47 protein-coding genes (1 of these 47 only partly in view) are annotated in these 57671 nt (G+C 60.2%); 13 read left to right on the top strand and 34 right to left on the bottom strand.

Annotation, left to right across the window (positions count from 1 at the left end):
- Nucleotides 1-118 carry the 5' portion of a DNA polymerase I gene (gene polA, locus PV407_RS11390; protein WP_332090040.1) on the bottom strand. Its footprint begins 2540 nt before the window's first position, so only the first 118 of its 2658 coding nucleotides appear in the window; its start codon is at nucleotides 116-118; the stop codon falls past the left edge of the window.
- Between the two features lie 110 nt (nucleotides 119-228).
- Here polA and PV407_RS11395 point away from each other — a divergent pair, with 110 nt between their 5' ends.
- Nucleotides 229-990: an HAD family hydrolase gene (locus tag PV407_RS11395; RefSeq protein ID WP_332090041.1), complete on the top strand. Its 762-nt coding sequence runs from the start codon at nucleotides 229-231 to the stop codon at nucleotides 988-990.
- 7 nt (nucleotides 991-997) lie between these two features.
- Here PV407_RS11395 and PV407_RS11400 read toward each other — a convergent pair whose 3' ends face one another.
- The 12 genes from PV407_RS11400 to PV407_RS11455 all read right to left on the bottom strand — a co-directional run bounded on the left by PV407_RS11400 (nucleotide 998) and on the right by PV407_RS11455 (nucleotide 16182).
- Nucleotides 998-3244: a bifunctional diguanylate cyclase/phosphodiesterase gene (locus PV407_RS11400; protein WP_332090042.1), complete on the bottom strand. Its 2247-nt coding sequence runs from the start codon at nucleotides 3242-3244 to the stop codon at nucleotides 998-1000.
- A gap of 35 nt (nucleotides 3245-3279) precedes the next feature.
- On the bottom strand, nucleotides 3280-3939 hold the full coding sequence (gene phoU / locus PV407_RS11405) for a phosphate signaling complex protein PhoU (protein ID WP_332090086.1): 660 nt from the start codon (nucleotides 3937-3939) through the stop codon (nucleotides 3280-3282).
- Nucleotides 3940-3960: 21 nt separating this feature from the next.
- Nucleotides 3961-4713, bottom strand: coding sequence for a phosphate ABC transporter ATP-binding protein PstB (gene pstB / locus PV407_RS11410; RefSeq protein WP_332090043.1), 753 nt, complete (start codon nucleotides 4711-4713; stop codon nucleotides 3961-3963).
- Nucleotides 4714-4734: 21 nt separating this feature from the next.
- A complete protein-coding gene (gene pstA / locus PV407_RS11415) occupies nucleotides 4735-5595 on the bottom strand; it encodes a phosphate ABC transporter permease PstA (protein WP_332090044.1) in 861 nt (286 codons plus the stop codon).
- A complete protein-coding gene (pstC, locus tag PV407_RS11420; RefSeq protein ID WP_332090045.1) occupies nucleotides 5592-6530 on the bottom strand; it encodes a phosphate ABC transporter permease subunit PstC in 939 nt (312 codons plus the stop codon). Before pstC ends, pstA begins: the two co-directional genes overlap by 4 nt.
- A gap of 296 nt (nucleotides 6531-6826) precedes the next feature.
- The gene (locus PV407_RS11425; protein ID WP_332090087.1) at nucleotides 6827-8203 is read right to left on the bottom strand and encodes an extracellular solute-binding protein; all 1377 of its coding nucleotides are present in this window, start codon (nucleotides 8201-8203) and stop codon (nucleotides 6827-6829) included.
- 53 nt (nucleotides 8204-8256) lie between these two features.
- Nucleotides 8257-9066, bottom strand: a complete 810-nt coding sequence (locus tag PV407_RS11430) for a carbohydrate ABC transporter permease (RefSeq protein ID WP_442951647.1) — start codon at nucleotides 9064-9066, stop codon at nucleotides 8257-8259.
- A gap of 97 nt (nucleotides 9067-9163) precedes the next feature.
- The gene (locus PV407_RS11435) at nucleotides 9164-10039 is read right to left on the bottom strand and encodes a carbohydrate ABC transporter permease (protein WP_332090088.1); all 876 of its coding nucleotides are present in this window, start codon (nucleotides 10037-10039) and stop codon (nucleotides 9164-9166) included.
- 129 nt (nucleotides 10040-10168) lie between these two features.
- Nucleotides 10169-11503 (bottom strand): ABC transporter substrate-binding protein, encoded by a 1335-nt coding sequence (locus PV407_RS11440; RefSeq protein WP_332090047.1) that lies wholly within the window; start codon nucleotides 11501-11503, stop codon nucleotides 10169-10171.
- A 184-nt stretch (nucleotides 11504-11687) separates the two neighbouring features.
- A complete protein-coding gene (locus PV407_RS11445; RefSeq protein WP_332090048.1) occupies nucleotides 11688-13286 on the bottom strand; it encodes a response regulator in 1599 nt (532 codons plus the stop codon).
- A gap of 12 nt (nucleotides 13287-13298) precedes the next feature.
- The gene (locus tag PV407_RS11450) at nucleotides 13299-15041 is read right to left on the bottom strand and encodes a cache domain-containing sensor histidine kinase (RefSeq protein ID WP_332090049.1); all 1743 of its coding nucleotides are present in this window, start codon (nucleotides 15039-15041) and stop codon (nucleotides 13299-13301) included.
- Nucleotides 15042-15273: 232 nt separating this feature from the next.
- The gene (locus PV407_RS11455; RefSeq protein ID WP_332090050.1) at nucleotides 15274-16182 is read right to left on the bottom strand and encodes a phosphate ABC transporter substrate-binding protein; all 909 of its coding nucleotides are present in this window, start codon (nucleotides 16180-16182) and stop codon (nucleotides 15274-15276) included.
- A 268-nt stretch (nucleotides 16183-16450) separates the two neighbouring features.
- On the opposite strand from PV407_RS11455, the gene PV407_RS11460 reads away from it, so the two are divergent.
- On the top strand, nucleotides 16451-18190 hold the full coding sequence (locus tag PV407_RS11460) for a methyl-accepting chemotaxis protein (protein WP_332090051.1): 1740 nt from the start codon (nucleotides 16451-16453) through the stop codon (nucleotides 18188-18190).
- A 61-nt stretch (nucleotides 18191-18251) separates the two neighbouring features.
- Here the strand turns inward: PV407_RS11460 and PV407_RS11465 are convergent, their stop codons facing one another.
- On the bottom strand, nucleotides 18252-19592 hold the full coding sequence (locus PV407_RS11465; protein WP_332090052.1) for an ABC transporter substrate-binding protein: 1341 nt from the start codon (nucleotides 19590-19592) through the stop codon (nucleotides 18252-18254).
- A gap of 292 nt (nucleotides 19593-19884) precedes the next feature.
- Here PV407_RS11465 and PV407_RS11470 point away from each other — a divergent pair, with 292 nt between their 5' ends.
- Genes PV407_RS11470 through PV407_RS11480 form a run of 3 tightly spaced genes read left to right on the top strand, consistent with a single transcriptional unit; the run spans nucleotide 19885 to nucleotide 23467 of the window.
- Nucleotides 19885-20724, top strand: a complete 840-nt coding sequence (locus PV407_RS11470; protein ID WP_332090053.1) for an AraC family transcriptional regulator — start codon at nucleotides 19885-19887, stop codon at nucleotides 20722-20724.
- Nucleotides 20725-20772: 48 nt separating this feature from the next.
- Nucleotides 20773-21621 (top strand): hypothetical protein, encoded by an 849-nt coding sequence (locus tag PV407_RS11475; RefSeq protein ID WP_332090054.1) that lies wholly within the window; start codon nucleotides 20773-20775, stop codon nucleotides 21619-21621.
- Nucleotides 21605-23467, top strand: coding sequence for an FAD-dependent oxidoreductase (locus PV407_RS11480; protein ID WP_332090055.1), 1863 nt, complete (start codon nucleotides 21605-21607; stop codon nucleotides 23465-23467). Before PV407_RS11475 ends, PV407_RS11480 begins: the two co-directional genes overlap by 17 nt.
- 255 nt (nucleotides 23468-23722) lie before the next feature.
- Here the strand turns inward: PV407_RS11480 and PV407_RS11485 are convergent, their stop codons facing one another.
- Nucleotides 23723-24607: an SDR family oxidoreductase gene (locus PV407_RS11485; protein ID WP_332090056.1), complete on the bottom strand. Its 885-nt coding sequence runs from the start codon at nucleotides 24605-24607 to the stop codon at nucleotides 23723-23725.
- A 199-nt stretch (nucleotides 24608-24806) separates the two neighbouring features.
- Between PV407_RS11485 and PV407_RS11490 the strand changes: the two genes are divergently transcribed.
- Nucleotides 24807-25844: a helix-turn-helix transcriptional regulator gene (locus PV407_RS11490; protein ID WP_332090057.1), complete on the top strand. Its 1038-nt coding sequence runs from the start codon at nucleotides 24807-24809 to the stop codon at nucleotides 25842-25844.
- 670 nt (nucleotides 25845-26514) lie between these two features.
- Here the strand turns inward: PV407_RS11490 and PV407_RS11495 are convergent.
- Entirely contained in the window at nucleotides 26515-27453 is a 939-nt protein-coding gene (locus PV407_RS11495) for a hypothetical protein (protein ID WP_332090058.1), read from the bottom strand.
- Nucleotides 27454-27658: 205 nt separating this feature from the next.
- Between PV407_RS11495 and PV407_RS11500 the strand changes: the two genes are divergently transcribed.
- The gene (locus PV407_RS11500) at nucleotides 27659-27820 is read left to right on the top strand and encodes a hypothetical protein (protein ID WP_332090059.1); all 162 of its coding nucleotides are present in this window, start codon (nucleotides 27659-27661) and stop codon (nucleotides 27818-27820) included.
- A 384-nt stretch (nucleotides 27821-28204) separates the two neighbouring features.
- Here PV407_RS11500 and PV407_RS11505 read toward each other — a convergent pair whose 3' ends face one another.
- Both PV407_RS11505 and PV407_RS11510 read right to left on the bottom strand, forming a co-directional pair.
- The gene (locus PV407_RS11505; RefSeq protein ID WP_332090060.1) at nucleotides 28205-29638 is read right to left on the bottom strand and encodes a sensor histidine kinase; all 1434 of its coding nucleotides are present in this window, start codon (nucleotides 29636-29638) and stop codon (nucleotides 28205-28207) included.
- A complete protein-coding gene (locus PV407_RS11510) occupies nucleotides 29622-30338 on the bottom strand; it encodes a response regulator transcription factor (RefSeq protein WP_332090061.1) in 717 nt (238 codons plus the stop codon). The genes PV407_RS11505 and PV407_RS11510 overlap by 17 nt, the downstream gene beginning before the upstream one ends.
- 179 nt (nucleotides 30339-30517) lie before the next feature.
- On the opposite strand from PV407_RS11510, the gene PV407_RS11515 reads away from it, so the two are divergent.
- The gene (locus tag PV407_RS11515) at nucleotides 30518-31027 is read left to right on the top strand and encodes a hypothetical protein (RefSeq protein ID WP_332090062.1); all 510 of its coding nucleotides are present in this window, start codon (nucleotides 30518-30520) and stop codon (nucleotides 31025-31027) included.
- 169 nt (nucleotides 31028-31196) lie between these two features.
- Here PV407_RS11515 and PV407_RS11520 read toward each other — a convergent pair whose 3' ends face one another.
- Nucleotides 31197-31544: a hypothetical protein gene (locus PV407_RS11520; protein WP_332090063.1), complete on the bottom strand. Its 348-nt coding sequence runs from the start codon at nucleotides 31542-31544 to the stop codon at nucleotides 31197-31199.
- 263 nt (nucleotides 31545-31807) lie between these two features.
- On the bottom strand, nucleotides 31808-33733 hold the full coding sequence (locus PV407_RS11525; protein ID WP_332090064.1) for an FAD-dependent oxidoreductase: 1926 nt from the start codon (nucleotides 33731-33733) through the stop codon (nucleotides 31808-31810).
- Between the two features lie 224 nt (nucleotides 33734-33957).
- Between PV407_RS11525 and PV407_RS11530 the strand changes: the two genes are divergently transcribed.
- Nucleotides 33958-35055: a LacI family DNA-binding transcriptional regulator gene (locus PV407_RS11530; RefSeq protein WP_332090065.1), complete on the top strand. Its 1098-nt coding sequence runs from the start codon at nucleotides 33958-33960 to the stop codon at nucleotides 35053-35055.
- 12 nt (nucleotides 35056-35067) lie between these two features.
- On the opposite strand, the gene PV407_RS11535 is transcribed toward PV407_RS11530, so the two are convergent.
- Both PV407_RS11535 and PV407_RS11540 read right to left on the bottom strand, forming a co-directional pair.
- A complete protein-coding gene (locus tag PV407_RS11535) occupies nucleotides 35068-35970 on the bottom strand; it encodes a class I SAM-dependent methyltransferase (protein WP_332090066.1) in 903 nt (300 codons plus the stop codon).
- Between the two features lie 72 nt (nucleotides 35971-36042).
- Nucleotides 36043-36513: a ferritin-like domain-containing protein gene (locus tag PV407_RS11540; RefSeq protein WP_332090067.1), complete on the bottom strand. Its 471-nt coding sequence runs from the start codon at nucleotides 36511-36513 to the stop codon at nucleotides 36043-36045.
- A 196-nt stretch (nucleotides 36514-36709) separates the two neighbouring features.
- On the opposite strand from PV407_RS11540, the gene PV407_RS11545 reads away from it, so the two are divergent.
- Nucleotides 36710-39853, top strand: a complete 3144-nt coding sequence (locus tag PV407_RS11545; protein ID WP_332090068.1) for an FIMAH domain-containing protein — start codon at nucleotides 36710-36712, stop codon at nucleotides 39851-39853.
- A gap of 331 nt (nucleotides 39854-40184) precedes the next feature.
- On the opposite strand, the gene PV407_RS11550 is transcribed toward PV407_RS11545, so the two are convergent.
- The 4 genes from PV407_RS11550 to PV407_RS11565 form a co-directional block, all read right to left on the bottom strand.
- A complete protein-coding gene (locus tag PV407_RS11550) occupies nucleotides 40185-40901 on the bottom strand; it encodes a response regulator transcription factor (protein WP_332090069.1) in 717 nt (238 codons plus the stop codon).
- A gap of 101 nt (nucleotides 40902-41002) precedes the next feature.
- A complete protein-coding gene (gene pnpS / locus PV407_RS11555; RefSeq protein WP_332090070.1) occupies nucleotides 41003-42793 on the bottom strand; it encodes a two-component system histidine kinase PnpS in 1791 nt (596 codons plus the stop codon).
- Between the two features lie 75 nt (nucleotides 42794-42868).
- Nucleotides 42869-43855 (bottom strand): bile acid:sodium symporter family protein, encoded by a 987-nt coding sequence (locus PV407_RS11560; RefSeq protein WP_332090071.1) that lies wholly within the window; start codon nucleotides 43853-43855, stop codon nucleotides 42869-42871.
- A 27-nt stretch (nucleotides 43856-43882) separates the two neighbouring features.
- Nucleotides 43883-45418 carry a fumarate hydratase gene (locus PV407_RS11565; RefSeq protein WP_332090072.1) on the bottom strand — a complete coding sequence of 512 codons (1536 nt, stop codon included), beginning with the start codon at nucleotides 45416-45418 and terminating at the stop codon, nucleotides 43883-43885.
- 244 nt (nucleotides 45419-45662) lie between these two features.
- On the opposite strand from PV407_RS11565, the gene PV407_RS11570 reads away from it, so the two are divergent.
- A complete protein-coding gene (locus PV407_RS11570; protein ID WP_332090073.1) occupies nucleotides 45663-46514 on the top strand; it encodes a polysaccharide deacetylase family protein in 852 nt (283 codons plus the stop codon).
- A gap of 107 nt (nucleotides 46515-46621) precedes the next feature.
- Nucleotides 46622-47209: a 5'-deoxynucleotidase gene (gene yfbR, locus PV407_RS11575; RefSeq protein WP_332090074.1), complete on the top strand. Its 588-nt coding sequence runs from the start codon at nucleotides 46622-46624 to the stop codon at nucleotides 47207-47209.
- Between the two features lie 4 nt (nucleotides 47210-47213).
- Here yfbR and PV407_RS11580 read toward each other — a convergent pair whose 3' ends face one another.
- The 5 genes from PV407_RS11580 to citZ form a co-directional block, all read right to left on the bottom strand.
- Complete coding sequence (locus PV407_RS11580) at nucleotides 47214-47744, bottom strand: hypothetical protein (protein WP_332090075.1); 531 nt, start codon at nucleotides 47742-47744, stop codon at nucleotides 47214-47216.
- 222 nt (nucleotides 47745-47966) lie between these two features.
- Nucleotides 47967-48356 (bottom strand): hypothetical protein, encoded by a 390-nt coding sequence (locus PV407_RS11585; protein WP_332090076.1) that lies wholly within the window; start codon nucleotides 48354-48356, stop codon nucleotides 47967-47969.
- Between the two features lie 214 nt (nucleotides 48357-48570).
- Nucleotides 48571-49515 carry a malate dehydrogenase gene (gene mdh, locus PV407_RS11590; RefSeq protein ID WP_332090077.1) on the bottom strand — a complete coding sequence of 315 codons (945 nt, stop codon included), beginning with the start codon at nucleotides 49513-49515 and terminating at the stop codon, nucleotides 48571-48573.
- Nucleotides 49516-49979: 464 nt separating this feature from the next.
- Entirely contained in the window at nucleotides 49980-51278 is a 1299-nt protein-coding gene (gene icd / locus PV407_RS11595; protein ID WP_332090078.1) for an NADP-dependent isocitrate dehydrogenase, read from the bottom strand.
- A gap of 209 nt (nucleotides 51279-51487) precedes the next feature.
- The gene (gene citZ / locus PV407_RS11600; RefSeq protein ID WP_332090079.1) at nucleotides 51488-52600 is read right to left on the bottom strand and encodes a citrate synthase; all 1113 of its coding nucleotides are present in this window, start codon (nucleotides 52598-52600) and stop codon (nucleotides 51488-51490) included.
- Between the two features lie 200 nt (nucleotides 52601-52800).
- Between citZ and PV407_RS11605 the strand changes: the two genes are divergently transcribed.
- Nucleotides 52801-54330, top strand: coding sequence for a Ppx/GppA phosphatase family protein (locus tag PV407_RS11605; protein WP_332090080.1), 1530 nt, complete (start codon nucleotides 52801-52803; stop codon nucleotides 54328-54330).
- Here PV407_RS11605 and ppk1 read toward each other — a convergent pair.
- From ppk1 to PV407_RS11620, 3 genes are all read right to left on the bottom strand, one after another.
- Entirely contained in the window at nucleotides 54299-56404 is a 2106-nt protein-coding gene (ppk1, locus tag PV407_RS11610; RefSeq protein WP_332090081.1) for a polyphosphate kinase 1, read from the bottom strand. The genes PV407_RS11605 and ppk1 overlap by 32 nt on opposite strands.
- Before the next feature lie 172 nt (nucleotides 56405-56576).
- Nucleotides 56577-56975 (bottom strand): FxsA family protein, encoded by a 399-nt coding sequence (locus PV407_RS11615; RefSeq protein ID WP_332090082.1) that lies wholly within the window; start codon nucleotides 56973-56975, stop codon nucleotides 56577-56579.
- Nucleotides 56972-57418 carry an acyl-CoA thioesterase gene (locus PV407_RS11620; protein WP_442951648.1) on the bottom strand — a complete coding sequence of 149 codons (447 nt, stop codon included), beginning with the start codon at nucleotides 57416-57418 and terminating at the stop codon, nucleotides 56972-56974. Before PV407_RS11620 ends, PV407_RS11615 begins: the two co-directional genes overlap by 4 nt.
- Nucleotides 57419-57671 lie beyond the last annotated feature (253 nt).

The raw sequence follows: 57671 nt of genomic DNA on the forward strand, positions 1-57671 counted from the left end.
TCGTCGTAAATCCGAATACGGCGTTCGTATGCAGTCCGCTGGAATTGCTGAGCAGCGGGAGCGCGTAAAACGCCCGGCTGGCGATGCTGTTGCCGTCGATCAAGATCAACTTCTCCAAATGGCACACCCCATTCCTGAAATCCTTCTCCCATCATAGCATAACGGCAACCACATATGAACAACCCGTGAACGCATACATATAGAGGAAACGATTGGAGGCGAAGGAACGTGAAACGACCGTTTACTCCGCGCAACACGAAAGCGGTCTTCTTCGATATGAACAATACGCTCGTCGATCCGAAAGCTTCGTTCGACGCATGCTTCGTGAACGTGCTGGTCGATTTCGCCGGCCGTTGGGACAACGACGGAGAAGGCTGGGATCCCGGCAGCGTGCTGGCGACGTACAAAGCGCAGTGGAACGGCATCGCGCCGCGGCTTGCCGGCAAGCCGCAGGAGCTCGAACGGGCGAAGAAGCAGTGTCTCGAGGCGGCGCTGCGGCGTTATCCGTTTCTCGTAAACGACGCGTTCGTCCATTCGTTTTTCCGGGAAATGCGGCGTCAAATGCGCGACCGCGCCGTCCTCGTTCCGAACGCGCTCGAGGCGGTCGCCAAGCTGTCCGGCGCGTATCGGCTCGGGATTATTACGAACGGCGGCAAGGAGCAGCAGGAGCGGGTGATGAACAGGCTGGGTCTGGCCGACTACATCGCCGGCGATCTCGTCGTCGCCTCGAATCGGAGCGGGGTCCGCAAGCCGAACCCGGCCATTTTCCGGTCGGCGCTTTCGGCCGCGGGCGTTCGTCCCGGGGAAGCGGTCATGGTCGGCGACTCGTGGAAAAACGATATACTGGGAGCGGTGAAATGCGGCATGAACGCGGTATGGCTGAACCGGGCCGGCGCGCGAAAAAGCTCCCGGCGCAAAGCCGGGAGCGTTGAAATTCCGGTCGTGGCCGGTTTCGGCGAGCTGACGGAGCTGTTCGAGCCGCTTTCGTGACGAGCGGTTATCCGTTCAGCGAATCTGCGGCTGCTCCGACCGTTTCGTAAAAATAGACGCTGCCGAGATGCGCTTTCGCCCGCTTTTTCAGCTTGGCGGCCGCGTGCGAGATGTATTCGGCGGTAAGGTGCGGGCTGCATTCGCATATGATCAGCGAGAGCGAAATGTTGACGCGATCCGTATCGACCGGGCTGCCTTCGCGATCGAACACGACGACCGCTTCCTCCGGGCCGGTGAAGGCGGCCACGCCCGCATCGAAGCGGCGGATCATCTCCTCGCACAGCTCGTGCGGCGTGTCCGACCGCGACATGACGATAAAATCGTCCCCGCCGATATGGCCGACGAAATCGTCGTCCGCCCCCCGCTCGCGGCACGATTCCAGTAGGACGCCCGCCGTGAACTGGATCAGCTCGTCCCCTTTCTGAAACCCGTACCGGTCGTTGAACCATTTGAAAAAATCGAGATCGGCGTAAATGACCGAAAAACGCCCCGCCTCCGCGATGCGCCGGTTCAGCTCGCGCTGAATGCGCAAATTGCCCGGCAGCCCGGTAAGCGGATTGGCGATGCGCGCGTGCTCGATGCGCACCTTCGTGATCGATTCCAGGATGGTGCGGACCGAAGCGACGCCTTTGAACCGCTCGCCGCTCGTAATGACGACGCAATCGTACAAATGGTTCGCTTCACGCGCCGTCGTCATCCGCGACACTTGATCGAGCGGTACGCGCTCGTCCACCGTCAGCGGATTCGGGTCCATCAGCCGAACGATCGGCCGGTTCCAATAGAGCGGAACGCCGTACTGCCCGGCCAACTGCTGAAACAGCTTCTCGCGCATGACGAGTCCGGCCGGAACGCCGTCCGAAACGACGACCGCGGCCGGCTCGTTTTCGTTTTCCTTGAAAAAACGGACGACCTCGGAAATGAGCGTTTCGGGCTCGAACAGGCGGGACGGGGCGGCGATCGTGCCGACCGGCGGGAAGCCGCCGGAGCCGCGCAGCCGCTGCGCAAGCCGGATCTGCTCCGCATGGCGCGCGTCGGGCTTCTCCAGCTTCGGCGACGGACGGGCCAGCAGGTAGCCTTGGCCGAAATGGACCCCCATCTGCAGCAGCTTGTGCAGCTCCTCGCTCCGCTCGATCCCTTCGGCGATAATGCGGATGTTCATTTTGTCGGCGAAGGCGACGAACGTTTCGAGAATATGCTCCTTGATTTTATCCTTGTGCACGTTTCGAATGAGCGAGCGGTCGACCTTGATGAAATCGGGGTGAAGCTCGGCGATCGCCTGCAGCGAGGAATAGCCCGCGCCGGCGTCGTCGATGGCGATCTGGTATCCTTGGCTGCGGTAATGCCGCAATATTTGTTTGGCGGTGGAAAAATCTTCGATCGAGCTGCGCTCCGTAATTTCGAACACGACGTTGTGCGGCGACAAGCCGCGCCGTTCCAGCAGCTTCAGCGTCCGTCCCGGCGTAAAGTGCGGATCGTGAATGACCTGGGCGGGAATGTTGATGAAGATGCGCTGCTCCCTGCTCAGCTCGCCGCAGCCGGCGATCGCCTTCTCCCGGGCGAGCCGGTCGAGCGTGTACAGCATTCCTTCCTCCTCGGCGAACTTGAACAGCTCGACCGGCGAGGCGAACTCGGTATGCTGCGGTCCGCGGCTGAGCGATTCGTAGCCGAGAACGGTTCCGTCCGCTAGCGAAACGATCGGCTGGTAGACGGCGTCGATCGTCCGGCTCTCGATAATGGCGTGAAACCGTCTCGTCTTCGCCTCCTTCGCCCCCGCGCGCGGGGAAGGGGAGCTCTTCGCCTCGCGTATCGCCCGTTTCGCGGCTTCGTAGACGCGCTTCGCCGTTTGCCCCGCCGCCGCGGGAGGAAGCAGCGCGCAGCCGAGCCAAAACGTCGGCGCCTCCGCCCCGAATTCGTTCGCGAGGAAGCCCTCCAGCCGCAGCTTGATCTGCATGCCGACCTCGCGCGCGTACAGCCCGGCGTCGGGAACGCCGGGCTCGATGAACAGGTGGAAGAACAAATCGTCGCCGACCGTTTTGAACAAAAAGACGTCGGGCCACTCCGCAAGGCTCGCGCAGGCGGCGGCCCGCGCGGACGCGGCGATCGCCTCGTCCGCCGGTCCGGACGCCTCGATCCGCGTCCGGACCGGCTCCTCCGCGTCCGAGCGGCGGACGGCGTCGAGCACGACCAGCCCGCAGCGGCCCTCCTCCGTTTTTCGCGCGATCAAATCGAGCTCCTGCTTGCTCCAATCGAGCATGAACATCCCTCACCCGTGTATGCTGCCTGCCGTTATCAAGCGTTCAGATCGGGACGCTTTCCTCGTACCAGGTAGACCACGCTCTCGCCGATATTCGTCGCGTGATCGGCCATCCGCTCCAAATACCGGCTGACGAAGCAAAGCAGCAGCGACTGGTTCACCGTCTTCGGATTTTCGACCATAAAGCTGAACAGCTCGCGCAAAATTTGGCTGTGCAGCAGGTCGACGTCGTCGTCCATTTTGGCCATCTTGTAGGCGAGATCGACGTTTTCCTGCACGTACGCCTCGATGCTGTCGCGCGTCATCCGCTGGGCGATTTCGGCCATCCGGGGAATGTCGACGAGCGGCTTGATCAGCGGCTCGCCGCCGATGCGGAGCGTCACCTTGGCGATGTCGACGGCCAGATCGGCCATCCGCTCGAGGTCGCTCGCCATCCGGAAGGCGATAATGATGCGCCGCAAATCTTTCGCGACCGGCTGCTGCGTCGCGATGAGGCGCGTGCCGATGTCGTCGATCTGCTCCTCCATCGCGTTGACGCCGGCATCCCGGTCGATCACCTCGCGCGCCAGCTCCAGATTGCCGTCCTTCAGCGATCGGACGGATTTCTCGATCGCGCGTTCGACTTGTTCGCCCATCTCGATCAATTGTTTGCGCAGCTCGCCCAGCGACGAATCGAAATGCTGCCGTTTGGTCATCATTGGCTTCAGTTCCCCCATTTACCCGAATCTGCCGGTAATGTAATCTTCCGTGCGCTGATCTTCCGGATTCGAAAACAGCTTGACCGTATCGGCGAATTCGATCACTTCGCCGTTCAGGAAAAACGCCGTCTGGTTCGAAACGCGCGCCGCCTGCTGCATGTTATGCGTGACGATGACGATCGTGTAGTTGTCCTTCAGCTCCTGGATCAGCTCTTCGATTTTCAGCGTCGAAATCGGATCGAGCGCCGACGTCGGTTCGTCCATCAGCAAAATTTGCGGATTGACCGCGAGCGCCCGCGCGATGCAAAGACGCTGCTGCTGTCCGCCGGACAAGCCGTAGGCGGACTTTTTCAAGTAATCCTTCACTTCGTCCCAAAGCGCGGCGGAACGGAGGCTTTTTTCGACGATGTCGTCAAGCTCGGCCTTTTTCGTCGTGCCGTGAATGCGCGGCCCGTAGGCGACGTTGTCGTAGATCGACTTCGGAAACGGGTTCGGCTGCTGGAACACCATGCCGACGTTTTTGCGCAAGCTTTCGACGTTGCCCGACGACTCGTAAATGTCGACGCCGCCGATCGACACCTCGCCTTCGATGCGCACCCCTTTGATCGTATCGTTCATCCGGTTCAGCGTGCGCAGCAGCGTCGATTTGCCGCAGCCGGAAGGGCCGATGAAGGCGGTGATCGACTTTTCCTGAATGTCCATGCGAATATTTTTCAGCGCGTGGAATTCGGAGTAGTACAAGTTCAAGTTCTCGATATGAATAAGCGACATGTAGCCGGTCCCCCTCGTCCGTTATTTGTCTCCCGACAGCTTTTTCTGCAGCATGCGGCTCGGAATCGCGATGAGCAGGTTGAAGATGAGCACGACGATCACGAGCAGCGCCGCGCTTCCTTGCGCGATTTCCTTCGCGTCCGGCGCGAGCGAGCTGCCGCCGACGTACCATAGATGCACCGCGAGCGTTTCCCCCATCGCCATCGGATCGAAGTCCGGGAAAAACCGCGATACCGACGTTCCGGCGGTATAAATCAAGATGGCCGTCTCCCCGAGCGCGCGGCCCGCCACGAGCGTGATGCCCGTGATCAGTCCGGGCAGGGCGGCGGGAACGAGCACGCGGCGGATGCCCTGCCATCTCGTCGAGCCGAGAGCGAGGCTGGCCGACCAGTACGAGCTCGGCACGGCGTTCAGCGCTTCTTCCGTCACGCGGACGAGTATCGGCAAATTGAGCAGGGCGAGCGTCGCCGCGCCGCCGAGGATGGAAAACTTCCAGCCCATCCAGTTGACGAAGATGAGCGCGCCGAACAAGCCGAATACGATCGACGGAACGGACGACAGCGCCTCGACGGAAACGCGCACGAGATCGGTGAATTTATTTTTTTTCGCGTATATCGTCAAATAAATGCCGGCTCCGATGCCGATCGGCGCGGAGAACAGCATCGACAGCAGCAAAATGTAAAACGAGTTGAACAAATGCGGGCCGACGCCGCCGCCGGCCGTCAGCTCCTGCGGCATCCCGGTAATGAACTTCCAGGACAGGTGCGGAAGGCCCGGCTTTAAAATTTGGTACAAAAACCAGGCCAATATGGCGATGATCGCGATGCCGATCGCCCAAAAATAGACGGTCGCGACCCGGTTCGTCAGTTTGCTCCACTTCATTTCAGCTCACTCCTTTTCGAAACGACGCGGATGACCAAAATGAGCGACAGCGAGATGACCAGCAGCAGCAGCGCCATCAAATAAAGCGCGTTGTTCCAAGTTGTTCCGTAAAACGTATTGGCCATATCTTTCACGATGGCCGTCGTCAGCACGGTCGTCGAATCGAGCAGCGAGGCGGGAATTTTCGGCGAGTTGCCGATGACCATGAACACCGCCATCGTCTCTCCGATCGCGCGCCCCATCCCGAGAATGACCGCCGTCATAATGCCCGACCGGGCGGCCGGCAGAAGCACCCGCCAAATCGTCTGCCAGCGCGTGGCGCCGAGCGCCATCGACGCTTCCTCGAGCCGCTTCGGCAAGGCGCGCAGCGTATCTTCGGAAATCGACATGATCGTCGGCAATATCATGACCGCGAGGATGATCGCCGCCGGCAAAATGCCGTACCCGATCCCGCCGAACAGTTTCCCGAGCGCGGGCACGATGATCGTAAGGCCGATCAGCCCGTATACGACGGACGGGATGCCGACGAACAGGTCGGCGGCCGGACGAAGAATTTCGCGCATCCATTTCGGCGCGATTTTGGCCATAAAAACGGCCCCCGACAACGCGAGCGGGACCGCGAGCGCCACGGACAGCACCGTCAACACGATCGTGCTGTACAAAAACGCGAGCGCGCCGAACCGCGGCTGCTCCGATGACGGCGACCAGTCGGTCGACAAAAAAAATTGAGCCGGCGACACGTCCTTGAACGTCAGCGACCCTTGATACCCGACGAAGCCGATAATCGAGAAGATGATCAGCGTGACGAGAATCGAGCTGCCGACGAATACGATCCGCATCGCGTCGTCCTTCCACTTTTGCCGCCGGGTCCAGCGGCTGGCGCCGTCCGGCTTCGCCTGCCGGGCGGCCGCATCCATTTGCATCGTCTTCTGCATGAAGTGCCCCCTCCTCGTTTCTACCTCCAATCATAGGGGCGGAATGTTTTCACAATATTAATAATTTGTTAAGGCAGTGTAAAAACGGCGTACAAGCGGCAATCTATAAGGGAAGTCGCGCTGCCTCGATTCGATCTCGGGACCGCATTACGACTTCGAAGGCGGCCCGTAAACGTTTTGCGCCAGTGCCCGTAGCCTCCCGAGTTTGTGAGGCAGGTTCGCGAAACCGGCAAAAAAAATCCGCCGGCCCCGCGAAGGGCAAGCGGATTTCGTATTTCGCCGCGGTATTCGGAAATCTATTTCAAGTTGGCCGACCATTTCTCCGCGCGCGCCTGAAGGTCGTTCAGGAACGTTTGGATGTCCGGCGCGCTGCCCGAAGCGGCTTTGCTTATAAATCCGTTGACGGCCGGCACGATGTCGCTCATGAAGAACGGGTTCGCTTCGTCCATCAGCTCGGAATGTCCGACTTCCGCGATTTTCAGCGCCGTCTTCACGAATTTGTCGTTCGCGTCGACGAAGTCGGCGTTTTTGAGCGTCGGCGTATACGAATAGTTTTGGTACATAAACTTTTGCGTTTCGTAGCCGGCCAAAAACTTCAGCACTTCCCACGCCGCCTTCGGGTCCTTCGCGTCTTTCGCCATGACGAACGGATCGACGGCGACCCAGCCTTCGCCTTTCGGGCCGATGTTCATTCTCGGCTCGAACCGGTCGAGCAGCGCCTTATCCTTCTTCGAGCGGAATTCGCTCATCGTCGAGCCTCCGGTCTGATCGAGGCCGATGGCGATGTTGTTTTTGGCGAGACCGAAGTTTTCCGCCCCCTGCGCGTTGACGAAGCCGGCCGGCGGCAGCTTGGCCGCTTCCTTCAGCCACTCCATCACCTTCACCATTTCCGGCGTGTTCAGCTTCCACTTGATTCCTTTAATGTCCTTCAGGCTGCCTTCCGCGCCTTTCGCCCCGAAGGCGAGCGTAAGAGCCACGAACGTCGAGCCGTTCAGCGAATTGCCGCTCCAGTACAGACCGTAGTTTTGCTCGCCGGTTTTCGGATTTTTGCCGGTCATTTTTTTCGCTTTGTCCAACACTTCCTGCGGCGTCGGTTTGTCGGACAACGGCTCGACGCCCCAGTCCTGAAACAGCTTCGTATCGAACACGGTCATCCGCCGCCCGAGCACGGCCGGGATGCCGAACTGCTTCGTGCCGTCGGGGGACCGGGTGCTGTACGAGTTGTTGAACAGTCCCGACAAATAAATATCCGGCTTGAACGACGTGTCGACCTTGATCAAATCGTCGAGATCGCGCAGCAGCCCTTCCTGATACCATTGCGAAGCGAAGGCGCCGCCGGTGTACAGCACGTCCACGTCCTTCGACAGCAGCATGGCCGATTGCTTCGCCTTCACGTTTTCCCACGGAATTTCGTACAGCTCGAGCTTGATGTTCGGATACATTTTGTTGAACGTTCCTTTTAAATATTCGTTCAGCCCGGTCGTTTTGTTGCCGGTCAAGGCGTCGATTCCGTTCTCGAGCTTCCAGCCGGCGAGCGCCACGCGGACCGTCGCCTTCATATCCGACACCTTCGCGACGTCCCCGCTGTTCGTGTCGGGCGATCCCCCTCCCGAGCAGGCAATGGTCGTAAACAGCAAACAGACGATCGTCAATACCATCATCGCGTTTCTCATGGGCATGCATCCGTCTCCTCTCCGAATATGCCGGTATACCGGCAAACGCCGAATTACTGCTTGATGCCGGTAAGCGCAATGCTCTCGATAATGTAACGCTGCAAAAACAAATAGATGACGACGATCGGGACGAGGCTGACCGCCGTGGCCGCCATAATGATGGCCGGCTGCTGGTTGATGCCGTTGTTGTAGGTGAACATGGCGAGACCGATCTGGATCGTATACTTCGAAGCCGATTTCAGCACGAGCAGCGGCCACAGCATTTCGTTCCAAACGCCGAGAAACAGCAGAATCACCATCGTGGCGATAATCGGCGTGCACAGCGGCAAATAAATTTGGCTGAAGACGGTAAACTCCCGGGCCCCGTCGATGATGCCGGCTTCCCGGAGCGCCGACGGCAGCTGGTCGAAAAACGCCTTGGCCAAAAACGTGCCGAACGCGTAATTGAGGGCGGGCAAATAAAACGCCCAATAGCTGTCGATCAGGCCGAGCTTGCTGAACAGCAAATATTGCGGCAGCATCGTCATTTCGAACGGAATCATCATCGTGCTCAAGGCGAGCAGCAGCACGAGCGGGGCCCCCTTGAACCGGATTTTGGACAAGGCGTAGCCGGACAGCAGCGCGGACAACGAGCTGACGACGATGACCCCGGCGCTGACGAGCGTCGAATTGCCGATATAGCGCATCATTTTAATGTTCGTAAAGGCGACCTCGTACGTGCGGATCGACGGTTCCTCCGGCCACCACTTGGGCGGGAACGTAATGTTCATCCGCGCCCCCCAGTCGAAGCTCGTCACGAGCATCCACAGAAACGGCACGATCATGACGAAGGAGCCGAGAAACAGGACAAGCAGCAACACGATTTGGCTCCAGGACCGCTTCGCGCGGAATGCGGGCTGGGCGCCCGCCGCCGCTCCTGCCACATGAATCCCTCCTTGTTTGTAAGGCTGTTTTTCCCGTTCAATCCATGCTGTTTTTGCGCCGGTTCAGCAGCATCATTACGGCGGTCAGCACCAAAATCATCAAAAACAGCAAATAGGAAGCCGCGGTCGCGAGTCCCATCTGGCCGGCCAAAAACGCGTTGCGGTAAATGTACAGCACGACGGTCATCAGGCTGCCGCCGGGGTTGCCGGCCGTCCCCCCGATCAGCCATACGTCCGTGAACCGTTTCATGCTGCCGATCGTTCCCATAACGAGCATAAAGACGAAGATCGGGCGCAAATACGGGATCGTCACGTGCAGCCAGCGGCGCAGCGCGTTCGCTCCGTCGACCTCGGCCGCCTCGTGCAAATCGCGCGGCACGCTTTGCAAGCCGGCCAAAAAGATGATCGTGTTATAGCCGAGCGCTCCCCACAGGCTCATCAGCACGATGCTGAACCGCGATACGGACGGATTCGTGAACCAGCCGACAGGCTCGATGCCGAATAAACCGATTACAAAATTAAGCAGCCCTTCCTTGGACGGATAAAACAAAAACGAAAACAGCAGGCTGGTCGCGACGGCCGAGACGACGTTCGGCAAAAAATAGACCGCCTTGAACACGTTTTTGCCGAAGTTCCATTTCAGACTGTTGATGAGCGTGGCGAGCACGAACGACAATCCGATGCCGAGCGCGACGGAGAAAACGCCCATAAACAGCGTGTTGCGAATCGCCTGCCAAAAAATCGGATCGTGCAGCGCGTACGCGTAGTTGTTCGCGCCTACCCATTTCCCCGACATCTGGTTGCCGACCGTTTGGTGAAAGCTTAAATATAAGGCGGCGAACATCGGATAGATGGCGAACGCAAGCACGCCGACGATCAAAGGGGCGCAAAACAAGTAGCCGACCCCGTCCATTTTCGTGAACCATTTGCCGCGGCGTTCGCGGGGCGCGGACGCGGGCCGCTTCTCGGCGACAAAGCTTTGCGACAATTCGTCCCTCCTCCTCTTTCCGGCCGATTGCGGCGGCGCCCTCGCGGGGCGCCGTCAATGCCGCTTCAAGACGCCGCTCATCGCGCGGACCATCCGTTCCGTCGCTTCTTCCGGCGTCTGCTTGCCGTTTAATGTTTTGTACAGCTCCAGGTTCGCAATCGTGCTGAGCGCCCGGTAATCGTGCGAGAAATAAACGGGAGGCGCCGCCTTCACAAGCTCGACGAACAGGCGGCGGGTGCGCTGGCCGCCGAAAAACGGCTGCGGCTCGTCGTACATCGGGTGGTCGTAAGCGTCCTGCAGCGAAGGGAAAATATCGCTTGTCCGGTAAATCCGGTTGATCGTGTCCGTATTGCCGATCATAAACTCGATGAACGCTTTCGCGGCTTGTTTGTTTTTCGCCTGCCGCGGAATGCCCAGGTACGATCCGCCCGCTTCGGCCGAACGGATCCCGCCTTCGGTCGCCGCCGGAAGCATGGCCACCCCCCAGTGCCCGGACGTGTCGGGTGCGGACTGTTTGATTCTTCCGCCCATCCAGACGCCTTGAATGACAGTCGCGACTCCGCCGTTTTTAAGCGCGTTCGCCCACGCCCGGGTCGCGTCTTCCGCATCGAGCGTAATTCCCGCTTCTTTCAGCTTGACGATGCGGCGAATCGCCTGAACCGTTTCCGGGCGATCGATCGTCAATCGGCCGTCCACGTCGACGTACAAGCCGCCCTGCTGGGCGAGCATGAATTCGAACAGCCGGGCGACGCCGACTCCGGTCGTCATCGACAGCGCGTGCATCGGCACTCCGGTCCGTTCCTTGATGACGCGCCCGATCCGCTCGTAATCGTCCCAGGTGGCGATCAGCTCCGACACCGCGTCGGGCTCCGACGGCAGGCCGGCCCGGGCGAAGACGTCGCGCCGGTAAAACACGCCGACCGGGGCGGAATCCCACGGCATCGCGTAATAGCGGCCGTCCTTTACGGCGTCGGGCCATTTCGATTCGACGACTTTTCCGCGATACGGCTTCACCCAATCGGTGATGTCTTCGAGCGCGCCGGCCTCGATATATTGATCGACGTAGTAGCCGGACAGCGCGGCCACATCGGGCGCCCCTTCGTTGGAGGCATTGGCCAGCAGCAGCTTTTTGTAAGCGTCGTCATGCGTAAGCATGACGGTGCGTACCGTCACGTCCGGGTACTTTGCGCGAAAGGCGTCAAGCTGCGGCAAAATCGCATTCATCGACTGCTCCCAGCACCAAAACACGATTTCGCCGCGAATGTCCGATTCCGCTTGCCTTTCGGCCTCCCGCCCGTTCGGTCCGCGATCGATCGCGGCGGCGCAGCCGGCCAGCAAGACGAGCAGCACGATTCCGATTCCGATCCCGACGGAGCCTGTTCGAAGCATTTCCCACCCTCTTCGATAATGGATAATAGTGTTGCTACCGGAATTGTATAACGGAGGGCGGCGGCGGCCCATGACTTCCGTTCGCAATATTTTGCACAATATTCAGATTATTTTCGCCGTGCTTGCCGCGAAAGACGCCCGCGTGCACAATATTCGGAACGATGTGGACCATTTTCGGAATCGGTTACGGATTCGGGGCCGTTTTCATCTTGAATTCGGTCGGACTCAACCCCGTATAGGCGCGGAATACTTTGCTGAAATAACGGAAATCGCCGAACCCGCTTTTTTCGGATATGTCGGATACCGTATCGGTCGTATGAAGGATCAGCTGTTTCGCTTTTTGGATGCGGAGGGTGTTGACATAACGGGTGAAGGTTTGCCCCGTCTCGTCTTTGAACAGTTCGGAGAGATAATTTTTGTTCAGATGAAAATGTTTGGCCGTCTCTTCCAGCGTAATTTTGTCGCAATAGTGGTTTTTCAAAAATTGCTCGATTTCCCGTACGACGCTTCGGCAGCCCTCGTCTTTGCGTCGGCCGGCCCGCATCGCGGACAAGTAGCGGAAATACGCCTTGAACCGTTCCGCCGTCTGCGGGAAGCTCCAATACGGGCGGAACGGCGCTTCGTCGAACGTTTCGAGCGAAGCGTAGCCGCAGCCCGGCTCCAGGCCGGACAGCTCCAGCACGGCCACGTTTACGATGGCCGCGGCGCGGTCGATGCATTGCTTGGCCGCGCGAAGCGAACACGACTTCTCCTCCAGCTGCGCGAAGCGATCGTCGATGATCCGGGACGCGTCCTCTTCCGTTCCGTACAGGAGCGCCTCGGTCAGCGCGAGCCGCAGCTCGTTGCCGAAACGGGCGAGCACCGTCTCGTCTTCGCGCTGCATGGGCATTCCGGACAGCGGATCGTGCCAAATGACCGGCCCCGCCGCCGCGCCGTAGCTATGGCGGCGAACGGCCTCCCCCGCTTCGCGGAACGACTCCGCGAGACGGCCCGCATCGTCCTGTACCGGGCTTGCGCCGAATCGAAGCTCGTTCCCGCCGCGTTCGGCCATACGCGCGGCCAAGCGGCCGAGAGCGCGGTCCAGGCGCGCGACGAACGCCGTCCTGGACTCGTCCGCGCCGGCTTCCGCGACGAGCGTGCACTCGTCTTGATCCGGCCCGACGAACGTGTCGAACCCCGCCGCGAAGCCCCCGTCCGCTTCCGCCGCCTCCGACAGCCGTTCGGCCAGATCGGGATCGGCCGTCTTCTGCTGCACGGCGATTACGGCATACCGCTCCAGCGGGCAGCGGAGACGGTGAAGCTTGGCCATGTCGCGGATGCTGCCGCCCGAATATTGGAACGACAGCACGTCCTGGAAAAACGTCGCGGTCAGCCGGCGGTTGTCGGCGCCCGCCCGCGATTCCGCGCCCGATTTCAAGCCGCCTATGATTTTGCGGATGGCCGCCGTCAGCTCTTCGGGACGCATCGTCATTTTCAGCAAATAGTCGGAGGCCCCGAGCAGCAGCGCCTCCCTGACGTATTCGAACTCGTCGGCGCAGCTCAGCACGATGCAGCGGCAGGACGGCTTTCTCGACTTCGCCTCGCGAATGAGGCCGATCCCGTCGAGCAGCGGCATTTTAATATCGGTCACGATCAGGTCCGGGTCCCATTCGTCCCAGCGGTCCAGCGCCTCGCGCCCGTTCGCCGCCTCCTCCACGCGGCCGAAGCCGAGCTCGGCCCAATCGGCGGAATGCCGGATCCCGTAACGTACGATCGGTTCATCGTCCACGATAATGACATTCATGAGAGCTCCCTCCTATATGATCCGCTTCTCGCGGATAAGGTCCATGACCGGCAGCTTGAGCGTAACCGTCGTGCCCGCCCCGGGCTCGCTCGTCCAGCGAAGCCCGTATTCGTCGCCGAAATAAAGCTTGATTCGCCTGTCGACGTTCAGCATCCCGACATGCTCCCGCCGATTTCCTTTCGCGGACGGCCTCCCGCCGGCCGAAGCGGCCCCGATGCCGTCGTCCGCGACCTGCACGTAAACGAACCCTCCTTCCCTTTTACCGCTCAACCGGATGCGGCCCGCGCCCGTCTTCGGCAAAATGCCGTGCATGATCGCGTTTTCCACGATCGGCTGCAGACTCATCCGAACGATCGGCTCGGCTTCCAGCCCGTCCGGGAAATCGTAGCCGACCTCGAACTTGCCCGGGTGCATCGTCGCCTGAATGTCCAAATACGCCTGCAAATGCTTCAGCTCCTCCCGGATCGAGACGACCGGCTGGTCGAAGCGGAACGAGCTGACGAGAATGACGCCGAGCGAGGTCAGCGCGTCGAACACGGTGTCGTTCCGTCCGGCGCGGGCGAGCCAGCGCACATTGTTCAGCGTATTGTAGATGAAATGCGGATTGATCTGGGCTTGCAGCGCCAGCACCTCGGCTTTGCGCTGTTTCTCCCGCTCCAGCTCGATGCGCCGGAACAGCTGCTTCAGCCGCCGGATCATCCGGTTGTAGCTGGCGATCAGGAAGCCGATCTCGTCCTTCATCCCCGCCGCTTCGTACGGAACGAGCTTGCGGCTGCCGACATCGCGCAGGAAGTACGACAGCTGGACGACCGGCCGCAAAAACCGGTAGGCGAGCATCGCGGCCAACGCCATCCCGATCAGCAGCAGCACCGCATTGAGCGAAAGCAGCACGTTGCGGAACACCGCCGCGTCCCGCAGCAGCGCCTTCTCCGGAATGAGCGCGATGACGGTGACCGCGCGCTGCATCTCTTCGTTGCCGGAGACGAGCAAATACCCGCTCTCTTGCGCCGAGCTTCGTCCGTATCCGGAAGAATCGACCAGCTTCCGCAATTTGTCCGGAAGCTCCAGCCCGTTCTCCCGGTATAGCAGCCTTCCTTTCCGGTCGAGCAAAAGGAGCTGCTCCTCGTACCGTTTCTCCGGCCTCGCCAAAATCGGCGTCAGCCGGTCCGCCGCCAGCGTAACGATGACGATGCCCACGGTGGCGTTCGTTTGCGGCGATTTGATTTTGCGGCCGACGAACAGCACCTCTTTCTCCGCCGTATATTCGTTTTGCACGAACGACGCCTTGCCGATCGGGGCGAATACGAGCTCTCCGTCGCTGTCGCGAATGGTTTTGTACAGCTCGGAGCCGAGCAGGTCGCCAGCCGCCACGGACGTCGAGCCCGCGACTTCTTCGGCCGGGGAAACGAGAAAAATATCGGAAATATAGTCCCGGCTGTTCCGGAACCCGTCGAAAAAGTTCCGCAGCTCGAGCTTCGCGATGTTGTCGTCCAGGCCGGCGAACAACCGGTCGTTCATGTAAAAGAGCGATAGCGTCATCAAATCGATATCGCGGATATAAAAGTTCAGCTCGCTGTTCAGCGAATCGACGTAATGCTTCGCGTAGTAGTCGGTGTTTTTGCGAATGACGCCGCTGCTGAACTGGTAGCTGATCCAGGTGCCGACGAGCAGCGTCAGGCCGTTCAGGATAAACAGATAAAGGGAGAGACGGACCGACATGTTGCGGCCCGGCAGGAACGATTTGCGCTTCGCCATCGATACCGCTCCTTTTTCTGCAGAAATGTTTCCGTTTACATTCCATTGTAGTGGAACTTTCTGACTTCTACCACACCATTTTGCCGCCGGCCGCCTTGGGAAAACGATCAACCCGGCGCCATGACCGCATAAATTTTTATTCGGAGCGAACACTGAGCGTATAGCAGGCTTTGTCCTTTAACGTCAAAAAGACGACGCCCGATCGGGACGCCGTCTTGCGAGAAACGCTGTTTTATTTTTTGATCAAGTCCGCCGGCAAAAATCCGAGGTCGGCCACTTCCGGCTTGCCGAGAAATTCCTTGCTCATGATGAATTCCAGGAACGCCTTGACGGCCGGACTTTCTTTGTCCTTCTTCGTATACATATGCTCGATGCCGTACAGCGGGTATTTGCCGTTCTTGATATTGTCGGCCGAATATTCGTTGCCGTCCAGCTTCAACGCCTTGATTTTGTCGTTGCCTTTGATGTAAGGCACGTCGACGTAGCCGATCGCGCCTTCCGTCGTGCCGACCGCTTCCGCGACCGTTTTGCTCGTGTCCTGCGTGACGCCTTCTTTCGTAAAGTCTTTGTTGTCGAGCACGATTTGCTTCACGAGCTTGCGGGAGCCGGAGCTGTCCGGACGGTGAACGACCGTGATTTTCAAATCTTTGCCGCCCACGTCTTTCCAGTTCGTAATTTTGCCCATGAAAATGTCGGCCGCTTGCGCCTTCGTCAAGTTGTCGATGCCCACGCTCGCTTTGTTGACGATCAGCGCGAAAGGCGCGATTACGACGATGTTGTCTTTCAGAATATCCTTGTACTGCGGATCGGCTTCGACGTCGGAGTTGCCGATGTCGGAAACGCCGTCGGCCACGTTTTTCACGCCCGTACCGGAGCCGCCGCCCGTGACGTTGACGGTCACCTTCGGGTTTTTGGCCATGAAGTCCTGCGCCGCCTTTGCGACGAGCGGCTGGAGCGCCGTCGAGCCGGAAGCCGAAACCGTTCCGGTCAATTCCGCCGTCGCCGGTTTGTCCGTCGTTTGCGGCGTCGCGCCGCCTGCGTTCGTAGTATTGTCTTTTGTACCGCAGCCTGCCAGGACCCCCACCGATAATAGACCTACCATTGCAAATGAAAACATTTTTTTCGACATGACTTTAAACATGTTGTGCATGTCCTCCCTTTTTCCGTTTATCGTTACCTATCGTTTACAAGCGATATCGTACCAACCAATTGTTAAAGCAAAACACTCGAAACGTTAACGGGATGTAAATTTTTTCGCGGCGCCGGAGCCGTCCGACATTTTACATTTGCCTAACAAAAGAAGCCGTCATCGTTAATACAGCCGGGCTATACTTCCTATCGAATAGGTAAAAAGACAGGGGAGCGGAGCCGACGGACCGCCGTCGGCCCCGCCTACAGGGGGGACGCTTATGCTACGCAAAACGATGACGCTCATGTGGAAAACGAAGCTGGTGCTCGGCTTTGCCGTCGTATCCGTCTTGATCGCCGCGGCCGCGCTGTTCAACCTGCAGCAGGTGCGCGGCATGAAGGAGCAGCTGCAGCGGCAAAACGCCAAAGTCGACATGCAGCTGAAGGCGCTCGAGCTGAAGGTGCTCGTCCAGGAAATGAAAGAGATATCGTCCGGGCTGATGATATCGCGCGACGAGGCGTATGCGGCCAAATTTACGGAAATGCGGCCCGCGTTTCAGGAGGCGGTTCGCCTGATCGGCGATACGGCGGCGTCGGACGAGCAGCGGCTGTGGCGCAGTCAAATGATTATGGCCGAAACGGAATTTCTCGACCTGTTCGACCGGGCGGTCGCGGTCATCCGGAACCGGTCGCTGACGGCGGTCGACATTCAAAAAAATACGGAATCGCTCTATACGGAAACGCAGGCGCAGCGGGACGCCATTTTCGGGCTGGTCGACCGCTTTTACGTCGATTATTCGCGCGAAGCCGAAGCCGCCGTACAAGCGACGAACGCCAAAATGACCGGAGCCGCGACCGTCCTGCTCGCCGCTGCCGCGCTCGTGCTCGTCATTACGGTATTTGTCTCGTTCGTCCTCGTCCGCTCCTTCACGAACCCGATTCGGCGGATGCGGCAGACGATGGAGCGGATCGGCGCCGGCGACCTGCGCCACCGGATCGACTCCGCGGCGAACGACGAGTTCGGCCGGCTCGGACGCGGCTTCGACGCGATGATCGGCAGCGTCGCCGCCATGCTCGTCCGGCTGCGCGACATCGGCACGGCGCTGAACGAGCGCTCGGCGTCCTTCACGTCGTTCGCCCGGACGACCGCGGCCGCGAACGCCGGCGTGCTGAAGGCGCTTGGCGAAATCGCCGAAGGCGCGAACGAGCAGGCCGCCTTCGCGGAGAAGAGCGCGTCGCTCGTCGGGAAGCTCGGCGCCGAGGTGCGGGACATCGCCCGTTCGGCGGACGCGATGAAACGGCTCGGCGAGGAGGCGGACGCGCAGGCGAAGCGGGGCGCGGAGACGGTAGCGGAGCTGGAAGCGGCGAGCGCCCGCGCCGAGGCGATGCTGAGCGGGGCCGAAGCGGCGGTCGGCGCGTTCGCCCGCGGCTCCGAGCGGATCGGCCAAATCGTCCGAACGTTGACCGAAATCGCCAACCAGACGAACGTGCTTGCGCTCAACGCCTCGATCGAGGCGGCCCGGGCGGGCGTCCACGGGCGGGGCTTTCTCGTCATCGCGGACGAGGTTCGCCTGCTGTCCGACCAGTCCAAATCGTCGGCGCAGTCGATCGGCGAGCTGGTCGACTCGCTCGGGGCGCAGCTGGCGAAAGTGACGGAGGCGATGGCGGCGGCCGGCGAAGCGTCCCGCACGGGGTCGTCGAAGGTGCGGCATACGCTGGAGGCGTTCCGTTCGATCGAACGGGCGGTCGCCGGGCTGCACGGGCAAGCCGACCAAATCCATGCGAAGGTGAAGCAAGCCGACGGGAACGGCGCCGTCCTGATCGACGCGCTTTCGCATATGGCCGCGATCGCGGAGCAATCGGCCGCCGGGACGCAGGAAGTGAACGTATCGTCGGCGGAGCAGAACGAATCGGTCCGGCGCATCGCCGAGCAGGCCGAGGCGATGCACGGGCTCGCCGCAAGCTTGTTCGCGGAGATCGGCAAATTCCGCATCGACGACGGCGGCGAAGCGGCTCGTTAAGATAAGCAAGACGCCCGCGAGTATCCGCTCGCGGGCGTTTCGTGCTTTTACGTTTCGTTTCTTACTTGCTTTTCGCTTCCTCGATCGCCTTGTTGATTTTTTCCTCGGCCTGCCTCAGCATCGTGTTGACGTCGGTTCCGCCGCTTATCATCGCCCCGAATTCTTTGTCCAAAATCGACGCGGCGTTGACGAGCGGAGCCAGTTTCACGTTCGGGGCGGGCGCCGCGGCGAACTTGTTGTAAAACAGCGCTTTGAAGTTTTTGTCCTTGAACTTGCTCTCTTCCCCCAGGGTGGCGCGTATCGTTTCGTTCGTCAGCACGGTCGCGCGGCCTTCCTTGTTGCTTTTCAGCTGAACCTCGTCCGACAGCAGCTCCGACACGGCGAGAAACGCCTGCTCCGCCTTTTTGTTCGCGTCGCTGATGAAGTAGTAGATCGTATTCGCCTGGAAGCCGATGCCGGGCTTGTCGGCGAACGTCGGAGCGGCGACCATGTCCCAGTTGAGCTCCTTGTCGTTCTCGAAGCGGCCGTAGCCGGAAATCGGCGCGATGACCATCGCGATGTTTTTATCCTTGTAAAACGAGTTCAGCTCGTTGTCCCCGTTGAAAGCGCCCGCAGGCTTGTTGCCGACGATGTCGTAAAACGCTTTGTACGTCCGAAACAGCTTCTGGTAATCCGCGCTGTTTACGGCGGCTTTGTCGCTGCTCGCGTCGAGCGGCCCGAGCGAAAGCTGGTTGTCTCCGATCATGTTGGAGGAGAACAGCGCCATGCCGCGGTATTGGACTCCGTCGACCGTCCGGGTCATTTGCGTCGCCAGCTTCACCGTTTCGTCCCAGGTCATGCCGTTTTTCGGATAAGCGGTCCCGAACTTGTCGAAAATGTCCTTGTTGTAAAACAGCACGACCGTGCTCGTATATTTCGGCAGGCCGTACAAGGCGCCGCCGCCGGAAGCGGCTTTCGCCGAATCGATCGTCGAAGGCTCGATCCGCGTCAAGTCGAATTTATGCTTCTTCACCAGGTCCGTTATATCGTACTGCAGCCGGTACGGCATGACCGAGTTGAACAATCCGCCGATCGACGTAATGACGATATCCGGGGCGTTTCCGGTCATGACCATTTGGTCGAGCTTCGCCTGGGGGCCCGAAACAAAATAGTTCAGCTTGTAATTCGGATATTTGGCCCGTACGGGCGCTTCGATCGTCCGCTGAAATTCGTCCTGGGTAATCGAGGCGACGATCGAAAATATCGTCAGCTCGACCGGCGCGGCTGGCCCGGCTTTGTCCGGCTGCCCGTCCGCCGAATTCGGCGCGGCGCCGCTTCCGGCGCATGCGGGCAGCAGCGCCGCGCATACGGCGGCGACCGTCCATGCGGCCGCCCGCATTCGTTTTCCGTTACCGTTATTCATCGGTACATCCCCCCTTGTATCAATACCGCCCGCCGGGAGCCGGACCGCCGAACCGTCTTGGATGATTGTTTTCGCCGACAAACGTCCTTCCCGGGAAACCCCTTGCCTTTCGGCAACATTTATTATTATGAAAGCGGTATCAAGAGTAAATGGAGAAAAAAATGAATACATGGAAAAATGTTTCGGACCGCCTTCGTCGAACATAAATCCATATATCGAGTTCATTATTCCATTCCTAACCGCTCTGCGGTGCGGCTATAATAGCGTTACGGAACAGGAGGAGACGTTTCGGATGGACAATGCCTTCTTCTCGAGATTTCATCCGCGGGTCATCGGGGTGCTGCGGCGCGACCGCATGTTTTGGCAAACCCAAGGCCGGACGCACCGGTCGGTCGCGTACGAAAGGACGTCGCTGCGAAATTTCATGTTCGTGACGGACGGGGCCGGCGCCGTGACCGTCGACGGCGCGCGCCATCCGCTGACCGTCGGTTCCGTGTTTTATTTTCCGTTCCGCAGCAGGTGCGAGCTGACGTATACGTCGGAGCGGCCGATGCAGTTTTATTCCGTCCATTACGACTACAAGCTGATCGAATGGGACGGCGGCTCCGTCGTCTGTCTCGATCCGCAGGAGAACAGCCTTCCTCTGCCGATCGTCACGCAGGTCGCCGATATCGAAAGCTTCGCCGGCCGGATGAAGCGGCTGTACGAGCTGTGGCAGCAAAAGGACGGGGATTACGAATGGCAGGCGCGACTGCTGTTTCTGGGCGCCGTCGACGAGGTTCGCAAGCTGAATATGGAGCGCAGCGAAGGCGACTTGGTCCGCCGGGCGATCGCCAAAAGCATGGATTACATCAAAAACCATTACGCCGAGCCGCTCGAGCGGGAGCAGCTGGCGGAGGTGGCGGCGCTGTCGACGAGCTATTTTTCCGTCATGTTCAAAAAAGTCGCCGGCTGCACGCCGACCCAGTACATTACGAAAATCCGGCTGGACAAGGCGAAGCAGCTTTTGCAGGCAAGTCCTATGTCGGTATCGGAGGTCGCCCGGCAGGTCGGCTTTCAGGATCCGCTTTACTTTGCCCGCGTCTTCGCGAACCATACGGGGATGCCGCCGCGGGAATACCGGAAAGCGTAGCTCGCCCGAAACATCGAATGCAGCCGTACGAAGGAGGTCGTTTGAAAGTTGAATCGATCCACATGCTCGTTGCTCGTTTGCGGCGCCTCGTTTGCCGGGATCGGCGCGGCGAAGGCCGCGCTCGAGGCGAACCGGGACGTGATCGTCGTCGAACGGACCGCTCTGCCCGGGCGGGAATTTATCGAGGCGTTCAATCCGGGCGCCGGATGGAAGCCGCCGGCGACGGAGTTCGGCCTGCGGTTCCGGGAGGAGCTGCTCGGGCGCAATTTGATGGAGGAGTACGGTCCCGCCCATCTCGCGGCGCTGCACCCCCTGCTTTGCTTGCTCGTCAAGCGCTACTCGATCCGGGTGCGGTTTTTGACCGAGCTGGTCGACGTTTCCCGGCGCGACGGCCGATTCGAGGTTATGCTTCACGACGCTTCCGGGAGCCATACGGTCGTCGCGGACACGATCCTGGATACGTCCACGCGGCGTTTGACCACGCCGGGAAGCTTGGCGGCGTCGAAGCGCAAATGGATGCGCGCGTATTTGCATCACCCGGACATCCGGAACGCCCCGCTGCCGGAACCGATCGACGATACGATGTCGGCGAGCCGGGGAAGGTTCCCTTCCGAAGCGATTTTGCGAATGGAGATCGCGCCCGACGAAGGACCGGGACAAGCGAGAAGGCGGCTGTATGCGTACTGGGAAGCCCGGCCGGCGCCATGGAAGCTTTGGACGATCGCGGCCATAGCCGGGGAATTCGAATCGGACGTTCCGCAGGGGCCCTTCGAGCAAGGCGACGGTTGGAGCTGGCTCCCTTCGGAAGCGCTTTCAAATCCGTTGAACGCGCTCGATGCCGGATACGATTATATGAACCGAAAGGCGGTGCGCATGCGCGATGCAACCACAAAGTAGCAACGAAGCGCGGGAAGCGTACGACGTCATCGTCGTCGGATTGGGGACGGCCGGCGCCATAGCCGCCATCGCGGCGGCGAGGAAAGGACTGCGGGTGCTCGGCCTCGACCGGCATACGAGCATGGGCGGCGCCGGGACGGCCGGCGGAGTCGTCGGTTATTATTTCGGCACCCGCGGCGGCATGGCCGAGTCGATCGACGCCAAAGCGAAGGCGACGGAGCGAACCGTATTCACCCCTTCCGCCGGCGTCAACGCCGAAGGCAAGCAGTACGTGTTCGAGCTGGAGGCGGCCGAAGCCGGAGCGGACATCCGTTACGAAACGACCGTACTCGGCGTAAGGCTCGAGGGCCAAACCGTAACCGGCCTGGACTGCTTTTCCGCGGAACGCGGCCGCTATGCGGTAAGCAGCGGCGTCGTCATCGATGGTACGGGCAATGCGGACGTGTGCCGGCTGGCCGGCTGCGAGCTGCGCGGCGGCCGCGACTTCGACGGTCAGGCGCAGCCGTTCTCCAACGCCTTGTTCGCCCTGGGTCCGGATCGCGTCCGCGCCTATTATACCGATTCCGGGTACGTCTTTCCGGAAAATCCGGACAGCCTGTCGGCGGCCGTCGTCGAATCCGCTCTGCTTTCCACGCATCTGAAGGACCGGTACGACGAAGAAAGCCGGTATATGCGGATCGCCCCGCAGCTCGGCGTTCGCGAAAGCCGGTTTATCGTCGGCGAAGAGAACGTGACGCTCGAATCGTTTTTGCAGGAAAACTATTCGCGCGAACCGCTCTTTATGGCGTACTCGAATTTGGACAACCACAGCAAGGACGTCGCCTTCGAAAGCGGCCTGCAGCGGGACTGGACGGTGGCGGCCAGCTTGTGGGGGCTGAAGTTCACCGTCCCGATTCCGCTCGGCGCGCTCATTCCGAAAGGGTACGGCGGCCTGCTGGCGGCGGGGCGCTGCCTGGCGGTCGATCACGACATGGCGTCGTGCGTCCGGATGAAGCGGGATATGCAAAAATGCGGGGAAGCCGCCGCCTATGCCGCCTTCCTCGCCGTAACGAAACGTATTCCGCTGAAGGACGTGCCGTATGCCGAGCTGGCGCCGCTGCTTCGCGAAACGGGCTGCCTGTCGCCCCGCGACGAAGTCTATTTCGAGCATCGGGTCGCCCAGGGGGAGACGGAAAGCGGACCGATCCGCTGGCTCGACAACGTCCGGGACATCCGGGACGGGCTTGCCGGCGACAAGCCGGGCGTGGCCATCTGGTCGGCCGGCCGGATGGGCGACGCGATCCGCCCCCATCTGCTGCGATGGATCGCGCCGGGCGAGCCGGACCATTTGCGCAAGCACAGCGCCATGGCGCTCGGGCTGCTAGGCTGCCCGGAGGCGGCCCCCGTGCTGAGAGCGATGGTGCAGGAGCGCGACCCGTTCGTGCCGTCGACCAGCTTGAAGTACAATCAGGCGCGCGGGTATGCGGCCGTCTACTTGCTCGGCAGGCTGGCGGACAAGGAGTCGGTGCCGGAGCTGCTGCGGCTGCTCGGGGCGGGGGAACGGTTTACGTTCGCCGACCGGAACAAAGAATTTTTGTCCGACGAGCGCGATTTGCGCTTCCAGTACGTTTCTTACGCTTTGATGGCGCTGTCGGCGATCGGCGACCGCCACGAGGAAACCCGCGAAGCGATCGGCGACGCGTTCGTGCGCTATTTGCGGCAGCTGGACGGGACGCTGGTCATTTCCTTCAAGGGAAGCTCGGACATCCGCAACGTGATGGACGACAAAATCCGGCTGCTGATCGGCCGGACGCTTCGCCGGTGGGGCATCCGGACGGAACCCGGGCCGACGGCGGAAGCGCAGTAACGATAAGATCGCCGCCGGAGGCCGGGATATCCGCTCCGGCGGTTTTTCTGCGGTGCGCGTGGTGCTCGACGTATATTCCAGATATAGCCGGTGCCGGATGCGCTATGTTTCCGGCATATCCAACGGGCACAGCCGGCGCCGGATGCGCATTGCGGCTACACCCAAGCGCCTGACGACTCCGCGGCTTCTATTCTCGCAAAGGCACGACCGGTTGCCCGATGCGCCGACATGGTGCGACGGGCGGTCGGGGACGGGTTACGCTTGCTCGAACGTCTTTTTGTAATACGCGTTCCAGTTCGGCCGCGAGCCGTCCGTATCGTAAAACCCGTATTCCTCCGCCAAATCTCCCGACATGAACGCTTTGCCGGACTTTTCCCGGACGTTCGGGTCGCATGCCAGCGCGACGACCGCTTTGCCGATATAATACGGCGTCTCCGACTGCGCGAAATGAACGTCCTTGGCGACCGCGTCCCGCCAATTGCTCTCGGAGACGCCGAATATGTCGAGCACCGCCTCGGAGCGCAAAAAACCCGGCGTCAGCGCAAGCGCCGTAACGCCGTACGGTTTTAAATCGGCGGCCATCGCCTCGGCCAGATGGATCGCGGATATTTTCGCGAGGCTGTAGTACAACGACCCTCTGTACCGGTAATCGGAGCCGTCGGTCACTTCGATGACGAGCCCTTGGCCGCGGCGGACCATGAGCGGAACCCCGTAACGGCTCGTGATCATGTGCGAATGAACGGCCCGGCGCTGCATGAGCAGACCGTTTTCCAGCGAATGCTCCCAAAACGGCGTCTCCCACTGCGTCAGCGAATCGCCGCCCCATACGTCGTTAACGAGAATATCGAGCCGGCCGTCCTGCTCCCGATCGACGCGCTCGAACAGCGCCTTTACCTCCTCCTCTACCGTATGATCCGTCCGGACGGCGATGCCGACGCCGCCTGCGCGGTCGACCATTTCCGCCGTTTCTTCGATCGTCTCCGGCCGTCCTTCGGTCGCCGGACTTCCTTTGACGCTGCGGCCCGTGACGTACACGGTCGCCCCCGCCTCGCCGAGCATGACGGCGATTCCTCTCCCGCCTCCGCGCGTCGCCCCGGTCACGACGGCAACTTTTCCCGCCAGCGGCTTGCCCTTGTTCATCGAGCTTTCCTCCTCCAATATCGTTAGTGCGGAGCCGTTTCGCGCCGGTCTTGATTGCGTTCGAATCCGACGCATTCAGTATACACGGTCATTGTTGACACCATTTGTCATATTCAATATAGTGAAAAGTGCGATAGCGGAAAACGCGTAACCGTTACTTGAATCGAAAGGTGATGATCCGATGCGGGCGGACCGGTTGTTGTCCATTTTGCTTTTGCTGCAAACGTACGGGAAATTGACGGCGGCCGAGCTGGCCGAGCGGCTGGAAGTGTCCGAACGGACGATTCACCGCGACATGGAGGCGCTAAGCGCCGCGGGCGTGCCGGTTGCCGCGGACCGGGGAACGGGCGGCGGATGGAGGCTGATGGACGACTACCGCACCGATTTGACCGGGCTGCACGAGGCGGAAATCGCATCGCTGTTTCTTGCCGCCCCGGATAAGGCGCTCGGCGACTTGGGCTGGCGCAGAGCGTCCGAAGGGGCGATCATCAAGCTGCTCGCCGCGCTGCCCGGCGTCGGCCGGCGTACCGCCGAGTTCGTCCGCGAGCGCATTTATCTCGATTCGAACGGCTGGAAAGAGTCGGAGGAAAAGGTCGACGCGCTGCCGGCGCTGCTCGAGGCGATTTTGCAGGAGAACAAAGTTCTCATCGCGTACGAAAAAGGCGGCGACGCTCCGGCCGAACGGCTCGTCGCGCCGCTGGGGCTGGTTATGAAAGGAACCGTATGGTATTTGATCGGCTCCGTCGACGACGGGGAGCCGCGAACGTATCGCATATCGCGCATCGTCCGCTGCGAGCCGACGGAGGAGAGGGCGGTTCGTCCGGCGAACTTTCGGCTGTCCGATTATTGGGAGGCGTCGACGGAACGGTTTGTCGCGCGTTTGCCGCGCTTCGAGGCCACGCTTCGCGTCGATCCGGAATACGAATATTTTGTGCGGATGTGGAAATATGCCACCGTGCTGGAGCGGAAAAGCGAGGACGCGGAAGGATGGATCGAATGCCGCGTCCGTTTTCAGACGGAGGAGGAAGCGTGCCGGCTCGCGCTGGCGCTCGGCGCGCACGGCGAGCTGACGGAGCCGCCCGGGCTGCGCGGGCGCGTTGCGCGGGTGGCGGCCGATACGGCGGAATGGTACGCTCGCCGGTCGAATGCGGACGAAGGCCGCGAGAGCGGCGGCGGCGGCGCGATCGGGGTTTCGCCCCGAAGGCTCGTCGGGGCGGACGCCGAAGCAAGCCGGTGACGTGGATGCGCCAATGGAGCATCGAGCGTCACGTCGGGCATCGGGCGTTGGGCATCGGGCGTAGGGCATCGGGCGTAGGGCATCGGGCGTAGGGCATCGTGTGTCGGGCGTCCGGCATCGAGCGTCGGGCGTCGGACGTCGGGCATCGGGCATCAGGCATCGGGCCCTACGTAAAGTTTCTGTCCTGCGACCGCGAGCGCTAACGAACCCAGACAACCTTATCCGGCCCGATTTCGCACTCCTGACGAATTAACGGATCGTCATAGCGTTATTGGGCTCGAAATGCGTGAAGCAATGATCGTTTTCGCAAAATAAGGTCGTCTCGATTCGTTGCGCGAAACATTTCGTTGCGCGAAACATATTGAAGATTTGCCGCAAATAACGATACTGTGATTCGTTAGCTCAGTTCCGACCTAACGGCCAGCTGACAGTCGTCGTTGGTGTGGAGCGCACGCATACAGAACCCACGTGGTAGAGGAACCCACGTGGCAGGAGGAACGACGCATTAACCGGCACCAGCATGAGGAACGCCCAAGGCTGACACAACCAACGTAACCGCAGGACATACTGGAAGAATGGCCGGCTTTATCAGCGGGCCGCGACAGGGGCCGCCGGGCGTGCCGGGCGGCTTCCCCGATCCGGCGATGCCGCCATGCGCCTCTCTCCCCGCTCAAGCTTTCTCGATCAGCGACGTTCTCCGTGTTCGAAGCGACGCGAGCGTCGCTTCCTCCGCGGCCAGCTCCCGCTCCAGTCCGGCGACGATCGTCTCCATCTTCGTCCGGACGGACCGAATATGGCCGAGCGACCGTTCGATTTTGCCCTGCACGATCCAGTCCGCGATGAGACCGTCGAAAAAATAGTCGGCGAACTCGAGACCGCCGCCGATATCGATGCGAAGCGCCGAATGCCGGCCGAGGTCGGCCAGCTCCTTCTCGAACAGCCTCAGCTTGCGCTGCGCCTGCTGCACCGTCTGGCGGGCGTCGTCGATATGGCCGTGCTTGACGTACGTGCTGATCGTGCCGCCGCCGATCATATCCCACGTCCCCCAGCCTTCGGCCTTGCCCATGCTCGCCTCCGCGCGCCTCAGCAGCGACAGCGCGGCTCCGCCCGCCGAGACGGCTTCCCGCAGCTCGCTCAGCTTCGCGGCGCTGTCCGCCGCATCCCGCTCCAGCCCGTCCAGAAGGCGGGCCGTCTCCGGCGAATGCGCCTGCAGCATCGCTTCCTTCTCGCGCAGCAGCGCCGCATATTCGTCGTCGGCGAGCCGCACGTCCGCGAGCGCCGCGCCCGCCTCGGCGTGCTCCCGCTCCAGCTCGGCGAGCTGCTCCTTCGCCTCCTGCAGCTTCAGGGCGGCGTGAAGCGCCTGCTGACGCTCCAGCTCGAGCTGCTCGTCCTTGCTCCGCAATATCGTATGGAACAAGTTGACGAGCGACAGCTTCATCAACTGTTCCACGTCGCGCTGTTCCCGCTCCAGGCGGAGCTCCAGCCCGGGAATCGTTCGCTGCAGCTCGCGGATGCGCGTCTCGGTCTCGCGAAGTCTCCGCTCCCATTTCAGCTTTTGCTGCCGGCTCTCGTTCGCTTGTTCCAGCTTCCGGTTCATGTCGTCCCGCATCGCCGATCCCTCCGGTTCCGTTTTGTTTCCAGCCTCGGTGCATGCTGCTTCTCTCTCTTTACGTTCGGCAAGGCCGCAATGTTTCAGCAACGCAACCGCACGCTCGGCGGAGCGCCGTACGGAGCCGGGAACCCGAACCGGTCCGAACCGTATACATCCGCCCGTTTCGGATATGCTAAAGGTCAGAAAGGGAAGGAGGGAAACGATGGAAAAGCGCGACAAACGCCGGGAAGACGTGCAGCGAACCGAAGCCGATACGGCTCCCCACGAGCGACTCGGCATGAGAGTCGACGACGAGAGCGGCGACGATACCGATTTGGACCGGGACGGACGGATCGACATCGATCCGAACAGCGCTCCTTTTTGAGCGGCTGTCCCATAAACGTCACGCGAAGGGCGGATGCGGGGAGACGTGTCGGTCCATGACGGCTGCGTTTACGGAACCAGGTTCCGCTAACATCGGTATTTCCCGTCATTTCCCATAAATAAAGGAACTTCGTTCCGCTATGGACGCACAGGCTGCGGCAAAACCGCAACAATACCGGCCGATAGCGGAACTCCGTTCCTTTATTGCCGTTCGCGGACACCGGTCGGCGCCTAATAGCGTACCGCGATTAACCGCGATTCCGCTATTTCGCAACTTGCCTGCCGGCCGCGACGAACGCGCCTCGCCTCGTCGCGCTCCGCCCCATGCACGGCCGTCGGCCGGCACAACGCCGCAGCCGGATTCGGCCTTTTTCGCATGCATTGCTTACCCCGCGGCGGCGGCCGGCAAACGGATCGTAAACGTCGTCCCTCGCCCCGGCTCGCTGTCGACCCCGATCGACCCGCCGTGCAGCTCGACGAGCTCCTTGACGATCGCCAGCCCGAGCCCGGTCCCTTTTTTGTTGCTCGCCCGCCCCCGGTCGGCTTTGAAAAACCGTTCCCAAATAAGATCCTGATCCGCCGGGGAAATGCCGATGCCGGTGTCGGCCACGACGAATTCGATGCTGGCGCCGCGCTGCCGGGCGGTTAGCCGGACCGTTCCCCGCTCCGTAAACTTGATCGCGTTGTTGACCACGTTGCTGACGATTTGCTCCAGCCGGTCGTGATCGGCGTAAACCGGCGGCAGCCCGGAAGGGCAATCGACGCGCAGCTCCAGCCGCTTGGCGGCCGCGATCGTCTCGAATTTGATCGCCGCGTTGCGCAAAAACGAACAAACGTCGGTCGGATGAAGCGACAGCCGGATTTCGTCGTTTTTCAGCTTGTCGAGCATCGTCAGATCGTCCAGCAGCCGGTTCATGTGCAGCGTCTCCTGCATCATGATGTCGTAATACGACTGGCGGCGCTCCTCGTCGATGAGCCCGTCCTGCAAAGCTTCCAAAAAACCTTGCATCGCGGTCAGCGGCGTCCGCAGCTCGTGCGAGACGTTGGCCAAAAATTCGGTGCGGATTTGCTCCGCCTTGCTCCGGTCCCGTTCGGTCAGCTCGAGCTTGCCCGCCATCGAATTGATCGTCTGCGCCAAATCGCCGATTTCGTCGGTCGAGTCGATCTCGATCCGCTTCGCGTAGTTGCCCATGCCGATTTCCGAGGCGGCGCGGTCGATCTGCTGCAGCGGCCGGGAAATCGACCACGATAAATAAGAGACCATCGCGGTGGAGATGAGCACGCCGAACAGCGTTCCCCATAAAATCGTTTCGCGAATTTGGCTGACCGTCTCCTGAATGCCGTTGACCGGCGAATGGAGCACGATGCCGCCGTATATCCGGTTGTCTTTCCCCCAAGGGACGGCGACGGACAGCATCGGCTGCGTCAGCCCTTCGACCGACAGCTCGCTGATCGCCGTGCCGCCGCCGGCGACTTTTTTGGCGATGGACGCGGCGACCGACTTGCCGATAAACACTTCGTCCTTCGTCGACGTGGCGATGATTTTGCCGTTTTCGTCGAATATCCAAATGCGCGCATCGAACGTTTGATCGAAAAAGACGAGCATCGACTCGACCGATTGGTCGACGACGTGCGTATCCTGAATCGCCAAATTGATTTTTTTCGCCTTGCGAAGCAGCTCCTCCTGCGTGCTGTCGTAAATGTACCCTTTGGCCAAAAACGAGATCATGAGGCCGACGACGCCGAGCCCGAGCAGCACCGTAAGCAAATACCCGACCAGCAGCCGGCGGAAAATGCTTTTGTTAATCGCCTGCAGCATCGCTCGTCACCGCCTCGAATTTATAGCCGACCCCCCACACCGTATGAATGTACCCGCGCTTCAGATCGGCCAGCTTTTCGCGCAGCTTCTTGACGTGCACGTCCACGGTGCGGATATCGCCGTAAAAATCGTAGCCCCATACCTGCTCGAGCAGCTGCTCCCGCGAAAACACCGTTCCCGGCGATTTGGCGAGATGGACGAGCAGGTCGAACTCCTTCGGGCGGAACGGGCATCTCTCGCCGTTCACGACGACTTCCCGGCGCTCCGGGTCGATCGTCAGCTCCCCGAAATCGTAAACCGCGGTCCGGCTTTCCTCCTCGATCCCCGCCTTCCGCTGCATGCGGCGAAATATCGCCTTGATCCGGGACATGAGCTCCCTCGGACTGAACGGCTTCGTCACGTAATCGTCGGCGCCCAGCTCGAGCCCGAGCACGCGGTCGAACTCGTCGCCCTTGGCGGTCAGCATAATGATCGGGACGTCCCGCTTCTTCAATATTTCCCGGCAAGCCGTAAACCCGTCCATGACCGGCATCATCACGTCGAGGATGACGATATCCGGGTCCTCCGACTCCACGAGCTGAACCGCTTCCGCGCCGTTTTCGGCTTCCAGCAAATCGTACTGATGGCTTTGGAAAAAAATGCGCAAGATTTCCCTCACGTTCGGATCGTCGTCGGCTACGAGCACTTTCAAACGGTTCATCGCTTCGATCACCTCCCTACCATTGTAATGAAAAATGCGGACAATTTTAAGCTTTGCAGATTAGAATTCGATAAGATGCCGCCGCCAAACGGAAAAATGAAGCAAAAAAAGGGCGGCCCGGATCGCTTGCAGAAGCGATTCGAACCGCCATATATCGAGGTTGAGCGGGATAGCAAAGGTTGCTGGAAAAGCTTCCGAGCGAAGCTTTTCGGACTGGCTGGGCAGCGTTTCCGCGCGAGGGCCAAAAGCCCGTTGTCAAAAGGCTGCGCGGCTGCGCTTATTTCGGAGCCGTCGTGCTGCCGGACGACGAACCCGTCGAACCCGTGCTAGACGATCCGGCGCCGCCGGAGCTGCTCGAAGAGCCGGAGGAGCCTGTCGAGCCGGACGAACCGGAAGACGATCCCGAGGAGCCGGTCGAACCCGTCGAACCGGAAGATCCGGACGAACCCGTGGAGCCCGAAGATCCGGTAGAGCTGCTCGAACCGGTCGAACCGGAGCTTCCGGACTTGGATGTATCCGTCGAGCCGCTTTTGCTGCCGCCGGACGAACCGCTCGTCGAGCTTCCGCCCGAATCCGGGCTCAGCGTCGGATCGGCCCCCCCGGAACAACCCGTCAGCATCGCGGCGCCGATCACGCCGATCAATAGAGCCATGGACAACTTTTTGTTCATTGTCAATCTCCTCCCGTGAACTTTGCGCGAAGCAAAGTTTGCTTTTCGAAAGCGTCCGCTTTCGGAAAGTCCGGACTGCCGGAGTCGGCCTTGCGTCCTGACATGCCCTTAGTATACAGGGGAGAAATGAGCAAAGTATGATCGAACGATGATGCTTTATGATCGAAATGTTAAAAAAGTATGAACGGCTATCTTCGAACGAACCGGTCGAAAGCGGCCTGCTTCAGCCGGACGGCCTCGTCGATGCCCATCCGGCGGACGGCGGCGACGAAATCGTCGAAACGGTCCAGCGGCTCCACGCCCATGATGAACTTGTTTACCATTTCGTCGTAATACGTGTTGACATCGTTCATGATCGAAGCGATTTTCTCGCTTTCTTCCGAAGTCGGAGTGGTCGGCGGCACCAGCTTCGAATGATCGGCCTTCATCCATGCCGCGATCGCCTGCTTCTGTTCCGGCCTACTCGTATACTGCTCCGCAAACCGCTTGTCATAAACGAAAGGCCCGGAAAACGTACCGTGGGAATATCGGGCCAACGCATGGCTAACGCTCAGCTTCTCGGGGTTGTTCGTAATCAGCTCGGTTCATTTGGGATACCCGTTCTCTAGTTTGTAGCTGACATTTTCTGTGCCGAAATTGAACAGCAAATTTCCGGCTTCGCCGTACGCGTAATCGAGCCATCTGACGATCTTCTCCGGATGCTCGGCCGCGGCGCTGATCGCCGCGCCTCTCGTTTTTGCCTTGGTAATTCGGGTTCGTTCGGCCGAACAATTGCTCGCTCCCCGCTTGTCGTACGGCGTCACTTTTTTCGCGAAAGCTTCAATAGGTCGTAAAGAACGGTCAAATAGTCGCCTCTGGAGACGATGCCTTCTTCGCCTTCGAACGGATTGGGGCGGCTGACCCCAAGCGAACGGCAAGCCGCGCCGAGCCATCGCGCCGCCATGGAGCGCGGCAAGTTTGGCTTCGCCGCCCAATAGTCGCGGTACGGCGGCTCCTCCGCCAGCTTGCGCGGACCGATGTCGACTCCCGCCGGCGCGATCCGGTCCGTCGCCGGCAGCGGCGGCAGCTTCGCCCCGCCCGGCAGCCCCCGGGCGAGACCGAGCCACAGCGAGGCGTCGGCGACGGTGCACGCTTCGTCCGGCTTCGCCTCGTAGCCGGTGAAAAACGACTTCGTGCCGAAATATTGCAGCGCCGGATGCGCCGCATGGTCCGGCCGGACGTCGCGAAAATACGTGATGAGCTGCCCCGCCTCGATCAGCTCGTCCTGCAGCCGGTCGACGCAAACCCGCTGCACCGGCTCGCCGGTCTCCAGGCAGAGCGACGACGCCGCGCCGGCGGCAAAGCCGAGCTGCATCCAGAACGGCTCCATCCGGATCGTGCCGAAGCCCATATGCGTGGCGGATACGGCGACCGGCACGAGCAAGTTCGGCACCGTCTCCGGCACCATGACGCCGAACGGAATTTGGTACACCTCGGTCAGCGCCCCGAAGCCGAGAAAGCCTTCGAGCGCGCGATTTTGCCCGATCGCCTCCCGTTTCCGGGTCGCGTGGGAATCGATCGCATAGTCGCCGGTGGCGATGCTGTCGCGGTGAATCGGCGACCGCTGCAGCCCCGGGGCGAGCCTGGCGTCGTTTTCCGTGAACGTATACGCGCCGACGATCCGCCGCGCTTCCCGGACGTACAGCTGCGGCGGGAAATGGTCCGTTTCCGGGAATTCGTCGGCCGCGTAGCCCCACCGCAGCGCCTCTTCGCGAAACGGCGCGGGCAGCGCCTCGTCGTGCTGCAAAAACCAGAGCAGCCCTTGAATGTACTCCCGATGCCGCCGCGCGATCCGCTCGCGCACGTCCCGGCTCCCTTCCGGATATTCGAGATTTTCTTCGGGCAAATCGGTCGAAAGCTGGCAGTTGTGATGGTTGTTCGTATCGGTCTTGCCGTTCGGAATGCGCGACAGCTTGACGACGTCGCCGAACGATTGCAGCCGCCCCGCGGCGATATCGCCGATCAGGCTCGCATACTCGCCGCGGTCGTAGTTGTCCGGCTTGGCGAACGGAACGCGGTTGGCCGGATCGTCGGTCATGCACAGCCGGAAATTGTACGCCTGCAGCAGCCCGTCCCCTTCGCCGGTGCTGCCGGGCAGCACCTCCTTCGTCCGGTACTCGCAGTACAGCTTGCCGGCGAATTCCTCGTTCCACTCGTCGCGGGATTCGCGTCCGAGCCGGTACGGGACGCCCGCCATGGCGGCCAAATCCCCTTCGTACGTCGCGTCGACGAACTGCCCGGCCTCGTATGTCGCGCTCGCCCCCGTCCCGATCTGTACGACGTTGACGCGAACGATCCGGCCTCCCTCCGTCTCCGCGCCGGTCAGCTCGCGCTGCAGGTGAACGTCGATGTTCGGCTCCCGTTCCAGCAGCTGACGCATCACGCGCCGCGCCACGGACGGCTCGAAGCGAAGTCCGCCGCTGCATTCCCGGACCTGCCGCGAATGCTCCCCGTATACGGTGACGTAATGGTTGTAAATAAGCTCCAGAAATTGTCCGAAAATCGAGCCCGACGTGTCGACGGATCGGATGTCCGTCTCTCCCAGGCCGCTCGTCATCAGTCCGCCGATAAACGCCGACGGCTCGAGCAGCAGCGTACGCCTGCCGCGCCGGGCCGCCGCGATGGCCGCTCCGATGCCCGCCGGCGTCGCTCCGTAAACGATCACTTCCGCTTTCAACTTCGTCATGGTTGCACCTTCCTAATGCGCAGTACGGTTTCTTTCCCCGGCCCGGCAGTTTTGCACCGCTGCCGGGAGAAAGCTTGGTCATGGCGCGCATTGTTTCTTTTACCCATTATAGGCGACCTGCGGACCGCTTCCAGTTTAACTTTAGTTTCATGAAAAAAGCTGCAGCGGCAACAATTCCGCCTGGAACAGCGCTTTCTCCGAAGATGCCCCGTCGGCGGTTCCCAATGCGCGCGCAAACGTGGTACGATGCTTATACGACTTCGATCGCCGAGGTGATAAGCAGCATGCCCGTCGTCAAATCCGTTACGCTTCGCACGATCGCCGCGGAGCTCGGTTTAACCGTCCAAACCGTGTCCAAGGCGCTCAAAGGCCGGCCCGGCATGTCCGAGGCGACCCGCCAGCTCGTCGTCCAAACGGCGGAACGGCTCGGCTACTTTACGAAGGAGCAAATTCGCAGCCTGCGCGCGGACCGTATTATTCCGTACCCGCTCGAGCGCAAAAGGTTCGTGCTCCTCCAAACGTCGCATTCCTCGGGGTTTTTGCGGCTTTTGCTGGAAGGTCTTCACGAGCGGTTCGCCGCGTTCGGCCACCAGATCGAGGTGATGATCCCCCCTTCGGTCGCGACGGAAAAAGCGATGAACGACTGGATCGAGCGCAGCGGCCTCGAATACGCGGACGGGCTGTTCGTAGCGGCCAGCATCATGCCGAAGGAGTGGGAGCCGAAGCTGCTCGCGCTGCCCGTACCGAAAATATTGCTCAATTTCCCGCCGCTCGGCGCCAAGGTGGACAGCGTCGTCTGGGATTTGTACGAAGCGACGTATCAGGCCGTCGCCTACCTTCGTTCGATCGGCCACGTCCGGATCATGTATGTCGGGGACACGCACCGCCAACGAGGCTATTTGCTGCGCTGGCAGGCGTTCGTTCACGCGATGAACGAATTCCGCCTCGAGGTCGAGCCGTCCGCCCACTCGATCGGAGAACATACGTCCTCGTGGCTCGAGGAGCTTCGGGAGAAATTGGAGCGATTCACCCCCACGGCGATCGTCTGCGGGATCGACGGCGAAGTCGCCGGCGTATACCGGCTATGCTCGGATATGGGGCTGCGCATCCCCGACGATCTGTCGATGATCGGCCTGCTGAACGAGCAGCCCGCATCGCTGCCGCCTTTCACGATGCCGCTGCTGCCGATTCGCGAGTCGGGCTACCGGGCGGCCGACCGCATGCTGTGGCGCATCGCGAACCCGACGCTCCCGTACGAGCATATCCGCATTCAGGGAGAGCTGCGAATCGGCCGTACGACCGCCCGGAACGGGAGGAGCTGAACGCCGGGCCGCTCATCTCGTCGTATAGCTGACGAACCAGAAGCTGCCGCCCGCGAATACGGTCAAATGGCGGGAAACCGGCTCGAACAGCTCCCGCAGCTCCCGCTCGGTGTAGTAGTTTTTGACGATTTCATGCTGCGTTCCGTCCGCAAGCGTGCGCAGCTTGTACGTATCTTCGGCGTCCTCCTTGACGATCAGCGGGCCGCCCCGGCCTTCCACATAGACGTTATCCGCCATAAAGACGGCCGCGCCGCTGCCGAGCCGGGCATGAAGGCGGGCGAGAAAATCGGACAGCTTGTTTTTCGGGACGTGCGACAGCCAGAAGCAGGCGAGCGCGGCGTCGAACTGTCCCGGTATCGACTCCGGCTTGTACGCGTCGCCGATCATGAACCGGACCGTCCCGGGGAGCCGCTTGCTCTCGGCGATTTCGATCACCTCCGGACGGATGTCCACGCCGACGATACGGCTTGCCGCCCCGGCCGCCTTTTCCGTCCAATAGCCGGTGCCGCAAGCGAGCTCGAGCACGGACCGGTTTCGGACGGTTTGAACGATCCGCGCCGACAAATGGGCGAGCTCCTCCCGATAGCCGGGATCGTCCCGCTCGTATACCGACTCGTATTCGCTCGCTCTGGCGCCGTAATAGCGCTGCAGGTCGCTCGCGTCCCGCGCGATCGCGTCCAGCCTGGCGCCAAATGCGTTCGCATTCGCGTTCGCGTTCGCGGCATGGCCTCCCGCATCGATCAAGCCGGCGAAAATCGCCCCTCCCGCCGCTTTGTAATGCGCGAGCATGCCGTGAGTCGCCATCACGATCAGCTGGGTCATCGACAGCCCGGTCTGTTCGGCCATCGCGCTCAAGTCGCTTTTGACGCGGTCGGGCAAATAGACAGTCAAGCGCTTCGTTTTCGGATCGGACACCCGTTCTCCTCCCTTATCGACAACATAACACATAATAGATGTCATCATAACATAAATAATGTGTTATTCCCATCACGAGTTCGTCCGATGCTCCGACAATAAATAATTGCAGGTGCTCGCGTGCTTCAGCTCATCCAACATAATGCCGAACACCGTATCTTTGTAAATGCCGGCGGGCAGCCCGAACCAAATGTTTCGGTAACGCTCGACCGCCGACAATTCGCCCTCCAGCGCGCGCCGCAGCCCTTCCGCATACGTTTTCGGCTTCTCGTGCGTCCCTTCGCCGGCGCCCGCCATCGGCCGACCGGTCAAATCCTTGTACATCTCCCGGAACATTCGGCTATGAACGCGTTCATCGTCGCGGATCGCTTCGATCTTCGCGGCGTCCTCCGACGGGGCAAGCTTGATCAAATCGTCGTAAAACAACTCGTCGTTCCGTTCGCCTTTCGCCGCCTCCCCGATCATGTCGATCGCCTGGCGCATGCTCGTCATCCAAACCGGAACGAACTCCGCGCGAATCCAATACGGCGTTACCCAATACAAGTCGTTTTCCTCCCGTCGATCGAACCGTTTCGTTCATCTATATGCGCATTCGCCCGGATCGGTCCGTCTCCCATGGAAGCGCCTTGTGTCGGAACTGTCTTATAAAAAATAATAAATGTACATTATATTGATTCAATACATGCTATCCTCTTTTTTGTAATCGCTTTCTACAATAGAATCGAAAGGATGTGAGCGCATGATGACGAAATTCGATCGGCAAAGCTCGGCGCGGATTTCGGGACGCTATCGTCGCCCTTTCATTTGGACCCTGCTTGCAAGTCTGCTGTTCGACGCGTTTGCGTTCGCCGTCGTCGCCTTCGCCGACGATGCCCGGGAGACGGTCTCCCCGTCCGCGACCTCTTATGCCGCTTCGGCCAACCTGGTCGCCAATCCCGGCTTCGAGCAGGTGTCCGGAGGAAAGCCGTCCGACTGGGTCATGTTCAACACGTCAACCTATCAATCCGTGACGAATACGGTGTACAGCGGATCGTACGCCGTGAAGCTGACGAACAATCTCGTCGGCAACGGGCTGCGCAGCTCGAAAATCGCCGTTAAGCCCGGAATCGCGTACAAGGCTTCCGTTTATTCGTATAACGAAAGCGGCGGCTCCCAGCTGTATTTGGAGTTTTGGGATCGGAACAACGTCCGAATCGGCGTGAAAACAACCGGCCAATCGATCCCCGCAGCGTGGACGAAAATGGAGGCGTCGCTGGCCGCCCCCGCAAACGCGGTCACGGCGACCGTATTGTTGTATCAAAACGCGTCCAATAAAGGCGTCGCTTATTATGACGACGCTTCCTTGACGATCGAGCCGACTTCGACGCCGTTTGCGGCGTTGACGGAATTGTCGCGTTCGCCGGGCGTCGAGTCCGGAACGGCGGGCGAAGCGCTGCTCCTGACAAACGTCCGGCCCGGACAATTCGTCGAGTACGAGCTGCCGGTTGCAGCGGCCGGATTTTACGACATTCGGCTGGCGGGCGCCGCTTCGCCTTCCGGAGGTCGAGCCCATGTGCTGCTGGACGGCGAACCGATCGGGGAAATCGATTTTTACGGCCCGGACGGGGGGCGTACCGAGCTCGTCGTATCCAAGCCGCTTGCGGCCGGAAAGCGCGTGTTGAAATTGCAAGGAGCGGGCAAGCATGCCGATTCGGCCGGGTACGATCTGCTCCCCGCGCAAATCGTACTGTTTCTCGACTTGATTGCGGAAAACGTTCAACGCGTCGAAGCCGACCTGGACGCGGCGCAAAGCTTGCTGAACGCCGCGAACGCCAAGCTTCTTCCCGGCGGCGCCCCGGCGGATCTGTACTTGCGCGCCCGGTCGACGGAGCTCGCAAACGCGCTTCAGTCGCTGAGGGAGCGCAGCCGGCAGCCGGACATCGACTATGCGACATCCGCCGCCTTGGTGGCGGAAGCCGGCAAACGGATATGGGAAATAAAACGGTTTACGAACTTCGCCGAAGTCCGGCATGCGCAGCCCGGCGGCGGCTTCGGACTCGCGACCGCCGATTCCATGGCGCTCGTCTATCCGCTCGATCTGCCTTGCCTATGCAGGGCCGAACCTGCGGCCGTCTCGCTCGCCCAAGGCGAATACGAGAGCATCCAGGCCGTCGTGATGCCGTACGGCGAACCGCTTGCCGGCGTAAACGCCCGAGTCGCGGCCGTTTCGGGACCGAACGGCGATGCCGTACCGGCGTCGATGCTCCGCGTTGACGTCGCTCCGCTCGGTTCGGTGAATGTCAAACCGACCGGCCAATATTCGATCCCGGCTTCGGCGAACAGCCCGGGCAGCTACTACGGCTGGACGCCGGATCCGATTCGTTCGGATCTTGCCGAAGTCGATGTGCCTGCCGGGACGATGCAGCCGTATTGGATCGAGCTGTATGCGAGCCCGCTTCTTCCTCCCGGCAAATACCGCGCAAGCATCGCGTTCCGGGCGAACGGGCTGCCCGCTCAATCGCTCGATCTGCAGGTTGACGTATGGCCGATCGAGCTGGACGACCGGCCGAAGCTGGCCACGTCCATGACGACGAACCCGCAAAGCTTTTACGCGACATACGGCATTACGGACCCCGCGGAAATGGAGCGGATGAAGAACGTCTATTTCGACTTTTTGGAAACGTTCAAAATCGAACCGGACCTGATTTACCGGAATACGCCGCCTACGGTCGAAGAATTGAAACGAATCGAGAGCAAATGGGGCCTGCGCCAGTTCAACGTTCTGTACATCGATCCCCGCGTCGGGTTCGATCTGGGGAAACCGGAAACGTGGCAGCCCCGCATCGATTCGCTTCTGAATACGATCGGCGCCGCGATGGTTGAATACGAGAAAGCCGGACTGGCCCATAAAGCCTACATCTACGGCTTCGACGAAACCCGCTCCGAGTATAACCGTCTCGTCAAAGAAATCCTTCGGCAATTGAAGGCGCGTTTTCCGAACGTGCCGGTCATGTCGACGTACTTGGATCGGACGCTCGGCGCCCAATCCGGCTTGGCGGGCATGATCGACATTTGGGTCCCCGGCGTCGAGGCCATCGACCATACCGCCCGGCAAACCGCCCAGGAGCGGGGCGATCTGGTGTACTGGTACTTGCACGTCAGCGTCAAATCGCCGAATCCGAACTGGTTTAACGGCTACTTGCCGAGCGATACCCGCGTCCTGCTCGGACCGTTGTCGCACAAGCTTCAATTGGACGGCTTCCTGTACTACAACATCAACCGCTGGATCGGCCGGGCCCCGATGAGCGACGGCGTTTTGAGCCATTGGGATCCGCGCACGTATCCGAACGCGGACGGGGACGGCTCGCTGTATTACCCGGGCCCGGAAGGACCGCTCGCTTCGCAGCGGCTGCAAAATTTCCGGGACGGCATGGAGGATTACAACCTGCTCGAGGAGCTGGAAAACGAAATCCGGGAAGCGGAAACGCGGGGAGCGCCGGGAGACGTACTGGCGGACGCCCGCGTTCTGCTCGGAGCGGGCGCGGTGGCGACGGACGAAAGGAACTTTACGAAAGATCCGGCCGCATACAGGCAATGGCGGGACCGCGTTGCCGACATGATTGTCGATTTATCGAAACATACGGCGCCGGAACGCATTCGGAAACGGATGGACGCCTATGAAGCATCCGGCGAACTGAAGCGGCCGCTTCTCTCCCAGCTCGACAATAACCTGAAGCAGGCGATTCACCACTTTGAGCAAGGAAGAACCGAGCAGGCGGTCAAAAGCTTGGACGATTTCTTGAAGCATTTGTCCAACGCGGGGCTGCAAAGCGCGGTCGGCGAACAAGCCAAGACGCAGTTGACAGCCGATATCCGAAGGCTGATCGCAATCTGGCAGCGTTAAAAGCCGAGCCGGCTTATCGTCCGTAGAGATGCCGTCTTCGTTTTGCGAATATGACAAATTGGAAAAACCGCCGGAGAATAACGCTCCGGCGGTGTTTTTTTACGCGCAAACCGAGGCTGCAGCACGGCTTCAAAGGCGGCCCGCAAACGTATGCCCTGTTCCCCGTCCCTCCGAGTTCCCGAATCGCTTAAAAAACCTGTCGACATTTGCCGACAGGCCGAAGTCTCGCGATTTCCGTAAGAGTGCAGGTCGGAGCGGTGAACGGCGGCTGCCGGACTCCATACGGCTCACGGCGTTCGACCTATTCGTCCGTCCCATTTCCCGGGAAATGTCACTTTTTGCCCGTATGAATGACAAGCTTGTAGCCAAGACCGCGAATCGAATCGATTTGCACCGTCTCCTGATTCATTTCCAGCTTCTTGCGCAGCGAGCTGACGTGAACGTCCACGGTCCGCTGTCCGCCGACGTAATCGAAGCCCCAAACCACGTTCATCAAGTCGTCCCGCGTCACGACGACGCCCGGGCGCTGCACCAAGTAGAGCAGCACCTCGAACTCTTTCGGACGCAGCTGAATTTGCTCGCCGTTCAGGACGACCTCGTATTTTTCCGGATATATTTTCAAATCGGCGGCCTGGATGACTTTGCCGTCCTCCGGCTCTTCGGCCAACTGCGGCGTATCGGTGCCGGATCTGCGCATGACGGCCGAAACGCGGGCGAGCAGCTCGGCGACTCCGAACGGCTTCGTAATGTAATCGTCGGCGCCGGCTTTCAAGCCTTGCACGACTTCTTCCTCGGCGTTGCGCGCGGTCAAAATGATGACCGGCGTCTTGACGCCTTTTTGTCTAAGCTTTCCCAGCACCTCGAAGCCGTTCATCCCCGGGAGCATGATATCCAGTATAATCAGGTCGAACGATTGCTCGAGAGCGGCTTGCAGCCCCTCTCCGCCATGATCGACCAATTTCGTATGGTAGCCTTCTTGAGTCAGGTTGTACGAGAGCAGTCGGGCGAGCGTCGGTTCATCTTCGACGACGAGAATATGTTTCTGCATGCATGGCAACCCCCAGCGACACTTTGCGATTTGTTTCGCGCTCTCCAAGCTTACCACAACTTTGTAAAGATTGCATAAAGGTTATGTTAAATTCGTGTAAATTACGACTGGATGACCGGCAGCTCCAATATAAACGTGGAGCCGAGCCCGATGTCGCTTTCGACGCGAATCGTCCCTTTGTGCAGCTCGACCAAATGCTTGACGATCGACAAGCCGAGTCCGGTGCCGCCGGAGCTGCGCGATCTCGCTTTGTCTACGCGGTAAAACCGTTCGAAAATGCGGGGCAAATCTTTTTTCGGAATGCCGATGCCCGTGTCGGAAATGGCGATGCGAATTTTCTCGATCTCTCCTTCTACGGCTACCTCCTCGACCTGAACTTTCACTTTGCCCCCTTCCGGGGTATAGTTGATGCCGTTGGACAGCAAATTGATGAAAATTTGCCGCAGCCGGTCTTCGTCCGCTTCGATATACAGCTCCGGATCGACCTGCATCTCGAGCCCGATTTCTTTTTTGCTCGCCGCCGACCGCATCATATCGAGCGTCTTGCCGACGAAGCTGCTCAGATGGACGGGGGAAAACTGCAGCGGAACGCGCTTCGACTCGACCTTGGACAGCTCCAAAATATCGCCGATAAGCCGGTTCAGCCGTTCGCTTTCGTCGTAAATGATTTGCAAAAACGATTTGGCGATTTCCGGATCGTTCATCGCCCCGGCCAGCAGCGTTTCGGCGAACCCTTTCACCGCCGCGACCGGCGTTTTCAGCTCGTGGGAAACGTTCGCGACGAATTCGCTGCGCATTTTCTCCAGCCTGCGAATCGCCGTAATGTCGTGCAGCACGATGACGAGTCCGAGCCATTCGTCCTCGACCGCCTTCATCGGAACGAGATTCACCTCGACGATGCGCTCGTCCGGAAAATACAAATTGATTTCGTCGCGAATGCGCTCGCCGCTCTCGATGCAATGCTTGATAAGCTGGATCAGCTCGTACGGCTGCTTGGCGCCGTCGTACCGTTTGCCGATCGAATCGGCCGAATCGTAGCCGAGAATGTCTTCGGCCGACCGGTTCATCAGCACGATGCGCTCGTCGCCGTCGATCATGACGACCCCGCTGACCATGTTGTCCAGCACGCCGGACAGCCGGCTTTCGTTTTCCAAAATGCGGTGCATTTGCTGCTGCAGGCTGTCCGCCATCGTATTGATCGCCTGGCCGAGCTGGCCGATTTCGTCGCGGTTGCGCAAGTAGACGCGCGATTTGTAGTTCATCTTCGTAATTTGCCGCGCGACGCGCGTAATTTTATCGATCGGCCGCGTCAGCTGATGGGCGACCCGGAAGCTGATCAGGCCGGCGATGCAGAAGACGACGAGCAGGCCGCCGAGCAAGCCGAGCCATAGGTGGCGGATCGTTTTCTCGATTTCGCCGAGCCCCATCGACAGGCGCAAATAGCCGACGACGTCGGATCCGTCCCGGACCGCCATCGCCACGTACAGCATGTTGCCCCCGGTCGAATCGCTGTGCCGTTTCGAATAGCCGGTTCCGCTTTCCATCGCCTCCCGCACTTCCTGCCTGTCGGCATGGTTGTCCATCCCCCGCGGATCGAGATCGGAATCCCCGAACACCGTTCCGTCGGCGGCGATGTACGTGACGCGGGCGCCGGCCGACTGCTTCAAATAGACCGCCTGCTCGGCGAAAAAAGCGCCGTTCCGGCTTTTAAACTGGTTGACGCTGTCCGGTACGGTCGCGAGAATGATTTGGATTTCCCGCTTCATGCTTTCCTGCAAGGCGGCGAGGTGCGATCTCTCCAGCATGACGGCGACAAACAGGCCGGCGCACAGCACCGAGCAGCCGATCAGGACGATAAACAGCACCGCCAGCCGCGTCCGAAACTTGTTCATGGAGCCTTGTCCACTCCTTCGTCGTGTCCCGCAAACGATCGTGCGAATATAGTATTCGCCGAATCGATTACGTTATCATTGAGTAATCGTAGCGCCGGCCTCGCGCTTTTTCCAGTAAAGATTTTGTAAACGATGCTGGAGCGTCGCCATCGGCTGCTGGATCAGGATGCCCATGACGACGGGCACCGCGGCCGCCGGCTCGAAATATTGCAGGGCGATGACGATGCCGAGCGAAATGTTGCGCATCCCGGAGCTGTACGTGATCGTCACCAGGACGGGCTTGCTGCGAAACGGCAGCGCGCCGAACAAGCCGAGCGCGTAGCAAAACGCCACAAAGAGGAGCACGACCGGCACGAGCTTGAGCAGCTCCCCCTTCATCGCGAACGCGTGCGGCGCGATGGCGGCGGCGTTGATGAAAATGACGGCGGCGAACGCGAGCTTCGACGTCGGCGCGGTTACAGGGGCCGACCGCGCCTTCGCCCTGCCGCGCGTCAACGCGTTGACCGCGACGCCGATGACCGTCGGGACGAAGACGATGACGAGCAAATCCCGCATAATGTGCCAATAGTCGAAATGGATGTCCGCCCCGAACAGCAGACCGATCGCCAGCGGAACGACGAAAGGACTGATCAGCGAATCGATGACGATCATCGAGAGGACGAGCGGGACGTTGCCGCCCGACAGCCCGACCCAGATGACGGAGGAGACGCCGAGCGGAATGACCGCGAACAGGACGAGCCCGACCACGTAGGGCGACCCTGCGCCGAACAGCATCGTTCCCGCCGCGTAAGCGACCAGCGGAGCGACGACGTGCACGAGCGCCAGCGTCATCAGGATCGGCAGCGGCATCCGGAGCGCGTCCCGCACCTGCTTCGGACTGCAGCCGAGCGCCATGACGAACGTCAAGTAGGCGAACAAATACGGCACGAGCGCCGTGCCGCCCTCCAGCCATCGGTAAAAGAAAAACCCGAGTATCATCGATACCGGGATAATCAGAAACATGTTCGCTTCGAACCAGTCGTTGAAGCGGATGCCGAACGGCTTTTGTTTATCGGGTTTCATGGGGGAAGTTCATTCCTGTCCGCAGCCTTATTTGAATACCGGTTCCTTGAATTCGGCCAGCTTCTCGAGCGAGCTTTTGTCGACGTCGGCGTGCAGGCTGTTGCCGTGCGAATCCATCGTGACGATGGCGGCGAATCCTTCGACCTGCAGGTGCCACATCGCTTCCGGAATGCCGAACTCCATAAAATGGACGCCGTCCACTTTTTTGATGCATTCGGCGTAATATTGCGCCGCTCCGCCGATGGCGTTCAGGTAGACGGCGCCGTGCTCCTTCAGCGCGGCGAGCGTTTTCGGCCCCATCCCGCCTTTGCCGATGACGGCGCGCAGCCCGAACTTTTTCAAAATATCGCCCTGGTACGGCTCCTCGCGAATGCTCGTCGTCGGCCCGGCGGCGCGGACATGCCATTCTCCGCTCTCGTCCTTCGACATGACCGGCCCGCAATGGTAAATGACGTGGCCGTTCAGGTCGACCGGCGCGTCGTGATCGATCAAATATTTGTGCAGCGCGTCGCGGCCCGTATGCATCGGTCCGTTGATGACGACGACGTCGCCTACGCGTAATGCCCGAATTTGCTCCTCGGTAATCGGCGCCTGCAGCACGACTTCGCGCCGTCCTTCCGATGCGGCCGATGCTTTGGCGGCCGGATCGGCCATTTTCACGCTGCTGCCGCCCTCGTACACCCAGCTCTTGATCGCCCCGCTCCCCGTGTCGAGCACGACGCCCTGACGGCGGAACGCCCAGCAGTTGTAAGCGACCGAGACGAAGAAGCTGGCCGGCAGACGGTCCATGACGCCGACTTTGCAGCCGAGCAGCGTCACCTGGCCGCCGAAGCCCATCGTGCCGATGCCGAGCTTGTTCGCGTTTTCCAGCACGTACTCCTCCAGCTTCGCCAGCTCCGGATTCGGATTGACGTCGTCGACTTCGCGGAACAGCTGATGCTTGGCCAGCTCGTAGCCGGTCGTCCGGTCGCCGCCGATGCCGACGCCGATGAAGCCCGCGCTGCACCCTTGGCCTTGCGCCTGATAGACGGCGTGCATGATGCATTTGCGGATGCCGTCGAGATCGCGGCCCGCTTTGCCGACGCCTTCCAGCTCGGCCGGCAGGCTGTACTGGATGTTTTTATTTTCGCAGCCGCCGCCCTTCAGGATAAGCCGCACGTCGATGTCGTCCTTCTCCCACTGCTCGAAATGGATGACCGGCACGCCGGGGCCGATGTTGTCGCCGCTGTTGGCGCCGGTCAGCGAATCGACCGAGTTCGGGCGCAGCTTGCTGTCCTTCGTCGCCTGACGCACCGCCTCGACGATCTGCTTCTTCATTTCGATCTGATTGGCGCCGACCGGACAATGAATGATGAACGTCGGCATGCCGGTATCCTGGCAAATCGGCGAAACGTTGCATTCCGCCATCGTTATGTTTTCGGATATGGTCGAGAGCGACAACGCCGCCCGCGTCCCCTCGTCTTCCTGCTCCTGCGCGCGCTGAATGGCCCGGCGGACGTCCGCGGGCAAATTCGTCGACGTTTCCACGATAAGTTTATAAATGCTTTCCCGAAACTGCTGCATGCGATTGTTGTGCTCCTTTCGGACGTATAAAATGCTATAATGAATTCCTAAGTCGATCATACCACTTTAGAATCATTGTTGCTAGAAGTCTGTCCGCCGAAGCGGGGCCGACGAACGTTTAACGATCCGAGTCCGGAAGGATTTCCGCCGCTATCGTCGAATGAATGTTCGTATGCGTCAATACCGCATTCGACATGCCGAATCGTATTCGAAAGGGCGTTTCGCCCGGCAAGGAGCAGCTGCGATGACGAAACCGATTTTAACCGCGATGGTCATGTTCCTCGTCGGCATCACTTTACTGATGCCTTCCTTGAACGCTTCCCGCGGCAATGCGTACTATTCGAACCAGGTGGCGGTGCTGATGTACCACCACGTTCACGATACCGACGTCAGCTCCTCGACGATAACGTCCGGGCTGTTCGAGAACCAATTGACCTATTTGCGCGACAAAGGCTATCGGTTTATTTCTCTCGCGGAATTCGAAAGCTTCATGCGGGGCGGAGCCGTTCCCGACAACGCCGTTTTCGTCACGTTCGACGACGGCTACGAAAGCTTCTACAGCCACGCTTATCCGATTTTGGCCAGGCAGGACATACCGGCGACCGTCTTCGTCATTACCGACAAGCAGGACGAGCCGCAGCGGTACCAGCCGCCGTACATGACCCCGGAGCAGGTGAAGGCGATGACGTCGGCCCGCCCGGGCGCCATCAGCGCGCAGTGCCATACGCACGGCATGCATAACGATCCGGTTACGCCTAATATGACGCACCGGCTTGTCGTGAACGGCGTGCAGGAGACGGAGGAGCAGTACCGGAGCCGGATCGCCGCCGATACCGCGGAATGCGTCAAACGGATGACGCCGCTCGGCCCGGAGAAGGTGAACGCGCTCGCTTATCCGTACGGTGTCTTCGACGGCACGGCTTCGCGGCTGCTGAAGGAGGCCGGCATCGAATTCGCCTTCACGATCGTGCCGGAGATGGCGACGCGGGACCGCAACCCGCTGCAAATTCCGCGCATTAACGCCGGCAGTCCGAACGTTTCGCCGGAAAAGCTGCACCGGACGATTTTGAGACGGATCGTGGCCGGAGCGAAATAGGCGGAACGCGGCGGGGCGACCGGCGGCATCGGGAGCCGCCGTATGCGCCGGCTCGCACGCAACCGATACCCGATAGTCCGACTGCGCGAGATGGGAGGATACTCATTGTGGAAAGCCATTTTTTCGCCTATTTGTACCGGCTTCGCTATATCGAACGTTGGAGCCTGATGCGCAACAGCGTCAAAGAAAACGTCGCGGAGCATTCGTTCCACGTCTGCCTGCTCGTCCACGCGCTGTGCACGATCGCGAACGACGTCTACGGCAAGAAGCTGCCGACCGAAGCGATCGTGACCGAGGCGCTGTTCCACGATACGACCGAAGTGTTTACGGGCGATATCCCGACGCCGGTCAAGCATCATAACCCGAACATTTTGCGCAATTTCCGGGAAATCGAACAGATCGCCGCCGAGCGTCTCGTCGGCATGGTGCCGGACAGCCTGCAGCCGACGTACCGCCCGCTGATCGAGGCGAAAAAAGCGAATCCCGAGCACGCCCGCTACATCAAAGCCGCCGATCTGCTGGACGCCTACTTGAAATGCGTCTCCGAGCTGTCCGCCGGCAACCGGGAATTCGCCGTCGCCAAAAAACAGATCGAGCAGTCGATCGAAATGCTCGACATGCCGGAAATCCGTTATTTTTTGCGGCACTTCGCCCCGAGCTTCGAGAAAACGCTGGACGAGCTGAACGAGGAGTAAGCCGTCATTCGTAACGGTAAACGCGCTCCCCGTCGGCGGAATACCCGTCCAGCTCAAAACCGGGATGCACCTCGCTGTAACGGTCCTGGAGCGCAAACCAGAGCGTGTATCCCGCGCTTGTTCGGACCAGCTCGGCGTCTTTGTCGATATAACTGTTGATCCCTTTATGCCGGATATGGAGTCGGCGGACCGATTCGTCCTGCAGGACGCCGTAATAAAGCTGGTACCGCTTCGTTTTCGAGTTCATGTCGAGGTTGATCCATGCCCAGTGGCTCCCGTTTTGCGGGGATACCGTTCCGCCGCCGAAGCCCCATTGGAAGCGGCTTCCTTTTTTATCGATCAAGCCTGCGTTCAGCCCGCCGTCCGGGTCCTCGTAAAAGACGATAACCGCATCGTCCAGTTCGTGCCGATGCATGACGCGGCTGGATGAGATCCCCGATTTGTCCAACGCTTCCGCTGCCGACTTCTCCCCGCGATCTTCATACCCCGACGTCAAAACGAACAAGCAAACCGCCAGCAGCAGCAGACGTTTCATCGGTTCGCTTCCTTGTCTTCCGGCCGCTTAAGCGCGTTCCGGATTCGCGTATATGCAGCCCCGCGGACCGGGAGCGAAAGTAACGCGATGCGAATGTACGAGCCCATTCGTCGATCCCTCCTTTGGGTTCCCTTTATTAGACGCGGCTTCGCTTGCGGATGTTTCCAGAAACAAGAAAAAAACCGGACCGCCCGTCGGGCGTTCCGGCCGTTTTCGCTTTCTTTATTTGGGCCCCAGCATCATGCCGAGAAGAAGCACGTAGCTGACGCCGCCAATCAACGTAAACATGCGCAGCTTCCGCAGCGCTCCGCCCGCCGTATCGCCGCCGATCAAAGCTTTGAACGGCTTGGACGCCATCCCCGTCATCGCGAACATGACGAGAATGAGCACGACGGCGAGAACCATCCACCAGACGGAATATTCCGCTTTGCTGACCATATACCCCCCGGACAAAAAAGCCAAAATCAAGACGTACTGCCCGATCCGATTGCCCCGGCTGAGCGCGATCGCCGTCGTACGGTTTGTCGCTCCCCCTACCAAAAACGGAAGCAAAATGTAAAAGATGAGGGCCAACGCAGATAGAACGTGAATGATGTACATTGCCTGATACACGACGATATTGCCTCCTTCGGTTCCGCTTGGAATCGTATTCCACCTGTAGTATACCGAAAAGCGCGGCCCGATACAAACTTTCGCGTTTTCCGCCCGCAAACGAACGAAAACCTCCGAATCGCCCGCGAGAAGCGGACGATACCGGAGGCTTTGCATCCATCATCCGTCCATCGATCCGTCCGTCCGGCCGACGGTACGGTACGGCCAAACGGCCTTATCCGCCGTTGACGACCGCGATGACGTTCCGTACGGATTGGGCGGATTTGTCCATGGCCGCTTTCTCTTCGGCCGTCAATTCGAGCTCGATCACTTTCTCGATGCCGCCGCCGCCAAGAATCGTCAGCACGCCCATGAACAGGTTCTCGTAGCCGTATTCGCCTTCAAGCAGTGCGATCGTCGGCAAAATCCGCTTTTTGTCCTTCAAAATCGCTTCCGTCATTTGCACGAGCGAAGCGGCCGGCGCATAGTACGCGCTGCCGTTGCCGAGCAGGTTGACGATTTCGCCGCCGCCGGTGCGGGTGCGCTGCACGATCGCGTCGATGCGCTCCTTGGGGATCAGCTTCTCGATCGGGATGCCGCCTGCGCTGGAGTAGCGAACGAGCGGAACCATGTCGTCGCCGTGGCCGCCGAGAACGACGCCGCGCACGTCTTCGACCGATACGTTCAGCTCCTTAGCAATGAACGTATTGTAACGGGCCGTGTCGAGAACGCCGGATTGGCCGATGACGCGGTTTTTCGGGAAGCCGAGCGTTTGATAGGCGACGTACGTCATCGCGTCGACCGGATTGCTCAAAATGATGACGTACGCGTTCGGGCTGTATGTTTTGACGTTTTCGCACACCGATTTTACGATGCCGGCGTTCGTGTTGACGAGATCGTCGCGGCTCATGCCCGGCTTGCGGGCAATGCCGGCCGTGATGATGACGACGTCGGAATCTTTCGTATCTTCGTAGTTGGCCGTGCCGACGATGCTGCTGTCGAAGCCCTGTACCGGGCTCGCCTCGAGCATGTCGAGCGCTTTGCCCTTCGTCGGGTTTTCGAGCTGCGGGATGTCGAGCAGCACGACGTCGCCGAGCTCTTTTTGCCCGAGCAGAAACGCGGTAGTCGCGCCGGTGAAGCCCGCCCCTACGACGGTAATCTTTCTGCGCCGAATAGACATGGTAAGGAGACCTCCTTGACGGTTTGTCGAAGTTTCCAAAAGAAACTTTCGATAGTATGCAGCCCTTTCCTGTTTGCCATCTTTAAGCTCCGTTATAGGCGCCGTTTTCATACATTACGAATGGTTAACGGATTTGCGTTCCGTTAAACGTACCCGAATTCGCTTATCTCCGGTTCATAAAGGATTATTTTTCCGCTATTCGGCTCTACTGGCTCTTTCAGAGGCGAACTCATGCCCCAATAACGGATCGGCGTACCTTTATTTGAACGGATGCGTAGTAACTTGAGGCTGATAGCGGAATACAGTTCCGTAATGTCCGGTCGTCTCGGTTGGGTCGATCCCCCGGCGCGGCGAAGCCCCCTGCCCCGGATCCGAATCGAAGCCCCGATCCCTTTAAAAGTCTCGGGGGCCCCGAAATGTACTCGATGTACGCTTCGGAGCCCCTTTTCACTTGCTTCAGTCGATTAGCCCATGTTTTTGATAACGAGATTTGCGAACTCGGAGCATTTCACTTCGGTCGCGCCTTCCATCAGGCGGGCGAAGTCGTACGTAACCGTTTTGTTGGCGATCGACTGCTCGAGCCCTTTGTAGATCAGGTCGGCCGCTTCGAGCCAGCCGAGGTGCTCCAGCATCATGACGCCGGACAGCGTAACGGAGCCCGGGTTGACGACGTCGAGTCCCGCATATTTCGGAGCCGTGCCGTGCGTCGCTTCGAAAATCGCGTGGTGCGTCACATAGTTGATGTTCGCCCCCGGCGCGATGCCGATGCCGCCGACTTGAGCTGCCAGAGCGTCGGACAAGTAGTCGCCGTTCAGGTTGAGCGTCGCGATGACGTCGAAGTCCGTCGGACGGGTCAGCACTTGCTGCAGCGCGATGTCGGCGATCGCGTCCTTCACGATGATTTTGCCGGCCGCTTCGGCGTCTTTTTGCGCTTTGTTGGCCGCTTCGGCGCCTTGCTGCTCCTTGATGCGGTCGTATTGCGCCCAAGTGAACACCTTGTCGCCGTATTCGCGTTCCGCGAGCTCATAGCCCCAGTTTTTGAACGCGCCTTCGGTGAACTTCATGATATTGCCTTTATGCACGAGCGTAACGCTCTTGCGGCCGTGCTTGATCGCGTATTCGATCGAGGCGCGGACGAGACGCTCGGAGCCTTCCTTCGAAACCGGCTTGATGCCGATACCGGACGTTTCCGGGAAACGGATCTTTTTGACGCCCATTTCCTTTTGCAAAAATTCGAGCACTTTTTTCACTTCCGGCGTGCCTTCTTGCCATTCGACGCCGGCGTAGATGTCCTCGGTGTTTTCGCGGAAAATGACCATATCGACGAGCTCCGGACGTTTCACCGGCGAAGGAACGCCGTTGAAGTAGCGGACCGGGCGCAAGCAAACGTACAGGTCGAGCTCTTGGCGAAGCGCCACGTTCAGCGAGCGGATGCCGCCGCCTACCGGCGTCGTCAAAGGACCTTTGATCGCCACGATATATTCGCGGATCGCCGTCAGCGTGTCGGCCGGCAGCCAGCTGTTGAATTGATTGAACGCTTTTTCGCCGGCGTACACTTCGTACCATGCGATTTTTTTCTCGCCTTTATAAGCTTTCTCGACAGCCGCGTCCAATATGCGCTTGGAAGCCGCCCAAATGTCCGGGCCGGTGCCGTCGCCTTCGATGAACGGGATGATCGGGTTGTTCGGGACGATCAGCTTGCCGTTGTCGATGGTCAGCTTCTGACCTTCGGTCGGGAGTGCGTATTGTTCGAATTGAGCCATGGGAAACCTCCTGGTTTGAAAATGGATATGGAAAACGCCGCTTGGAATCGGGACTTCCCCGAAAGCGACCGGTATAAGCCGTTTGAAAACGTCGCATTGGGGAACAATTGGCGTCTATGCCCGCAAAAGAACGGGAGTCGCAGCCCCCGGGTCTGAAACGCCCCGTCCGAAGGGAATGATGGGTTTAGGGCTTTCCGTCGAAGCCGGAATTAACGGTTTTCGATCGGAACGTATTTCTGATTGACCGGGCCGGTATATTCGGCGCGCGGACGAATGAGACGATTGTCTCCGTATTGCTCCAAAATATGCGCCGTCCAACCGGACACGCGGCTGATGGCGAAAATCGGCGTGAACAGATCGCGCGGAATTTCGAGCGACGTGTACACCGAAGCCGAATAAAAGTCGACGTTCGGCTTGAGCCCTTTTTGCCCGGTTACGAGCTCTTCGATTTTGATCGACATGTCGTACCAGTTCATGTTGCCGGTAATTTTGCCGAGCTCGCGGGACATTTTTTGCAAATGCTTCGCGCGCGGGTCGCCGTTTTTGTAAACGCGGTGGCCGAAGCCCATAATTTTTTCCCTGTTCGCCAGCTTCTCGTTGATGTACGCTTCCACGTTCGCGGACGAGCCGATTTCTTCGAGCATCGCCATAACCGCTTCGTTCGCGCCGCCGTGCAGAGGGCCCTTCAGCGCGCCGATGGCGGACGTAACGCCGGAGTAAATGTCGGAAAGCGTGGCGACCGTTACGCGCGCGGCGAACGTCGACGCATTGAGCTCATGGTCGGCGTGAAGCACGAGCGCTTTGTTGAGCGCTTCGACCGCAACCGAATCCGGTTCTTTGCCGGTCAGCATGTACAGGAAATTGTAGGCGATCGACACGTTCGCCTTCGGCGCGATCGGCTCTTTGCCTTCGCGAATGCGGGCGAACGCCGCGACGATGGTCGGCAGCTGCGCTTGCAGACGAACCGCCTTGCGCAGGTTCGCTTCCGGGCTCATGTCGTTCGCTTCGCCGTCGTACAGCGCGAGCGCGGATACGGCCGAACGGAGAGCGGCCATCGAATTCGTATCTTTCGGATACAGCTTGATCTGCTGAATGACGGAGTCCGCCACGGCCGCGCTGTCGCTCAGCTGCTTGTGCAGCTGCTCCAGCTCGGATTTATTCGGCAGCTTGCCGTACCAAAGCAAATAAACGACCTCTTCGAAGGAGGCGTGCTCGGCCAAATCGTCAATGTCGATTCCACGGTATGTCAGTACGCCGTCGATGATCGAGCTGATCGAAGACGTTGTCGCAACTATGCCTTCCAAACCTTTCGTAGCTGTCATATCTGTATCGCTCCTTTTCGCTAAAAGTTGAGGTTAATCGCGCGACTGATCGAGAAAAACTATCAACTAATATGATAAATGATTTCAGACGATAAAGATACAAAACGGGGCATAAAACTTCATTATCGCGCCAATAAACATTTTTTTGGTAGAATAGATCTGCGTTGCTCATCACCGCGCATGGAGGCCGACAAACAGTCATGGAAAACGAACGCGTAGGCATTATCGACATCGGATCGAACTCGGTTCGGCTTGTCGTATATGAACGAATCGGCGCGAAATCGTATCGCGTCATCGACGAAAGCAAACAAGCGGCGAGGCTGAGCGCGGCGATCGCGCCCGACGGCTCGATCGCGGATCGCGATATCGGCCGCCTGGCGGCCATTTTGAACGATTTTCGGATGCTGTGCCGCGTCCATGGGGCGTCGACGGTGCGGGCCGTCGCCACGGCGGCGATCCGCAACGCGACAAACGGACGGTATGCGGCCGAGCAGCTGCGCCTCCGCACCGGGATGCGCGTCGAAATCGTATCCGGCGAAGAAGAAGCGCGCCTCGGATTTGTCGGCGTCATGAACGCGATGGACATCGCGGACGGCTATTTGATCGACATCGGCGGAGGCAGCACGGAAATATCGCTGTTTCGCGGCCGAACCCTCGTCCGCAGCGTTTCGTTTCCGTTCGGGGCGGTCAACACGGCCAAAGCGTATACGGACGGCGGCACGATCGGCAGGGAGGAAGCGAAAAGGCTGCGCGACACGGTATCCGCGTTCGCCAAAGGCGAAGGATGGCTGCAGAGCGGGCCCGGACTTCCGCTCGTCGGCTTGGGCGGGACGATTCGTTCCTTGTGTAAAATCGACCAAAGCATGAAAAAATATGCATTTTCGCAAACGCACCGGTACGAAATGAGCCCGTCCGACCTCGACCGTCTCGCCGGCTGGCTGCCGTCGCTGACCGCCAAAGAACGCGAAAAAGTCGAAGGGCTGTCCCGGAACCGCGCCGACATTATCGTGCCCGGATTGATCATCCTGCATACCCTGTTTTTGCATCTGCGCGCCGGCCGCTGCATCGTCAGCGGGGCCGGTTTGCGCGACGGCGTCTTTTACGAGACCGTCTTTCCCGGCGAGCCGATCCGCAGCGACGTGCTGGCGGACAGCGCGCATAACTTGCTCGCGCAGCATCCCGCCGTCTCCCCGGCGCATGCCGCTCAGGTGAGCCGTTTCGCCGTTCGGCTGTTCGACGATTTGTCGCTCGGGGAAACGTTCGGGCCGCGGGCGCGCGGGCTGCTGCAGGCCGCCGCGCTGCTGTACCGGATCGGGGTGACCGTCCATTTTTACGACTATCATCTGCATACGTTTTATTTGCTCGTCCATTCGCGGCTGGACGGGTTGACCCATCGCGAAGCGGTGCTGTGCGCCTTGATCGCCTCGTTCCGGTCGAAAAGCCGGAGCCGCGCCGCGATGGCGCCGTACAAGGAGCTGCTCGCCGACTCGGATTCGGACCTCGTTTACCGGCTCGGCTCGCTGCTGCAGCTCGCCGTCGCGCTCGACCGGAGCGAGACGCAGCCGATTGCGGACATCCGCGCGAGCGTTCGCGGGCAGGAGCTGCTCCTCGACTGGAGCAGCCGGCACGATCCCGCGATCGAGCTGAACGAAATCGAGCGGATATCCGGCGATTTCAAAAAAGGGTGGGGCTTGCGCCTCAAGCCGAATCGTTCGGCCGCTTCCACGTAACGATGCGCTGCGCCTCGAACTGGCTGCGCAGCGGCGCGGCCGGCTCCTCCGCCGTCCCGCGAACGTACTGTCCGTTCGGCGTCAAGATGCGCGCTTTCACATTGTCCGTCAGGCTGAGGCGCAAAATGCGGATGACCGTTTCCTTCAGCCGCGGGTCGAGCACCGGGCACATCAGCTCGATGCGGCGGGTCAGGTTGCGCGTCATCCAGTCGCTGCTGGACAGCCATACTTCGGGATCGCCGCCGTTTTCGAAATAAAAGATGCGCGAATGCTCGAGAAACCGGTCGACGACGCTGCGCACCGATATCGTTTCGCTGTAGCCCGGCACGCCCGGCTTCAGGCAGCAGACGCCCCGGACGATCAGCTCGATCGGCACGCCCGCGCGCGACGCCTCGTACAGCTTGTCGACCATCTCCTGATTCGACAGCGAATTCATTTTGGCGATGATGCGCGCCGGCCGGCCCGCCGCGGCGTTTTCCGCTTCGCGGGCGATCAGCCCGAGCAGCTTCGTCTTCATGTCGGCCGGCGCCACGCCGAACGCCTGCCAATCGTGCGGCGCGGAATAGCCGGTCATTTCGTTGAACAACACCGAGGCGTCCTCGCCGATCACCGGATTGCTCGTAAACAAGCCGACGTCGGTGTACAGCCGCGCCGTATTGTCGTTATAATTGCCGGTCCCGACGTGCACGTAGCGGCGCAGCCCGTCCTGCTCCTGACGGACGACGAGCAATATTTTCGCGTGCGTCTTCAGGCCGACCAAGCCGTACACGACGTGGCACCCCGCCTTTTCCAGCTGCCTCGCCCAGGCGATATTCCGCTCCTCGTCGAAGCGGGCTTTCAGCTCGACGACGGCCGTCACCTGCTTGCCCGCCTCGGCGGCCCGCGCCAAAGCGCTGACGATCGTCGAATTGCCGCTTACCCGGTACAGCGTCATTTTGATCGCCATGACGTCCGGATCGCCCGCCGCCTGCTCGATAAAATCGCATACGACGTCGAACGACTCGTACGGATGGTACACGAGCACGTCCTGCCGGCGGAGCGCCTCGAACAGATCGTCCGCCTCCTCCAGCTCGTACGGATATGCCGGCTCCAGCCTCGGATAGCGCAAATGGTCGAAATCGGGCAGCGAAGCCGACAGCTTCATCAAATAGCTGAGGTCGATCGGACCGTCGATTTCGAACACGTTTTCGCCGATTTCGAACTCTTCCTTAAGCATGTCCAGCGCGTACGGATGAAACCCTTTCTGCACCTCGAGCCTGACCGGAGACCCCCAGCGCCTGCGCTTCAGCTCCTTCTCGATCTCTTCGAGCAAATCTTCGGCGCCTTCCTCGTCAAGCGTCAAATCCGCGTTGCGCGTCAGCCGGAACGGATCCACGGATATCGGAACGTAGCCGGCGAACATCGTTCGAATATGCGTCTCGATCAAATCCTCGAGCAGCACGAATTCCTGCTTGACGCTGTTCGCGCGCGCCGGCACTTTGATCAAACGGGGCAGGTTGGACGGAACCTGCACGATCGCAAAGTACGGCTCCTCGTCCGGAGCGTCCCCTTCCCGCAACAGCGTGACCGCAAGATACAGGTTCAGGCTGTGCACGAGCGGAAACGGCCGGCTCTGGTCGACGGCCATCGGCGTAAGCACGGGAAAGACGTAATCGTGGAAATAGTGGTCCATCAGCTTTTTTTGATTCGGGGTCAAATCGGCGTTATCGGTAAAAATAATGCCTTCCTTGGCGAGCGCCCGCGACAGCTCGCGAAACGTTTTGTACTGCTCCTGAACCATTTTGCCGGTCCGCTTCATGATGCGGCGCAGCAGCCCTTCCGGCGTATAGCCGGTGAAATCTTTTTTCGCGTAGCCCGCCTTCAGCTGATCCGTAATGCCCGCGACGCGCACGCTCATGAATTCGTCCAAATTCGTCGACACGATCGACAAAAACTTGATCCGCTCGAGCAGCGGCGTCGAGCCGTCCTGCGCTTCCTCGAGCACGCGCCGGTTGAACTCGATCCAGCTCAAATCCCGGTTGATGTACATCGTCTTCGCTTGCGTCTGCGTCTGCTGCTGCGTCCACTTCGACACTTCGACTCCCCCACCCGCGATATGGTTTTTCTTTATTATCGCCGCCGATTGTTAGTCCGATGTTAAGCAATTGTTAAATTTGACGCAAATTGCGAAAAAAAAGCGATCCCCCGTAAACGGCGCCGGGGGATGAAAATCGAAACGTATGGTCGAAGATGCGAACGCGAAGCCGTCACCGCCGGAAAAAGAAAAACGGCCTTCCCCGGGACAGCCTTTTTTGAATCCAGGCGACCAGCAGCTTGCGGAACAGCGGCCGCGTGACCGGCAGGACGAGCAAAATGCCGGCGACATCGGTCAAAAAGCCCGGCGATACGAGAAACACGCCTCCGGCGAAAATGCAAATGCCGTCCAAAATCGCCAGCGTCGGCGCCATGCCGGCCGCCATGTCGCGCTGCGCGTACGCCCATACTTTGGCCGCCTCTTTCTTGGCCAAATAAGCGCCGACGATTCCCGTCAGGACGATCAGAATAAACGTCTGCCAGCCGCCGATCCGTTGGCCGACCTCGATGATCGTCCATAGCTCCAATGCCGGGACGACGATAAACAGCAGCAGCAATACGCGCCCGATCATCGTTCGTCGCCGAGCAGCCCGAACAGCTCCGGCGCCTCCCGATCGATCCGCACCGGCTTCCAGTCCCGGTTCAGCCACATGTGGCGCGTCATGCCCGAGACGAGCAGCTCCCCTTCCGGCTCCGCCGAGTCGTTCGCGCGTCGGCGTTCGCCATGCGCGTCGGCGTCCGCTTCCGGTGCGTCCGCATCGACTCTCCCCTCCGCCGCCTTGCGCACCTGCGACTCGAAATGGACCGTCATCGCGCTGTAGGAGGCGATGCGCGTGTAGAGGACGATCTCATCGTCGTAACGGGCCGGCTGGCGAAACTTCGACTCCAGCTCGACGACCGGCAAATACAGGCCGAGCTCTTCGATACGCTTATACGGAAATCCGCGCTCGCGAATGAGCTCCGTACGTCCGATCTCGAACCAATTGACGTAGTTGGCGTGGTAGACGACGCCCATCCGATCCGTTTCCTGATAACGGACGCGAATGCGGTGCGCATGCCACCGGCCCGGCGGCCGCTCGCTTTGTTTCAACTGTCGTTCCTCCGTTTCCGTAAATGCCCGTTTGGTTTATTCCTATTGTACTGAACCGTCGTCGTTTCCACAAATTGCGCTCGCCTATAGGCAGGTAAAAAACTCCGCATGCCCGAGGAAGCGGACGCGGAGGGACTATTGCTTCAGGAAGCGGGCCGGGAACCGGGCGGAGTCGGCC

The sequence above is a fragment of the Paenibacillus sp. GYB003 genome (assembly GCF_036577625.1).
Taxonomy (GTDB): domain Bacteria; phylum Bacillota; class Bacilli; order Paenibacillales; family NBRC-103111; genus Paenibacillus_AB.

What these genes read in the sequence shown, in the direction of transcription:
- PV407_RS11400 (WP_332090042.1), bottom strand. Translation starts at nt 3,244, where the DNA reads ATGCTCGATTGGAGCAAGCAGGAGCTCGATTTGATCGCGCGAAAAACG.
- phoU (WP_332090086.1), bottom strand. Translation starts at nt 3,939, where the DNA reads ATGACCAAACGGCAGCATTTCGATTCGTCGCTGGGCGAGCTGCGCAAA.
- pstB (WP_332090043.1), bottom strand. Translation starts at nt 4,713, where the DNA reads ATGTCGCTTATTCATATCGAGAACTTGAACTTGTACTACTCCGAATTC.
- pstA (WP_332090044.1), bottom strand. Translation starts at nt 5,595, where the DNA reads ATGAAGTGGAGCAAACTGACGAACCGGGTCGCGACCGTCTATTTTTGG.
- pstC (WP_332090045.1), bottom strand. Translation starts at nt 6,530, where the DNA reads ATGCAGAAGACGATGCAAATGGATGCGGCCGCCCGGCAGGCGAAGCCG.
- PV407_RS11425 (WP_332090087.1), bottom strand. Translation starts at nt 8,203, where the DNA reads ATGAGAAACGCGATGATGGTATTGACGATCGTCTGTTTGCTGTTTACG.
- PV407_RS11435 (WP_332090088.1), bottom strand. Translation starts at nt 10,039, where the DNA reads ATGGACGGGGTCGGCTACTTGTTTTGCGCCCCTTTGATCGTCGGCGTG.
- PV407_RS11440 (WP_332090047.1), bottom strand. Translation starts at nt 11,503, where the DNA reads ATGCTTCGAACAGGCTCCGTCGGGATCGGAATCGGAATCGTGCTGCTC.
- PV407_RS11445 (WP_332090048.1), bottom strand. Translation starts at nt 13,286, where the DNA reads ATGAATGTCATTATCGTGGACGATGAACCGATCGTACGTTACGGGATC.
- PV407_RS11450 (WP_332090049.1), bottom strand. Translation starts at nt 15,041, where the DNA reads ATGGCGAAGCGCAAATCGTTCCTGCCGGGCCGCAACATGTCGGTCCGT.
- PV407_RS11455 (WP_332090050.1), bottom strand. Translation starts at nt 16,182, where the DNA reads ATGTTTAAAGTCATGTCGAAAAAAATGTTTTCATTTGCAATGGTAGGT.
- PV407_RS11460 (WP_332090051.1), top strand. Translation starts at nt 16,451, where the DNA reads ATGCTACGCAAAACGATGACGCTCATGTGGAAAACGAAGCTGGTGCTC.
- PV407_RS11465 (WP_332090052.1), bottom strand. Translation starts at nt 19,592, where the DNA reads ATGAATAACGGTAACGGAAAACGAATGCGGGCGGCCGCATGGACGGTC.
- PV407_RS11470 (WP_332090053.1), top strand. Translation starts at nt 19,885, where the DNA reads ATGGACAATGCCTTCTTCTCGAGATTTCATCCGCGGGTCATCGGGGTG.
- PV407_RS11480 (WP_332090055.1), top strand. Translation starts at nt 21,605, where the DNA reads ATGCAACCACAAAGTAGCAACGAAGCGCGGGAAGCGTACGACGTCATC.
- PV407_RS11485 (WP_332090056.1), bottom strand. Translation starts at nt 24,607, where the DNA reads ATGAACAAGGGCAAGCCGCTGGCGGGAAAAGTTGCCGTCGTGACCGGG.
- PV407_RS11495 (WP_332090058.1), bottom strand. Translation starts at nt 27,453, where the DNA reads ATGCGGGACGACATGAACCGGAAGCTGGAACAAGCGAACGAGAGCCGG.
- PV407_RS11500 (WP_332090059.1), top strand. Translation starts at nt 27,659, where the DNA reads ATGGAAAAGCGCGACAAACGCCGGGAAGACGTGCAGCGAACCGAAGCC.
- PV407_RS11505 (WP_332090060.1), bottom strand. Translation starts at nt 29,638, where the DNA reads ATGCTGCAGGCGATTAACAAAAGCATTTTCCGCCGGCTGCTGGTCGGG.
- PV407_RS11510 (WP_332090061.1), bottom strand. Translation starts at nt 30,338, where the DNA reads ATGAACCGTTTGAAAGTGCTCGTAGCCGACGACGATCCGAACGTGAGG.
- PV407_RS11525 (WP_332090064.1), bottom strand. Translation starts at nt 33,733, where the DNA reads ATGACGAAGTTGAAAGCGGAAGTGATCGTTTACGGAGCGACGCCGGCG.
- PV407_RS11530 (WP_332090065.1), top strand. Translation starts at nt 33,958, where the DNA reads ATGCGCGCGCAAACGTGGTACGATGCTTATACGACTTCGATCGCCGAG.
- PV407_RS11545 (WP_332090068.1), top strand. Translation starts at nt 36,710, where the DNA reads ATGATGACGAAATTCGATCGGCAAAGCTCGGCGCGGATTTCGGGACGC.
- PV407_RS11550 (WP_332090069.1), bottom strand. Translation starts at nt 40,901, where the DNA reads ATGCAGAAACATATTCTCGTCGTCGAAGATGAACCGACGCTCGCCCGA.
- pnpS (WP_332090070.1), bottom strand. Translation starts at nt 42,793, where the DNA reads ATGAACAAGTTTCGGACGCGGCTGGCGGTGCTGTTTATCGTCCTGATC.
- PV407_RS11560 (WP_332090071.1), bottom strand. Translation starts at nt 43,855, where the DNA reads ATGAAACCCGATAAACAAAAGCCGTTCGGCATCCGCTTCAACGACTGG.
- PV407_RS11565 (WP_332090072.1), bottom strand. Translation starts at nt 45,418, where the DNA reads ATGCAGCAGTTTCGGGAAAGCATTTATAAACTTATCGTGGAAACGTCG.
- PV407_RS11570 (WP_332090073.1), top strand. Translation starts at nt 45,663, where the DNA reads ATGACGAAACCGATTTTAACCGCGATGGTCATGTTCCTCGTCGGCATC.
- PV407_RS11580 (WP_332090075.1), bottom strand. Translation starts at nt 47,744, where the DNA reads ATGAAACGTCTGCTGCTGCTGGCGGTTTGCTTGTTCGTTTTGACGTCG.
- mdh (WP_332090077.1), bottom strand. Translation starts at nt 49,515, where the DNA reads ATGTCTATTCGGCGCAGAAAGATTACCGTCGTAGGGGCGGGCTTCACC.
- icd (WP_332090078.1), bottom strand. Translation starts at nt 51,278, where the DNA reads ATGGCTCAATTCGAACAATACGCACTCCCGACCGAAGGTCAGAAGCTG.
- citZ (WP_332090079.1), bottom strand. Translation starts at nt 52,600, where the DNA reads ATGACAGCTACGAAAGGTTTGGAAGGCATAGTTGCGACAACGTCTTCG.
- PV407_RS11605 (WP_332090080.1), top strand. Translation starts at nt 52,801, where the DNA reads ATGGAAAACGAACGCGTAGGCATTATCGACATCGGATCGAACTCGGTT.
- PV407_RS11615 (WP_332090082.1), bottom strand. Translation starts at nt 56,975, where the DNA reads ATGATCGGGCGCGTATTGCTGCTGCTGTTTATCGTCGTCCCGGCATTG.
- PV407_RS11620 (WP_442951648.1), bottom strand. Translation starts at nt 57,418, where the DNA reads ATGGGCGTCGTCTACCACGCCAACTACGTCAATTGGTTCGAGATCGGA.